This window comes from bacterium (assembly GCA_024224155.1).
Taxonomy (GTDB): domain Bacteria; phylum Acidobacteriota; class Thermoanaerobaculia; order Multivoradales; family JAHEKO01; genus CALZIK01.
Window position 1 is genome coordinate 1 of record JAAENP010000011.1, and the last position, 46,757, is coordinate 46,757.

35 protein-coding genes and 1 pseudogene are annotated in these 46,757 nt (G+C 64.4%); 24 read left to right on the forward strand and 12 right to left on the reverse strand.

Annotation, left to right across the window (positions count from 1 at the left end):
- Positions 1 to 623: 623 nt before the first annotated feature.
- The 3 genes and pseudogenes from GY769_00945 (at position 624) to GY769_00955 (ending at position 6,033) form a co-directional block, all read left to right on the forward strand.
- Positions 624 to 716: pseudogene (locus tag GY769_00945) on the forward strand (lipoprotein Hlp).
- Between the two features lie 752 nt (positions 717 to 1,468).
- Positions 1,469 to 3,961: a S8 family serine peptidase gene (locus tag GY769_00950; protein MCP4200483.1), complete on the forward strand. Its 2,493-nt coding sequence runs from the start codon at positions 1,469 to 1,471 to the stop codon at positions 3,959 to 3,961.
- Positions 3,961 to 6,033, forward strand: coding sequence for a tetratricopeptide repeat protein (locus tag GY769_00955; protein MCP4200484.1), 2,073 nt, complete (start codon positions 3,961 to 3,963; stop codon positions 6,031 to 6,033). Before GY769_00950 ends, GY769_00955 begins: the two co-directional genes overlap by 1 nt.
- Before the next feature lies 1 nt (position 6,034).
- Here GY769_00955 and GY769_00960 read toward each other — a convergent pair whose 3' ends face one another.
- Positions 6,035 to 7,840, reverse strand: a complete 1,806-nt coding sequence (locus tag GY769_00960) for a CRTAC1 family protein (GenBank protein ID MCP4200485.1) — start codon at positions 7,838 to 7,840, stop codon at positions 6,035 to 6,037.
- A gap of 82 nt (positions 7,841 to 7,922) precedes the next feature.
- Between GY769_00960 and GY769_00965 the strand changes: the two genes are divergently transcribed.
- From GY769_00965 to GY769_00975, 3 genes are all read left to right on the forward strand, one after another.
- Positions 7,923 to 8,375 (forward strand): hypothetical protein, encoded by a 453-nt coding sequence (locus tag GY769_00965; protein MCP4200486.1) that lies wholly within the window; start codon positions 7,923 to 7,925, stop codon positions 8,373 to 8,375.
- Between the two features lie 215 nt (positions 8,376 to 8,590).
- Entirely contained in the window at positions 8,591 to 9,145 is a 555-nt protein-coding gene (locus GY769_00970) for a hypothetical protein (protein ID MCP4200487.1), read from the forward strand.
- A gap of 99 nt (positions 9,146 to 9,244) precedes the next feature.
- Complete coding sequence (locus GY769_00975) at positions 9,245 to 10,408, forward strand: aminotransferase class I/II-fold pyridoxal phosphate-dependent enzyme (GenBank protein ID MCP4200488.1); 1,164 nt, start codon at positions 9,245 to 9,247, stop codon at positions 10,406 to 10,408.
- Between the two features lie 57 nt (positions 10,409 to 10,465).
- Here GY769_00975 and GY769_00980 read toward each other — a convergent pair whose 3' ends face one another.
- Positions 10,466 to 11,290 carry a glycosyltransferase family 2 protein gene (locus GY769_00980; GenBank protein ID MCP4200489.1) on the reverse strand — a complete coding sequence of 275 codons (825 nt, stop codon included), beginning with the start codon at positions 11,288 to 11,290 and terminating at the stop codon, positions 10,466 to 10,468.
- Between the two features lie 277 nt (positions 11,291 to 11,567).
- On the opposite strand from GY769_00980, the gene GY769_00985 reads away from it, so the two are divergent.
- The 8 genes from GY769_00985 (at position 11,568) to GY769_01020 (ending at position 17,242) form a co-directional block, all read left to right on the forward strand.
- A complete protein-coding gene (locus tag GY769_00985) occupies positions 11,568 to 13,343 on the forward strand; it encodes a cytochrome c oxidase subunit I (protein ID MCP4200490.1) in 1,776 nt (591 codons plus the stop codon).
- 2 nt (positions 13,344 to 13,345) lie between these two features.
- A complete protein-coding gene (locus GY769_00990) occupies positions 13,346 to 13,987 on the forward strand; it encodes a heme-copper oxidase subunit III (GenBank protein ID MCP4200491.1) in 642 nt (213 codons plus the stop codon).
- Positions 13,988 to 14,001: 14 nt separating this feature from the next.
- On the forward strand, positions 14,002 to 14,304 hold the full coding sequence (locus GY769_00995; protein MCP4200492.1) for a hypothetical protein: 303 nt from the start codon (positions 14,002 to 14,004) through the stop codon (positions 14,302 to 14,304).
- A 10-nt stretch (positions 14,305 to 14,314) separates the two neighbouring features.
- Complete coding sequence (locus tag GY769_01000) at positions 14,315 to 14,521, forward strand: hypothetical protein (GenBank protein MCP4200493.1); 207 nt, start codon at positions 14,315 to 14,317, stop codon at positions 14,519 to 14,521.
- Positions 14,511 to 14,783, forward strand: coding sequence for a hypothetical protein (locus tag GY769_01005; protein MCP4200494.1), 273 nt, complete (start codon positions 14,511 to 14,513; stop codon positions 14,781 to 14,783). Before GY769_01000 ends, GY769_01005 begins: the two co-directional genes overlap by 11 nt.
- Positions 14,784 to 15,629, forward strand: coding sequence for a hypothetical protein (locus tag GY769_01010; GenBank protein MCP4200495.1), 846 nt, complete (start codon positions 14,784 to 14,786; stop codon positions 15,627 to 15,629).
- A 56-nt stretch (positions 15,630 to 15,685) separates the two neighbouring features.
- Positions 15,686 to 16,288, forward strand: a complete 603-nt coding sequence (locus tag GY769_01015; protein ID MCP4200496.1) for a DNA-3-methyladenine glycosylase I — start codon at positions 15,686 to 15,688, stop codon at positions 16,286 to 16,288.
- A gap of 534 nt (positions 16,289 to 16,822) precedes the next feature.
- On the forward strand, positions 16,823 to 17,242 hold the full coding sequence (locus GY769_01020) for a DUF420 domain-containing protein (GenBank protein MCP4200497.1): 420 nt from the start codon (positions 16,823 to 16,825) through the stop codon (positions 17,240 to 17,242).
- A 121-nt stretch (positions 17,243 to 17,363) separates the two neighbouring features.
- Here GY769_01020 and GY769_01025 read toward each other — a convergent pair whose 3' ends face one another.
- The 3 genes from GY769_01025 to GY769_01035 all read right to left on the reverse strand — a co-directional run bounded on the left by GY769_01025 (position 17,364) and on the right by GY769_01035 (position 20,807).
- A complete protein-coding gene (locus GY769_01025; GenBank protein MCP4200498.1) occupies positions 17,364 to 17,942 on the reverse strand; it encodes a hypothetical protein in 579 nt (192 codons plus the stop codon).
- Between the two features lie 72 nt (positions 17,943 to 18,014).
- Entirely contained in the window at positions 18,015 to 18,473 is a 459-nt protein-coding gene (locus GY769_01030) for a CBS domain-containing protein (protein MCP4200499.1), read from the reverse strand.
- A gap of 111 nt (positions 18,474 to 18,584) precedes the next feature.
- Positions 18,585 to 20,807 carry a glycosyltransferase family 1 protein gene (locus tag GY769_01035; GenBank protein MCP4200500.1) on the reverse strand — a complete coding sequence of 741 codons (2,223 nt, stop codon included), beginning with the start codon at positions 20,805 to 20,807 and terminating at the stop codon, positions 18,585 to 18,587.
- A 117-nt stretch (positions 20,808 to 20,924) separates the two neighbouring features.
- On the opposite strand from GY769_01035, the gene malQ reads away from it, so the two are divergent.
- Both malQ and glgX read left to right on the forward strand, forming a co-directional pair.
- Complete coding sequence (malQ, locus tag GY769_01040) at positions 20,925 to 22,457, forward strand: 4-alpha-glucanotransferase (protein MCP4200501.1); 1,533 nt, start codon at positions 20,925 to 20,927, stop codon at positions 22,455 to 22,457.
- Positions 22,454 to 24,511, forward strand: coding sequence for a glycogen debranching protein GlgX (glgX, locus tag GY769_01045; protein MCP4200502.1), 2,058 nt, complete (start codon positions 22,454 to 22,456; stop codon positions 24,509 to 24,511). The genes malQ and glgX overlap by 4 nt, the downstream gene beginning before the upstream one ends.
- Before the next feature lie 60 nt (positions 24,512 to 24,571).
- Here glgX and GY769_01050 read toward each other — a convergent pair whose 3' ends face one another.
- Together GY769_01050 and GY769_01055 are read right to left on the reverse strand one after the other, a co-directional pair.
- Entirely contained in the window at positions 24,572 to 27,952 is a 3,381-nt protein-coding gene (locus GY769_01050; protein MCP4200503.1) for an alpha-amylase, read from the reverse strand.
- A gap of 39 nt (positions 27,953 to 27,991) precedes the next feature.
- The gene (locus GY769_01055; protein MCP4200504.1) at positions 27,992 to 29,212 is read right to left on the reverse strand and encodes an ATP-grasp domain-containing protein; all 1,221 of its coding nucleotides are present in this window, start codon (positions 29,210 to 29,212) and stop codon (positions 27,992 to 27,994) included.
- Positions 29,213 to 29,261: 49 nt separating this feature from the next.
- Here GY769_01055 and GY769_01060 point away from each other — a divergent pair, with 49 nt between their 5' ends.
- The 4 genes from GY769_01060 to GY769_01075 all read left to right on the forward strand — a co-directional run bounded on the left by GY769_01060 (position 29,262) and on the right by GY769_01075 (position 33,494).
- Entirely contained in the window at positions 29,262 to 30,221 is a 960-nt protein-coding gene (locus GY769_01060) for a type 1 glutamine amidotransferase-like domain-containing protein (GenBank protein MCP4200505.1), read from the forward strand.
- A complete protein-coding gene (locus GY769_01065) occupies positions 30,218 to 31,357 on the forward strand; it encodes an enterochelin esterase (GenBank protein ID MCP4200506.1) in 1,140 nt (379 codons plus the stop codon). The genes GY769_01060 and GY769_01065 overlap by 4 nt, the downstream gene beginning before the upstream one ends.
- A gap of 137 nt (positions 31,358 to 31,494) precedes the next feature.
- Positions 31,495 to 32,769 carry a hypothetical protein gene (locus tag GY769_01070; GenBank protein ID MCP4200507.1) on the forward strand — a complete coding sequence of 425 codons (1,275 nt, stop codon included), beginning with the start codon at positions 31,495 to 31,497 and terminating at the stop codon, positions 32,767 to 32,769.
- Complete coding sequence (locus GY769_01075; protein ID MCP4200508.1) at positions 32,766 to 33,494, forward strand: hypothetical protein; 729 nt, start codon at positions 32,766 to 32,768, stop codon at positions 33,492 to 33,494. The genes GY769_01070 and GY769_01075 overlap by 4 nt, the downstream gene beginning before the upstream one ends.
- 22 nt (positions 33,495 to 33,516) lie before the next feature.
- Here GY769_01075 and GY769_01080 read toward each other — a convergent pair whose 3' ends face one another.
- The 4 genes from GY769_01080 to GY769_01095 form a co-directional block, all read right to left on the reverse strand.
- Entirely contained in the window at positions 33,517 to 34,974 is a 1,458-nt protein-coding gene (locus GY769_01080; GenBank protein MCP4200509.1) for a glycogen synthase, read from the reverse strand.
- 12 nt (positions 34,975 to 34,986) lie between these two features.
- A complete protein-coding gene (locus GY769_01085; GenBank protein ID MCP4200510.1) occupies positions 34,987 to 36,255 on the reverse strand; it encodes a glucose-1-phosphate adenylyltransferase in 1,269 nt (422 codons plus the stop codon).
- 104 nt (positions 36,256 to 36,359) lie between these two features.
- Positions 36,360 to 37,577: an ATP-grasp domain-containing protein gene (locus GY769_01090; protein ID MCP4200511.1), complete on the reverse strand. Its 1,218-nt coding sequence runs from the start codon at positions 37,575 to 37,577 to the stop codon at positions 36,360 to 36,362.
- A gap of 12 nt (positions 37,578 to 37,589) precedes the next feature.
- Positions 37,590 to 38,621 (reverse strand): HD domain-containing protein, encoded by a 1,032-nt coding sequence (locus GY769_01095; GenBank protein ID MCP4200512.1) that lies wholly within the window; start codon positions 38,619 to 38,621, stop codon positions 37,590 to 37,592.
- A 106-nt stretch (positions 38,622 to 38,727) separates the two neighbouring features.
- Here GY769_01095 and GY769_01100 point away from each other — a divergent pair, with 106 nt between their 5' ends.
- Positions 38,728 to 41,286 (forward strand): VWA domain-containing protein, encoded by a 2,559-nt coding sequence (locus tag GY769_01100; protein MCP4200513.1) that lies wholly within the window; start codon positions 38,728 to 38,730, stop codon positions 41,284 to 41,286.
- A gap of 2 nt (positions 41,287 to 41,288) precedes the next feature.
- Complete coding sequence (locus tag GY769_01105; protein ID MCP4200514.1) at positions 41,289 to 41,963, forward strand: hypothetical protein; 675 nt, start codon at positions 41,289 to 41,291, stop codon at positions 41,961 to 41,963.
- Between the two features lie 59 nt (positions 41,964 to 42,022).
- On the opposite strand, the gene GY769_01110 is transcribed toward GY769_01105, so the two are convergent.
- Positions 42,023 to 45,184, reverse strand: a complete 3,162-nt coding sequence (locus GY769_01110; GenBank protein MCP4200515.1) for a tetratricopeptide repeat protein — start codon at positions 45,182 to 45,184, stop codon at positions 42,023 to 42,025.
- 158 nt (positions 45,185 to 45,342) lie between these two features.
- On the opposite strand from GY769_01110, the gene GY769_01115 reads away from it, so the two are divergent.
- Positions 45,343 to 45,873, forward strand: a complete 531-nt coding sequence (locus GY769_01115; protein MCP4200516.1) for a hypothetical protein — start codon at positions 45,343 to 45,345, stop codon at positions 45,871 to 45,873.
- A 96-nt stretch (positions 45,874 to 45,969) separates the two neighbouring features.
- On the forward strand, positions 45,970 to 46,757 hold a 788-nt coding region (gene xseA, locus GY769_01120), incomplete at its 3' end, for an exodeoxyribonuclease VII large subunit (protein MCP4200517.1).

Sequence of the window (46,757 nt, forward strand, 5' to 3'; positions counted from 1 at the left end):
ACGTCGCGCTGAGTTGCGAGTTGACGCCGCCGCAGACGCTCAAAGAGGAGGCAGTCGTTCTCCTCGAGGACATCGAAGATGGCAACTGGCTGATTTGGTTGGCGGTCAGAGATATCGAGAGGAGTCTGAGATCTCAGTATTGGGTCGACGACAGTCACCTTAATCCCAAAAAGGGTAGGCGGGTCTTCAACTTTGAGCGGAGCGCTGCATGGAAGCTCAAATATCTCCTCCATGGTTCGAGCCTCTCGCCCGAAGATGCTGCAATCGTGTCCCGGGTGATCGACAAGCTGGTCCTGGCTGACGATCAGCTGGCGCAAATCGGCGTCGACGAGGCCACGGCCGCTGTCGACTCGGCCGGTTGTGAGTCGGACGACGCCTATGGCCACGGCGACTGCCGCTGCGGGAAGGCTCAATGGGAGCTTGCCAAGGCGGAGTACTGGCTCGCAAGAGCTCGGGCCCATGCCGAGGCTGGAAACTACGTCTGGGCCATCAGTGAGTACAAGTGGGCTTGGCACCACGCCCAGAGGGCGATCGCCGCTTTATCGGCTAAGTGCCGCGGCAAGAAGAGAGGCCGTAGCGACGACATCGGCCCGGCGCCGGCCCCGAGCCCGGTAACCACTCCGCCTCCGAATCCAGCGCCAGCACCGACGCCGGAACCGATCGCCGCGGTCGATCCGGCGCCCGCGGAAATCCCGCCGGCGCCCGCTGAGGAGCCGGTGGTCGTCGAACCGGCGGTCGAGGAAGCTGCGTCACCACCGGCTACCGAGCCGATCGCGGCCGATGCGGGTTTCGAGGAGACCGCATCCTTGCCGCCCGCTGAGCCGACTGAGGTCAAGCCGCCGATTGCTGAGGAGCCTGCTCCGGACCTGCGGGTCGAGGAGGTTGCCGAGACGGCGATTGCCGAACTGGAGGCCCCGGCCGAGCTCGGTCCGCAGATGCTCGACAGCAGGCCTTCCTCGGTGCGCTCGGTCGGTGTCCCCTATGTGGGCTCCTCCAGCGATCGCGAGAGCTCCGAGGATAGAGCCACGGCGCGAGTCCGCGGCCTGACTTTCCAGCTCACCGCCGACCGGTCGATTCTGGTGGGTGGCTTCTCGGTCGTTGGCGCGAATGTCACCGCCGGCGACATCGAGCTGTCGGTTTCGTACCGGCAGCGCGGTGAGCTGGAGTGGATGGCGGCCGGTGCCGCCTGCAGTGCCGAGGTCGAGACCCTCGATGACGGCAGCTCCGCGAGTGACGGGGTCGCTTTCACCTGCGAGCTTGCCGAGCAGGTGCCCGAAGAGTTCGAGGTCAAGGTCGAGCTCGGCCTGCCAAACGGCGATTTCGAAAGGACGGTCCACGCGGCTAGCGCCGGCTAGCTCGAGCACCAGTTTCGACGGCGCGATGGGTCCTGCCAGGGGCCCATCGCGTTGCGTTTGTCTCGGCCGCCGGTCAAGTGTCAGCAGGTTCTAGAGGTAGACTCTCCAGTCCGATGAAGAGCCTTCGGTCGGCCCTGTCGCACGGCGCCGGATTGGCGGCGGCCTTGGTCGCGTTGACGGTTTGTGCCGTGGATCCGGCGCGATCCCAGGTCGCCGCGACCCCGAAGAGCTCCTATTGGCAGGGCAATCCACATCTCGTCAAGATCTCGAGTCATCTGCTCCGAGCCCGCAGCCTGGCCCGACAGGGATGGTCCGTCGATCGAATCCGCGGGCGACTTCCGGTCCTGCGGTTCGAAGAGGAGCTGGCGCAGATCGAGATCCGCTTGAGCGAGCTGACTCCCGAGGTCATCGACCGGCTCGAGGCCAGTGGAGTGCGGGTGACGAAAGCCTACGAGAGTTGGGCGCGGGTGACGGGGCTTTGCGATCCGCAATGGCTCGACCGGGTCGCGACGCTGCCGGAGGTGCGGGCGGTGTATCCGCGGTTGGGCGCAATCACCCGCAGCGGCTCGGTAACCAGTCAGGGCGACGCTTCGGTCAACGTCGACGATGCGCGGGCCGCGTGGGGCCTGACCGGCAAGGGCGCCAGGGTCGGTATTCTCTCCGACAGCTTCGCCTTCACCTCGACCGTGCTTGACAACGGCACGGTCAGCGGCAGTGGCTGCGACGCCGTGCTCACCGGTTCCAACCCGCAGGACACCGGCGACCTGCCGCTCCAGGTGCGGCTCCTGGACAACTGCGACTCGGGCCCCGGTTGCGCCGACGGGCAGACGGATGAGGGCGCGGCGTTGGCCGAGATCGTCCACGACCTTGCGCCCGGGGCCGAGATTCTGTTCCATACCGCGTTTCGCGATGAAGCGGACTTCGCCGACGGCATCACCGAGCTGGTCAACTGCGGCGCCGACGTGATCGTCGACGACGTGCTCTATTTCGCCGAGCCGATGTTTCAGGACGGCATTGTCGCGCAGTCGCTCCAGCAAGCCGTCGATGGCGGGGTCGCCTATTTCTCCGCGGCCGGCAATGACGGCGCCTTCGGCGCCGACGAGACCTTTCTGGATGTAGCCGTCCCCGACGATGAGGACTTCCCGATCAGCGGCGACGATCTCCACGACTTCGGCGGTGGCGATCGCTTCGGCGCGATCACCGTCCCCAACGGCTGCGGGATCGAACTCGTCCTGCAGTGGAACCAGCCGTTCGCGGGGATGCTGGGGTCGGGCTCGGCCAGCGATCTGGATCTCTACTTCTGCTCCTCGGCGACCCCGGGCGCGTGCGACGAGGACAGCGCTCTCGCCAGCGGCACCGACGGCCAGGGCTGCGACGCCCCCGGCGCCTTCGGGGATCCCTTCGAGTTCTTGGACTGGACCAACGACACCGGTTCGCCGGTCACTGGTTATGTAGCGGTCGACCACTACTGTGGCGACCAGAGCGACACCCGCTTCCGCATCGCCACCTTCGCCCTGGACTGCAGCGTGCAGAGCGGCTATACGTTCGAGTCCGGGATCTTCGACAAGGCCCAGATCTACGGCCATCCGGCGGCGGCGGCGGCCAATGCGGTCGCGGCGGCCTTCTACGGCGAGATCGACTCCGGCGGTGCAGTCGAGCCCCCGGGGGGCGGCCAGATCGACGTCACGCCCTCGGGCTCGCTAGGCGGTAATCTGCCGTTCTACTTCGACGGCAGCGGCGCGCCGCTGGCAGGCGCGCCGGTCGATCGCTTCAAGCCCGAGATGGCGGCTCCCGAGGGGGTCAACAACACCTTCTTCGGAGTCGATATCGGCTTTGACGCGGATGCCTTTCCCAACTTCGCGGGCACCTCGGCGGCGGCGGCGCACGGGGCGGCGGTGGCGGCCCTGCTCCTAGAGCTGAATCCGGTCCTGACGCCGCAGCAGACGCGCGATGCGCTTACCACCAGCGCCGTCGACATCGAGAGTCCCGGCACGGATGCCCTGTCCGGGGCCGGTCTGATCGACGCCCAAGCCGCGGTTCTGGCCATGCCGACGGTGCCGTTGCTCGAGGTCGGCCCGGCGGCTCTGGAGTTCAACACCCTGGTTGCCGGGACTACCTCGACTCCACAGGAGGTGACGCTCGACAACGTCAATCTGGGGCTCAATCCGGCTTCCGAGCAGGTTCAGGTCTCGGCCATGACTCTGTCGGACAGCACGAATTTCGCGCTCGATGTCAGCAGCGGCACCAGCCCGTGTGGCAGTTCGACTCCGATGATCGGATGGGGCAGCAGCTGTACGGTGTCGGTCCTGGCCCAACCGCAGGCCGTGGGCATTTTCAACGCCGACCTGACCGTGACCTCGGATAGTGCGGTGGCACCGTCGCAGACCGTCGGGCTCTCGACCGCGGGCTGCAATCAGGCCGTCATCGACCTGACCGGAAGCCCCATGGACAATCCGGAGGTCGTCGTGGCCTGTCTCGACATCACCGCCGGTCCGTACGCTATCGGCAGCGGGGACGACGTCACCTTCCGCGCCGGGCGGAAGATCGTTTTCCGCGACGGCTTCAGCGTCGCCGCCGGCGGGGACTTCACCGCGATCATCGGCTGATGTTCGATCTGGCCGGCGAATCTTCGATCCGGCGGGGGCTCTCGCTTCTCCCGGTCGCGGTGGCCTTGGTTTTGATCCTCGGCAGTTGCGCCGCGCCGCCGGAGCCAGCGGAGCCAGCGGAGCCAGGGAATCCGGACGCTCCTGCGCAGTCCGGAACCACGATCCCGCATCCGCCCCTGGGTGACATGGAGCCGGTCGTGGCCCGCACCCTGGAGGCGCAGCGTGCGGAGCTCGACGCTCTGCTGCTCCGAGGCGACGTGCTCGAGGCCGAGCGGGCGCAGGCGATCGGGCGCCTGGGCCAGCTCTACCAGGCGCACCGGTTGGTCGAAGCCGCGGAGGCCTGCTACCGGAAGGCCCATGCCCTCGCCCCCGAGCTCTTCGATTGGGCGTACTTCCTCGGCGTTCTGGCGGCCCGCCGTGGCAACCTCGAGGAGGCGGCCGCGGCTTTCGAAAAAGCCGTCGAGCTCCGGCCACGGGACCTGCCGGCCTTGATCCGGCTGGCCAACCTGGAGCTCGATCGCGGCAATATCGATCGCGCGCACGCGCTCTACGAGACCGCCCGGTCCCTGGATCCGTCGCTGGCCGCGGCCGAGTACGGGCTGGGCCGGGTCGCGGCCGAGCGCCGCAGCTACCAGGAGGCGATCGAGCACTTCGACAAGGCGCTGACCCTTCAGCCTCGCGCCTCGGTGATCCGTTATCACCTGGGCCAGGCCTACCGTCAGCTCGGCCAACTCGGGGAGGCTGAGAGTCATTTGTCGCAGAGCGGTCCGGTGAAGGTAGCGATCTCGGACCCCCTGATGGCTGAGGTGAACAGCCTCGCCACGGGCGCCGCGCCGTACCTGATCCAGGGCAACACGGCGCTGCGCGACGGTCGGCTCACCGTCGCCGTGAACGCGTACCGCCTGGCCATCCAGGCCGATCCTGAAGATGCGATGGCCCGCCGGAGTCTGGCTACGGTCTTGACCCTGCTCCGGGATCTGGACGGCGCCGTGGAGCAGCTGGAGGCCGCGGCGCGCCTGGCGCCGAACAACGCCCAGGCCCATGCCGATCTGGGCGCCGCGCTCGCCGAGCAGGGCAGCAACGAGAGCGCCCTCCAGCATCTCCAGCTCGCGGTCGAGCTCGAGCCCGAGCTCCAGAAGGCCCGGTTCAACCTCGCCAGCTCCCTCGCCAGGCTAGGCCGGTTCGGCGAGGCCGAAGAACACTATCGGCGTTTTCTCGAGATCGACCCGGATGACCTCGAAACCCGCTCGCGTCTAGGGACCGTGCTGGCGCAGGCGGGGAAGGTGCCCCAGGCAATTCTGGAGCTGCGGGAGGTGGTGCGGCAGGATCCCGAAAACGCCCAGACACAGCTCAACCTGGGCATCGCACTGGCGCAGAGCGGCGATCTCCCTGGGGCCATCGCCCACCACCGGAAGGTGCTCGATCTGACGGCGGACGACGCCACCCTGGGGCGGACCCACTTCAATCTGGCGACGTTCCACCTGCGCCAGGGCGACCGGGACCGAGCCTTGGAGCACTTCCGTCTCGCGCTCGACCACAACGAGCGGCTCGCGCCGGCTCACTTCAACGTGGCGAACCTTCTGGCTGGAACCGGGAACCTGGAGGAGGCGCTCCCGCACTTCGCTCGATTCAGCGAGCTCAGGCCCGATGACGGGAGCGCCCGGCTCGGTGCAGCCACGGCCCTCATGCACCTGGGCCGCTTCGGTGAAGCTAAGACGGCGCTCGATGAAGCCGTCGAGCGGATTCCGGACGAGATTGTCGCGGTCCATGCGCTGGCGCGCTTGCTGGCCGCCGCGCCGGACTCGTCACTACGCGACGGGCAGCGATCGCTCGTTCTGATCTCCCGGGCTCTGAATACCGCGACCGTGCCATCCTACGTGGAGACGCAAGCCATGGCCCTCGCCGAGGTGGGCCGCTTCGAAGACGCCGTGGACAAGCAGCGCGCGGTGCTTGCAGAGGCCAGAAAGCTGGGCCACGCCGCCGATGCGAAACGCTTGGAACGCAACCTGGCTCGCTACGAGAGCGGACAGAGCTGCTGCGCAGGTCCCAAAGACGTGTTTCCGGCGCGCTGACCTAGCCGGTGTCGAGGGGAGACCCTTCGCCTTGACGTAGGGTGGTGTAGCTCCCGGCCTCGATGTCGAGCCACTCTTCGGCCGCGCCGTCGGGCCATCGCGCTTCGATCCGGCCGACAGCGACGGCGTCGCCCAGGCCGACGAGGACGCGCGGATCGCTGGCCGAGGCATAGCTGCCGTCTGTGTGGACCCGCCGCCAGCTCGCCGGCCTCCCCTGGGGCGAGATCAGGACCTCGGCTCCGAGCATGTCACGACCTCGGCCTTCGAGTCTGAGCCCGACCCAGCTCCGGTCCTGTCCGATCTGATTCAGCAGCAGCCGCACCGGTCCGTTGTTGTTGACGACCACAACGTCCGTATCGCCGTCGTTGTCGACGTCACCGAACGCCGCGCCGCGGCTGACCTCCGACAGCTCGAGGACAATGCCGGCACGCGCTGTGACTTCCTCGAAGCGCCCGGCGCCCCGCTCACCACCGAAGTTGCGGAAGAGCTGATTGGTCTGGTGGAGCGGGAAGGGATCGCCGGCTCGCATCAGAGCCTCCAGACCCACGACCGCACCGTTGACCGTCAGCACGTCAAGCCAGCCGTCGTTGTCGTAGTCGAACCAGCCGGCGCCGAAGGAAGTGTAGACGAGGCTCGGCAGGCCCAGCCCGGATGCGGTGGATAGGTCTTCGAACAGCCCGGTGCCGTCGTTGACGTAGACGGTATTGGTCTCCTGACTCAGGTGGGTCAGGATCAGGTCGGCGTCGCCATCGGCGTCGAAGTCGCCGGCGTCCACCCCCATGCTGGCTTCGGGCTGGCCCTTCTGGTTGACCGCTACTCCCGCGAGCAGAGCCTGGTTCTGGAAGCGACCGTCGCCCTGGTTGAGCCAAAGATAATTGGCCATGGAGTCGTTGGCCACGAAGAGGTCGATCCAGCCGTCGGCGTCGAAGTCGGTCGCCACCGCGCCCAGGGTCGCAGCGCCGTGCTCGGTGCGGATGCCCGCGCTGTTGGAGACGTTCTCGAAGGTTCCGTCTCCGCGATTCCGGAAGAGGCTGTCCCGCGCCGGCTGGTAGGCGCCGGGTCCGCAGTAGTTGGCGGCACCGCTCGGCGTGGGGCAGGGGGTATGAGCGGCGAGCGAGAACTGGACGTAGTTGCCGACAAAGAGGTCCAACCAGCCGTCGCGGTCGAAGTCCAGGAACGTCGCGGCGACCGACCAGCGCCGGTCATCGGCGCCGGCCGCTTCGGTGACGTCCTCGAAGGTGCCATCCCCCTGATTTCGGAGCAGCCGATTAGAGCGGAAGTTGGTTACGTAAAGATCGATCCAGCCATCGTTGTCGAAGTCCGCGGCCGTAACTCCCATTCCATAGCCGTCCGAGAGCGTGCCGCTCGACTCGGTCACATCGGTGAAACGGAGCTCCGTGGAGCTGGCCCGAAGGTCGTTGCGGTAGAGCCGGTCGGTGAAGGGCTCCGGGTGCTGCGGCGGGAAGCTGGCGTCCGCCACCGTCTTGCCCTGTCCGAGCATGCGGCCCTGGGTGAGATAGAGGTCGAGGTCGCCGTCGTTGTCGTAGTCGAAGAGCGCCGCGCCGCCGCCCATCATCTCGCTGATGTAGTGCTCGCCGGACATGCCGTTGAAATGCACGAAGTCCAGACCGGCCTCGCGGGCGCCGTCCACAAAGATCGGCGTCGACGTCGAGCCGGAAGCAGCGGAGGCCTGGGCCCTGTCCGCCGGGCGCCTTTCGACCTCCTGGGCGCAGCCAGCGAAGACCAGAAGAGCGATTGACGCTCCCTGGCAGATCCGGTGGAGAAGATGAGGGTTTCCGGTTCGCACCGAGATCTCGACTGCAAAATCAGCCGCTGACTGTAGCAGCAGTGACCGGGGCGAGCGAGGCAGGTGCTAACCTAGAGTCCTGATGGTGGTATCGAGCCTTGTTTTGGCCATGGTGATCGCGCTCGCCGCCGGCTGCGGCGGCGCGACGCCGGTGAGCCCTGAGCCCATCCCGGCCGCGGTCGAGCAGAGCTCGGACTCGCCGGGCGAGGGTACCGCAGCCGAGATTACGTTGCGATACGACGAGACCGTAGAGTTTCAGGAGCTCGAGCTACGCTGGCTCGAGCTCGAAGACTCGCGCTGCCCGATCGGCGTCAAGTGCATATGGGCTGGCCAGATGGTCGTGACGGTCGAGGCGGCGCGCGGCGACGATAAGCCGCTCGAGGTCGAGTTGCTGCGCCGGGTCGGGCGCGAGCCCGAGACCGCGGAGGCTCTCGGCTACGAGCTGCGCTTGCTGGAAGTCGATCCGCACCCCAAGGAGGGGGTCACCCCAGAGCGTGGTGACTACGTGGCGCGGATCGAGATCACTGGGCCGTAGCTCTCCGTCTGGTCGCGGATCGCTCACCTGTTGCCGCCACGCCCCATTCGATCGGCGCTGCTGGATACCGTTTCGCGTGCGCGACAAGGCCAACGAGCAGAGCACCGACACACTTGGTGCGGTCGTTGGAGAGCGACCGAAGCGTGATTTGGGGGCGAGCGCTGGGCTTTGCCAGTGAACTTCTGGACGCTTTCCACGTAGGACAGACTATGCCGATGACGCCACGCTCCACCGCCACCTTCGCTGCCGCTCTCCTACTCATCACCCTCGGAGTGGCACCCACCGAGGCGCAGCGGAGGGGGGACTGCCGCGGTGCTGTAGCGGCAGGCTCTGACGGGCGCATGGCGCCAGACGGCGAGCCCGGTGACCCGATGAAGGTCACCGGGCGTGTTCTCGACTCGAGCGGCACGCCGCTGGCCGGGGTCAATATCCTCGCGTATCAGACCGACAAAGATGGCTACTACTCGCCTGGAGGCGAGAACGAAAGCGACGCTCGCCTGTGTGCGGTCGTCCACACCAACCAAGACGGGGAGTATTCGCTCACTACGATTCGGCCCGGCTCCTACCCGACGGGCGGCGTCCCGGAGCACATCCATTTCGAGCTCTGGAGCGACGAGATCGCTCGCCAGCGCCGCGACCTCCAGTTTGCCGACGACGAGCTCGTGCCCGAGCGCCGCAAGCGCGATCTGACCCGGACCTCGACGGTTCGGCCGCTCGAGCGAGACGCCGACGGCGTCTGGCACGTCGAGCGAGATTTTCTGCTTCGCTAGGACTCGAGTCCAGTCGAGCAAAGCCAGTCGGAAGGAGACGCCGGGGAGGGTGTCCCCGATATAGGCTAGCGCTCCAAGCACTTACCGAAGGGAGCTGCTGTGACCGAGTACAAGAGACGCTTCAAGACGTTGGCGACCAACGTCGTTCACGCCGGCACGCCGAGCCCGAGAATCGGCGGCGCAGTGGTGTCGCCGGTCTTCCAGTCGGCCAACTATCTGATGGCGGACGAGGCCGCATATGACGAGGTGCGCTATCTCCGGCTGTCCAACTCTCCCAGCCACCTGACGCTCCAGGCGCGCCTGGCGGTGATCGAGTCCGCCGAGCAGGCGCTGGTCACCGCCAGCGGCATGGCGGCGATTTCAAACGCTTTGCTGGCGTTCGTCGGCAGTGGCGAGCATGTTCTGACCCAGAGGACGCTCTACGGCGGCACCCAGAGCCTGCTGGACCACGACGCGCCCCGGCTGGGGATCTCACACAGCCCGATCGACTTGAGCGCGCCCGACACCTGGGGGGACGCGCTCCGTTCGGAGACCCGGATGGTCTACGTGGAGTCGATCACCAACCCGCTGATGGAGGTCGGGGATCTCGCCGGGATCGCGGCGTTTGCCCGCGAGCACGGCCTAATCTCGGTGATCGACAACACTTTCGCGACGCCGGTTAATTTTCGTCCGCTGGAGGTCGGGTTCGATCTGGTCGTTCATAGCGCCACCAAATACCTGAACGGCCATAGCGACATCGTTGCGGGTGCGGTGATCGGTTCGGCCGAGAAGGTCGAGAGGGTGCGTCAGCTCATGCTCCACACCGGGGGCTCGGCCGACCCGCACGCTTGCTTTTTATTCGAGCGGGGCCTGAAGACGCTGGCGCTTCGCATGGAGCGCCACAACCGGAACGGCCTCGCGGTGGCCGAGTTTCTCTCCAACCACGGGGCGGTAGAGAACGTGAACTATCCCGGGTTGGAGAGCGATCCTGGGCATGTCTACGCTCGCGAGCTGTTTACCGGCACATCGGGAATGCTCTCGTTCTATCTGGGGTCGAGCGAGGCCGCCGAGCGATTCCTCGAGCGCGTGCGAATCCCGGTGCATGCGGCCAGTCTCGGAGGGCCCGAAACACTGGTCGTGCGCCCGGCTCGCAGCTCCCACCTGGGCCAAACGCCGGAGGAGAGGGAGCGGCTGAAGATCACCGAAGACCTGGTGCGGGTCTCGGTCGGGATAGAAGATCTCGACGAGCTGATAGAGGACTTCGATAATGCGCTGTCGGGCTAGCGGCTCGATCCGCCCATCAGATCAGGTCGGCGCTTTCAACAATCCGCTCGAGCCGGTTCAGATTTCGTTGGAATCACCGGTTGAAGAGCCGGGCGTGGACACGGCTTGCTCGGCGGATGCCTGCGAGCTTGGAGAGACTCCGTTTCCCTGCACCTCGTGCGCGACCGAGCGGTCGATCCAGCGCTTCTGGAGCCAGCGCACCCCGAAGAGGTCCGCGATCCCGCGCCACAGCCGGTTGTGGACACCGTACTTGCTCGTGCCGAAGCGTCTCGGTCGGTGGTTGACCTCGATCTCGCGGATGCGGGCACCGTTGAGCCGTAGGAGCGTGGGCAGAAACCGGTGCATGCCGTCGAAGACCGGCAGCAGCCGCAGATACTCGGCTCGATAGGCTCTCAAGGAGCAGCCGACGTCGGTGATCGACTCGGCGGTCATCCAGTTGCGCGCACCGTTCGCGATTCGAGAGGAGACCCTGCGCAGCCAGCTGTCCTGGCGCCGGGCTCGGATACCGCAAACGACATCGCAGTCGTCGAGCTCCTCGAGCAGCCGAGGAATATCGGCCGGGTCGTTCTGGAGATCGGCGTCCAGGGTCACCACGATGGCGCCGCGGGCGTGCTCGAAACCGGATATGAGAGCTGCGGACTGGCCCAGGTTGCGCTCGTGCCTGATCAAGCGCACGTGCTCATTGGCGGCAGCGAGCTGACGCATGACCCCGGCCGAGGCGTCGGTCGAGGCATCGTCGATCAGGAGTATCTCGTAGGTCGACTCGGCCCAGGACAGCGCCTTGCGGATCTCGGAGACCAGAATGGGCAGGTTTTCCGCCTCGTTGTAGGCGGGAACGATGATCGACAGCTCGGGCTCTTGTGGACGCGCGGATTCGCTCATGGGGCGGCTCGAGATCGGCGAGGAAGCACGGATTGTAACCCCTCACCGCCGGTTTCCCAATCGTTGCGGTCGCTTCCGCAGGCCGCCAGAGTCAACAGGATCATCGCATTTGAGGCCTTTCGGGCCCGATTCATGAGACCCATTGTGTCATCGCCGGTCGGGCTCCCTCCGCCTTGCTCCGGTCCAAGTGCTGTCATAGACTCCGCCGGACTCTTGGACAGAGGGATCGTCTGTGAGGGGCCCCGCCCCTTGAGAAACAGCCAGTGAGGGTTTGCGGATGAGTGTATTGGAGAAGCCGCCGCCGGAGGCGGAGGAGCACACCGGCCATCATCACCACGACCCGTTCTGGAGGAGGTACATCTTCTCCCAGGACCACAAGGTGATCGGGCTCCAGTATGCCTTGACCGCCATGTTCTTCCTGCTTTTCGGCTTTTTTCTGATGATCCTGATGCGCTGGCAGTTGGCATGGCCCGGCCGGCCCATTCCGCTGATCGCGGGCCTGTTGGGCGAAGCGAATGCCCCGGGCGGGATCATGCTGCCCGAGTTCTATAACCAGCTCGGCGCGATGCACGGCACCATCATGGTGTTCCTAGGCGTCGTTCCGCTGCTGGTCGGCGCTTTCGGCAACTACGTGGTGCCACTCCAGATCGGCGCCCCCGACATGGCGTTTCCGAAGCTCAACATGGCGAGTTACTGGTGCTACCTGCCGGGCGGCCTGGTCATGTTCTCGAGTTTCTTCGTGCCCGGAGGGGCGGCGAACTCGGGCTGGACGTCGTATCCGCCGCTCTCGACCATCGCCACCCAGGGTCAGACCTGGTGGCTCATCGGAATGGTGCTGCTAATCACGTCTTCGCTCCTGGGCTCGGTCAACTTCATCGTGACCATTTTCCAGCTTCGGGCCAAGGGGCTGACCTTCATGAAGCTGCCGTTCTTCGTTCATGCGCAGCTGGTGACCTCCTTCCTCTTGCTGCTGGCCTTTCCGCCGCTCGAGGCTGCCGGCATCTTCCAGCTCCTGGACCGGGTTCTCAATACCAGCTTCTTCTCGCCCAGCGGCCTGGTCGTCGCCGGCGAGGTGGTCGACAAGGTCGGTGGCGGCAGCCCGCTGCTCTGGCAGCACCTGTTCTGGTTTCTGGCGCACCCGGAGGTCTATGTCTTGATCCTGCCGGCCATGGGCATCGTGGCCGAGGTGATCGCCAACAACACCAGAAAGCCCCTGTGGGGCTACAAGTCGATGGTCTACGCCTCGATCTTCCTCGGTTTCATGTCGTTCATCGTTTGGGCCCATCACATGTTCCTGACTGGAATGGGCACGACCATCAGCTCCTTCTTCCAGACCACGACGATGATCATCTCGGTGCCCTCGGTGGTGATTCTGAGCGCTCTGCTGATCTCGCTCTGGGGGGGCTCGATCCGCTTCAACACCCCGATGCTGTTCGCGCTCGCGTTCCTGCCCATGTTCGGCATCGGCGGTTTGACCGGGCTGCCCCTGGGGCTCGCGCCGACCGATATCCACCTGCACGACACCTACTATGTGATCGGGCATTTCCACTACGTCGTGGCACCGGGGACGATCTTCGCGATCTTCGCCGGGATCTACTACTGGTTCCCGAAGATCACCGGCCGGAAGCTGAGCGAAGGTCTCGGCAAGCTTCATTTCTGGCCGTCGTTCATCTTCATCAACGGCATCTTCGGGCCGATGTTCATCCAGGGCCTGGCCGGCGTGTCGCGGCGGCTCTGGGACGGCGGTCAGCAGTACGCCCATGCCCAGCCGGTGCTCGAATGGAACGTCTTCATGTCAATGAGCGCGTTCGGCCTGCTGATCGCGCAGCTGCCCTTCATCGTCAATCTGTTCTGGTCGATCAGGAAGGGTCAGAAGGTCGACTCCAACCCCTGGCAGGCGACGACGCTCGAATGGGCGGCGGCGCCGTCGCCACCGATCGGGCACGGCAACTTCCATGAGGTGCCGGTGGTTCATCACGGACCCTATGAGTACAGCGCTCCGGGAGCTCCGAACGGCTATCTCCCGCAGACCGCCCCGGGGAAGGAGGGCTAGAGGTGCAGATTCCCTACACCGTCGAAGAACGGCCGGATACCGGTCTGTACAATGCCAAGCTCGGAATCTGGCTGTTCCTGGCTTCCGAGGTGATGCTCTTCGGAGCGCTCTTCTCGTCGTACGTGCTGCTTCGAACCGGTGACCCGGGATTCATGACGATTCCGCACGAGGTGGCCGAAGCGCTGGGCCTGCACGGCGAAGCGCATCGGTGGTCGGACGAATTGAGCGTTCCACTCGCCTTCGTCAACACGCTGGTCCTCATCTTCTCCAGTGTCACGATCGTCATGTCCTGGGCGTCTTTGCGTTTGAAGGAGTTCGCCAAGTTCCGGCTCTGGATGGGCCTGACGATCCTCTGCGCGTTCGGTTTCATGGGCATCAAGGCCGTCGAGTACTCGGCCAAGTTTTCACATCACCTGTATCCTGAGACCTCGAACTTCCTGGGCATCTACTTCACGCTCACCGGTTTGCACGGTCTTCACGTAGTCGGCGGTTTGATCGTTCTGGTCTACCTCTGGGGACCGGGCTCGAAGATGTGGAAGAGCCAGCCTCGGCGATTCGTGAACCGGGTCGAGACGGTGGGTCTCTACTGGCATTTTGTCGATCTGGTTTGGATCTTCCTGTTTCCCACGCTTTATCTTCTGTAAAGGGGCCGACAACGATGGGTGGTCATTCAGCGGAAGAGATTCGCAGCGAGATTCGGCGCTACTGGATTATCGGTCTGGCACTGTTTCTGCTGACGGTCATCACGGTCACGGTCAGCTATCTGGATGTCGCGCCGGCGACGGCGGTGTTCATAGCTCTGCTTATCGCGTGCATCAAGGCAGGGCTCGTTGCCGCGGTCTTCATGCACTTGATTTCCGAGAAACAGGCGATCTATGCGTTGTTGATCTTGACGGCGGTCTTCTTTGGCGCGCTGATGATTCTGCCCATCGGTACGCGTGCCAGCCAGATTCCACTGTAAAGAGCCAGCCATGTCACTCAAGGCCTTTCATATCTTCTTCGTTGCGGTCAGCGTGCTGATGTGTCTGGGCGTCGGCGCCTGGGGAACCGACCAGTACCTGGAGCGTGGCAATGGCACCGGTCTCGGCCTGGCGGTCCTGTGCTTTGTGCTCGGGGCGGGTCTCATCGTCTACGGCTTCAAGGTCTACAAGAAGTTGTCGGAACTCGATGAGAAGTAGCCGGCGAGCCCTGGCGCTGGCGGCCGCGGCGGTTTTGACTCTGGCTTTCGGCCTGGCCGAGCCGGCCGGCGCGTGCGCGGTCTGCTACGGCGGGGAGGGCTCGGACATGACGGCCGGAATGAACAACGGCATCGTCACCCTTCTGGGAGTGGTCGCCGTTGTGCAAGTCGGCTTCGTGGGCTTGTTTGGATCGATTTGGTACCGCACCCGGAAGCTACGAAGGCTGAGGGAGCAGTTCCACCTGATCGAGGGAGAACGATAGATGAAGAATTTTCTCGCCCGCTGGATGCCCATCGACGCGTCGACGCACGGCGCCCAGCTCGACAACATGAACGCTCTGGTGCACTGGTTGATGGCTCTTCTGTTCGTCGGCTGGGCGATCTACTTCCTCGTCGTGCTCTTTCGATTCCGAGCGGGCAAGAGCCCGCAGGCCAGCTATGAGGGCTCCAAGTCACATGTCTCGACCTGGCTCGAGGTCGGTGTGGTCGTGTTCGAAGCGATTATTCTGATTGGTTTTGCGATCCCGGCTTGGGCGCGCTGGGTGGCGCCGCATGCGGAGGATGCCAATCCGCTGGAGATCCGAGTGGTCGGCGAGCAGTTTGCGTGGAATATCCACTATCCCGGAGAGGATGGCGTGTTCGGCCGTTCGGACCCGCACCTGATGGCCGGCGGCACCAACCCGCTCGGCCTCGATCCCGAGGATCCCGCCAGCCACGATGATGTCGTTTCGGTCAACCAGCTTCACCTTCCGGTCGATCGGCCGATCACAGTGCTGTTGTCGACCAAGGACGTGATTCACAGCTTTTTCCTACCCGTGATGAGGGTCAAACAGGACGCGATTCCCGGGCAGGAGATCCCGGTTCGGTTCACGGCCAAGATGACGACGCCCGAGGAATCGACGTTTCCCGGTTGTGCCGCCGAGAAGACCTGCTGGGAAATCGCCTGTGCGCAGCTCTGCGGCCTCGGTCACTACCGGATGAGGGGTTTCTACACGGTCCATGAAGAGAGTGGCTTCGAATCGTGGCTGGCGGCCCAAGATCCCTTCGTCGCGCCCGCGCCCGAGCCCGAACCCGAACCCATGGCGGAAGCCGCCGAGCCGGCGGCCTAGCTCGCCACCGGGCTTGGATCGATCCGTTGGTCGAGAAGGGCTGACCGGGGCGCGTTTTGAAGCATATTGTCACCGGTTCGGACGGCGTCGAGCGCTGCTGGTGGTGCGGCGCCGATCCCGAGTACGTCCGCTATCACGACACCGAGTGGGGCTTCCCGGTTTCGGACGACATCCGCCTGTTCGAGAAAGTCTCGCTCGAGGGGTTTCAGGCGGGGCTGAGCTGGCTCACGATTCTGCGCAAGCGCGAGAATTTCCGGCGGGCGTTTCGAGGTTTCGATTTCGAGAAGGTAGCGCGGTTCAACCAGCGCAGCGTGGAACGTCTACTCCGCGATTCCGGCATCGTGCGGCACAGCGGCAAGATCGAGGCGGTCATCGGCAACGCCCGCCGAGCCCGGGACTTGGTCGATGAGTTCGGTAGCCTGGCCGCTTTCTTCTGGCAGTTCGAGCCGAAGAAACCGCCCACCGGCCTTCCCGATAAGACCCCGGAGTCCGTCGCGTTGAGCCAGGACCTGAAGGCTCGAGGCTGGCGCTTCGTGGGGCCGACCACCATGTACGCGTTCATGCAAGCCATGGGGCTGGTGAACGATCACCTGCCGGGCTGCGCCGTGCGGGCTCGGGTTGTGGCCGCCCGCAAAGCGTTCAAGGAGCCGGGCAAGTAGCTGTTCGGAGTGTAGCGGTCGAACTCCGCTTGCCCTCGAGCGAAGCGAAGGGTGTCAACCGTCTTGGCTGAAGTAGAGCGAGCGGAAAGTAGGCCGCCGGTGCGCTCTTCTCGCTCGCCGATGGCTCGCTTGCAAGAGGCACGCGGCCGGCCTTTCAAGCGCAGGGGCTCTGACTGCGGGCATCCTTCCGAGAGACTCGGGACAGGAATCGCTGCTCCTCGCTTCCCCCTCCGCTCGCCACGCTGGCAAGGCCGAGAAAGGCTATTCGCATCGACGGTGGCTGGACATGCGCTGAGGCCGAGCCGATTCGGCGGGCAGCCGGCCAGGGGGCTCGCCGCAAGCGCTTGCGAGATCGAATCGGAGGCTTCAATAGGCTTGCGCGCAGCGGCGCGAAGGCGAAAGCCGACACTACACAGGCCTTCCAGCTCGAGCCGTCCCCTGGCCGGCTGCTCCGCCGATCGGCGCCGAAGCGCAGATTGGAGCGCTGCAGATCTTCCAAGCCCGAGCCCGTCTCGCCAACGCTACACTACGCCGATGGACGTCAGCATGCTCCCGTCCGTCAACGCCGGCCTGAACGCCACCGCCGCGGTCTTCTTGATGGTCGGCTACGTTCTGGTCCGCCAGCGCAAGACCGAAGCCCACCGGGCCGCGATGCTGGCGGCATTGGCCTGTTCGGTTCTCTTTCTGGCTTCGTATCTCTACTACCATTCGCAGGCGGGGTCGACACGATTCCCCGGCACCAGCACAGCGCGAACGATCTACCTGACGATCCTCCTCACCCACACCGTGCTCGCCGCCACGGTGCCCTTCCTGGCCGGTATTACCGTCTATCGAGCCCTTCGCGGTCGCTTCGAGAAGCACCGCGCGATCGCGCGCTGGACGCTGCCCGTCTGGCTCTACGTTTCAGTGACCGGAGTCGTCATCTACTGGATGCTGTACCGGACGAGTTGGTAGGCAGGAGGCCTCCGCCGAGGCTCGCCAGCCACAGCTCCCAGGGGGGAGAAACGGCTACCTTCGCGGCGAGAGCGCCGCGTCTAGAGGTTGCGATCGGCTTCCTTGGCTTCTGTCGGCCTGACTAGCCGCAAGACACGCAGAAGTATGAGAGCTGCTCCCAGGGGCCTACGGTAATCGCGAGCTCGTGCAGTCCGGGACCGTCGACGGTCCTCTCGATAAAGCGCAGCTGGAGCCGGTTCTTCTTTATCGGGTACTTCTTCTTCTTGTTCTCGAATTCCTGTCCGGCGCCGCTGTTGACGGCTATCGAGGCGGGCAGCTTGATCTTCCTGCCGAAGTTGAACACGGTGAAGCCGAAATAGTAGGAAACACGGTCCGCGATCGGCAAGAGGTCGAAGCTGACGATGTCGAACTCCAGACTCGGCTCGAACAGCTCGACGACCGGTCCGCCGAGAAACACGTCGTCCTCGGTTCTCTGCCGAGCCAGCGTCCGGAGCTGGCGAGGCAGGTTCTTGAGCTTGATCGAAACATCGATGACGCCGTTGCTCCGGCGAACCTTGACCCGGTCGTAGGGAACGGGACTCATCTTGCTCGCGACCAGGGCTTCGACGTCGGCCAAGTCTGCGGGCCAGCCGTTGTCGGCCGCCCAGGCTGCGGGTACAAGGAAAACCAAGGCAAGCGTCCAAACCAAAGCTCTCTTCATCGCTCTATCCTCCCTTTGTGTGCAGTTCGTAAACGCCGCGAATCGTAGCAGGTAGGCGCGGCTCGCGCGCGCTCAGCCCTGATCGCGGTAGAGAATCGCGAGAATGTCGCTGCGCCGCACGACTCCCACCAGGACCCCGTCCGAGACCACCGGCACCATGGACAGGTGCCGCTCACACATGAGCAGAGCGGTTTCTTCGAGTGTCGCGTCCTCCCGAACCGTGACCGCCCTTTGAGTCATCACCTGTCCGACCTTCATCTCCCGAACCCTATTGACCTGATCGACCTGCTGCTTGTCGATCACCTGACCGAGCAATGAAGGTACCTTCTCGGTCGAGAAGGGTACGGGATGCTCCTTCAGAAAGAGATCTGTTTCGCTGACGACACCCACCAGCCGGTTGTCGTCATCGGTTACCGGTAGGCCGCGGCGGCCGCCCGCGCGCAGGATCGAGACCAGCTCGATAAGGGGCATGTCGGGTTTGGCCGTGACCGGGTCGCGTTGCATGAAATCACTGATCGGAATCTTGTTCATGACATTCCCTCAGGTGCGGAGTTCGGGCACCTGCTCATTGTATCGCTCGGAGCGGTCGCCGGCGGCGCCGGTCTGGGCCGTTCGCTTCGAGCGCCCGTCGCGCGCGCCCTGCTAGCCCGAGGATCCGGTCGAGAACGGCAAGTACGCTCGCTCGACGTAGTCGCGTACCATGCGGTGGGAGGAGAACTGGTGGCCGACGGTGACGATCGAGCTCTTCATGCGGGCGATCCATTCGATCGGCAGGCCGTCGTCGTTGCGCCGGTAGAACTCGGGAATGATCTCTTCCTCGAGCGTGCGATAGAGCGATTGGGCGTCGGCTTGGTCCTGCTGCCACTCCTCGGTGAGGGAGTGGACGGACTCTCCGCCCATGTCTCCGATAACCCAGCCGTTCGTGCCGTCGTAGCCCTCGGGCCACCAGCCATCCGAGATGCTGAGGTTGAGGGTTCCGTTGATGGCGGCCTTCATGCCGCTGGTTCCACTGGCCTCGAGGGGGCGACGCGGTGTGTTGAGCCAGACGTCGCAGCCCTGGACCATCATGCGCGCGATCCGCATGTCGTAGTTCTCGAGAAAGACGACGCTGCCGCGGAGGTCGCCGGACTGGCTGAGCTGGAAGATGCTCTGGATGAGCTCCTGGCCGGGTCGGTCGGCGGGGTGGGCCTTGCCGGCCAGGATGATCTGGACCGGGTGGTCGGTGTGATGGACCAGGGTTCGGAGTCGGTGAAGGTCGCTGAAGAGCAGGCCGGCTCGCTTGTAGGTGGCGAAGCGCCGAGCGAAGCCGATCGTCAAGGCGTCGGGATCCAGGAACTTCGAGACCGCCCGAAGCGCGGTGGGCGACTGGCCGTTTCTGCCGTGCTGCTCGCGCAGACGCGATTTCGCAAATCGGCACAGACGCTCCTTCTGTGCACGGTGGGCGAGCCAGACTTCCCTGTCGGTCGCTTCGAGGAGAGCGGTCCAGCCGTCGGGCTCGAGCACCGCTTCGGGCCAATCCGCACCCAGTACGCGATCGAGGAGAACGCCCATATCGAGGCCCATCCAGGTCGGAACGTGGACTCCGTTGGTGATCGATTGGATCGCCGCTTGCCCTTCGGGCAGCTCGGGGAAGATGTGGCGCCACATGCGGTCGGCGATCTCGCCGTTCAAGCGGCTGACGCCATTGGCCCAGGCGCTGGTGCGGAGTGCCACGGCGGTCAAGTTGAGAGGCTGGTTCGGCTCGCCATGATCGGCGGCTCCCAGGCCGATCACCGTCTCTGTGTCCACCCCCAGGTCTTGGGCCCAGGTGTCGAGGTACTTCCAGGCCAGGGAGCGGTCGAATTGCTCGTTGCCGGCCGGCACGGGGGTATGGGTGGTAAAGGTCGTGTTGCGTCTGACCGCGCCGAGGGCCTGGTCGAACGACGTTTTGTGCCTGGCGATGTGGCTGCGAGCTCGCTCGAGCTGCAACAGGGCGCTGTGGCCCTCGTTGATGTGCCACACGGCAGGTTCGAGGCCCAGCGCTTCGAGCGCGCGCACGCCGCCGATGCCCAGGACGGCCTCCTGGGCCAGGCGCATTTCGCGCCCACGAACGTAGAGCACGGTGGCGATCGGTCGGTCCGCGGGATCGTTCTGCGGCAGATCGGTATCGAGCAGCAGCAGCGGTACGCGCCCGACTTGGGCCAGCCATGCCTTGGCCCCGACCTCGCGGCCTGGAAAGGGCACCTTGACCGTCAGCTTGCGACCCTGGGGACCTAGCACTCGCCGCAGGGGCAGGCGGTGGAAGTCGTATTCGGTATAGGAGTGGTTCTGGAAGCCGTCGGCGTCGATGGTCTGCTGAAAGTACCCGCGTTGGTAGAGAAGACCGACCGCCAGGAAGGGTAGGCCGAGGTCGCTGGCGCTCTTGCAGTGGTCGCCACTCAGGACGCCTAGCCCGCCCGAGTAAATCGCGAGGGACTGATGGATGCCGTACTCGGTCGAGAAGTAGGCAATCGGGTGTGCCGAACTGGGGGCCGTGCTCGAGCTCTCGATCTGGGCGGCACGGCGGCTGAACCAGGTTTCGCGGTTGGGATCCATGTAGGCGTCGAAAGCCGCGATGACCTCGGTGTATCGGGCCATGAAGGCGTCGTCATTGAGCAGGGTTTCCCAACGCTCACTGTCGATGTTGAGAAGCAACTCCACGGGATTGCGGTAGCGGGCCCAGCTGGCGGTGTCCGCGGCCGCAAAGAGCTGGCGCGCCTCGGTGATCCAGGTCCACCAGAGGTTGAAGGCCAGGTCTCTGAGCCGAGCCACCTCGTCCGGCAGCCGGATCTCGGTGACCTGGAGGCCGGGCACACGAAGCAGTTCGCTGGCAATTGTCGTGGTCATGCTGTAGGGAGGGCGCGATGCGCTGGAACGCGCGTTTTTTACCACATGCGGCGAGCAGCTCCAAGCCGGGGCATCCATCTGGGTGGCCTCTACTTTCGAGAGCGCCGAGTCATTAGAATGCCGGCCATGCAGGTGCGATCGGCCGGTGTGCTTCTCCATCCGACCGCTCTGCCCGGTGGCTACGGAATCGGCGACCTGGGACCGACCGCGAGAGCCTTTCTCGGCTGGTTGGAGTCGGCCGGCCAGACGGTTTGGCAGATCCTGCCGCTCGGACCGCCGGGTCACGGGGACGCTCCCTACGGGGCGATGTCCGCCTTTGCCGGGAATCCACTGCTCATCTCTCCCGAAGACCTGGTTGCCGACGGATTGCTGCCGGCGGCGATGCTCGAGGACCTGGCTGGAAGCGGTCCGGCGGACGACGTCGATTTCGGCGCGGTGCTGGATCAGAAGGAGTCGATGCTTCGTGAGTCCTGGCGTCACGTGCGCGAGAGCGGCGGCCATGCGCTGCTCGAGGAGCTCGCCGCATTTGCGGCGGACGAGAGCCGTCGGTTCTGGCTCGAGGACTGGATTCTGTACGCGGCACTCAAGACCCGCTTCGACCAGGTGAGCTGGATGGAATGGCCGACAGAGCTGAGGCTTCGCGAACCGGGGGCGCTCGAGGCGGTTCGCGAGGAGCTCGCCGCCGAGATCGACTACCAGGCCTGGACTCAGTTCCTGTTTCATCGCCAGTGGCGCCGGCTGCGCGCCGCCGCTGCCGAGAAGAGGATCAAGATCTTCGGCGACGTTCCGATCTACGTGATCGGTGACAGCGCCGATGTCTGGGCCCATCAGCAGCTGTTCACGCTCGACGAGCAGGGCCACCCGAGCGAGGTGTCGGGAGTGCCGCCGGACGCCTTTAGCGAAGATGGACAGCTTTGGGGACACCCGCTCTATCGATGGGAGCGAATGCGCGATGACGGCTTTGCCTGGTGGCTGGCTCGGATGCGAGCGGCTTTCGAGCAGGTCGATGTCGTGCGCCTCGACCACTTCCGCGGTTTCGCAGGCTACTGGAGCGTGCCCGCGTCGGCCGACACCGCCCGCGAGGGTGAGTGGCTGCCGGGGCCCGGCGCCGACCTGTTCGAGGCCTTTGCGGCGGGCTTGGGCGAGGTCGAGATCGTTGCCGAGGATCTGGGTGTCATCACGCCGGATGTGATCGACTTGCTCCGGCGTTTCGATCTGCCGGGCATCAAGGTGCTCCAGTTCGGGTTCGGGGAGTTCGACAGTTCCCACCTGCCGCACCGTCACAATCGGCGCACCGTGGCCTACACCGGCACGCACGACAATGACACCACGCGGGGCTGGTACGAAGGGCTCGATGCCGAGTCCAGGGAGCGGGTGCACGACTACTTGGGTAGCGACGGTTCGGACCCCGCCTGGGACTTGATTCGCGCGGCCCACGAGTCGGTGGCGGGAATGGCGATTGCACCGATCCAAGACGTGCTCGATCTCGGCAGCGAAGCTCGATTCAACACACCCGGTGTGGCCGAAGGCAACTGGGCCTGGAGACTTCGCGACCTGCCTGGAGAGGGGGAGGCGGCCCGGCTGCGGCGTCTGACCGAGCTGTCGGGTCGGCTCGGAGCGGAATCCGCCGACGAAGAGTGTTGCCGGTGAAGATCACCGAAGGCTCCGGGCAATCGGTGAAAAGCGCTCTCGGAGCCGTGCTCGGCCCGGACGGGGTAACCTTTCGGCTGCTGGCGCCGCACGCGACCGGGGTGGAGCTCTGTCTGTTCGACGAGCTCGCCGATGGTTCGGAAAGCGCTCGCATCGGCCTCGAGCGTGAGAGCGATGGTCGTTGGGCGACCCACGTCGCCGGCCTCGCCGCGGGTCAGTTCTACGGCTACCGAGTGGATGGACCCTACCGACCGTCCGAGGGACATCGTTTCAATCCGGCGAAGTTGGTGATGGACCCTCGCGCGGGAGCTATCGCCGGCTCGGTGACCTGGAACGAGGCTCTCCGCGACGGAGCCATGCGAGGTGCGGGCCATCTTCGGGACGCTCGAGACAGCGCCCCCTTCCAGACCCGATCGGTGGTCGTCGACACCGCCTTTGATTGGCGCGACGACAGCCGCCCGAAGCGGCTCTGGAGCGAGACGGTGATCTATGAATGCCACGTGCGCGGGCTGACGCGGCTTCACCCGCAGGTTCCGGAGGAGCTTCGCGGTTCGTACCTGGGACTGGCTTCGCCGCCGGTCGTGGCGCATCTCGAGAGTCTCGGTGTCACGGCGGTCGAGCTCATGCCGGTTCAGCACTTCACCAGCGAACGACACCTGATGGAGCGCCGCCTCGACAACTACTGGGGCTACAGCCCTCTGGCCTGGTTCGCCCCGCACGCCGGCTACGCCACCGCTGGCAGCAGCGCCAGGGGCCAGCAGGTGACCGAATTCCAGACCATGGTGCGGGAGCTCCATCGCGCGGGTCTCGAGGTCATTCTGGACATGGTTTTCAATCACACCGCCGAGGGGGACGAGACCGGGCCGACCCTGTCGTTGCGAGGTGTCGACAATGACCTCTACTATCTGCTGGACAGACCGGACCGGAGTCGCTACGTGGATTTCACCGGCTGCGGCAATACGGTTCATGCCGGCCATCCGGAAGTTGCGGCGCTAATACTGGATTGCCTGCGCTACTGGGTGGAGACGATGCACGTCGACGGCTTCCGTTTCGATCTGGCGACCACGCTGGGTCGGGAGAACGGTGTGTTCTCGACCCGCGCCTCGCTGCTCGAGGCCATCGGCTCCGATCCGGTGCTGTCTCGGGTCAAGCTGATCGCCGAGCCCTGGGATATCGGTCCGGGCGGCTATCGCCTGGGCTCGTTCCCTCCCGGCTGGGCCGGTTGGAACGATCAGTTTCGCGACACGGTGCGCTCGTTCTGGCGTGGTGATCCGGGGCGGCGGGGCGATCTCGCGACACGGATTGCAGGCAGCGTCGATCTTCTGGCCGGGAAACGCCGCGGGCCTCTGGGTGGTATCAACTATGTTGCCTGCCACGATGGCTTCACGCTCGAGGATCTGGCCTCTTACGACCGGAAGCACAATTCGGCCAACCTCGAGGACAACCGGGACGGTCGGGACCAGAACTTCAGTCGCAACTGGGGCGTCGAGGGTCCGACCGAGAGCGCCGAGGTCCTCGATCTGCGTGACCGCGCCAAGAGAAACCTCGTGGCTACGCTGGCGCTGTCCCATGGAGTGCCGATGCTCGCGCATGGTGACGAGCTGGGCCGGACCCAGAGCGGCAACAACAATGCTTACTGTCAGGACGGCTCGCTCACCTGGGTGGATTGGGAGCCGGACCGGCGCGGCGCCGAGTTTCTGGAGTTCGTTCGGAGAGCTCTCACGCTCCGTCGTGAGATAAGTGTCTTCGGGAGCAAGCGCTTTCCGGGCCCCGATGACCTCGTCTGGCTCGGCAGCGACGGCCGCCCCCTCGGTGTGGAGGAGTGGACGGACGCGAACGACCGGGTGCTGGGTATGGGCTGGCGTCACTCCGCTGCCGGCCCCGTTCTCCTTTACATGAATGCAGGGGACGAGGCGCGGGAGGTTCGGCTACCGGTTGTGGAATCAAATGGCGCTTGGCGTGAGGTTCTGAATACCGCGGCACCGGAGAGCTGCCGAGTGCTGGAAGGCCGCTTCGAGCTTCCGGCGCATGCGATGGTGATGGTGAAGGGGTAACCGGGGACACGATTCCTTCGTGTCGACCGAGAATCGGATCGTCGACGCGAGAATCGACCGCTACATTTCCGGCTGGCTTCCGCCGCGCAGCCGCTCCAGCACCGGCTCGATTCGATGGCCGGTTTTCGCCACGGCGAGGCGCAGGCGGTCGAGGACATCACACCAGCCCACCACGGCTTCGGCGACTTGCCCCAGCGATGGCGTTGCCTCTCCCGAAGCCAGCCAGCTGAGCGCCGCCGCAGTAGCTCTCCAGGCCAAGAAACGGTCCAGTTGCTCGACGGCGGCGGTGTCCGTTTCCCGGTCGTAGCCGAGCAGATGCGCGACCGCGTCGCTCTCTCTCGCGCCGGCGAGAAGCCCGCATGCGGCCTCTCGTCCGGGCGGCGGAGCGGTCTCGAGCCAGTCCTCGACCGCCGCAACCTCGACCAGGGTGGTCAGCTCGCGCGCGCGCTCGTCCGAGATGTCGACCTTGTCGAGGGCCCGGCTCGCGGCGCGGACGGGATCGAGCGCAACGAGCGCCGACCTGCCCCATCGGTGGTGCAGATACCCGAGGAGGGCGAATGCGGAGAGCGCGAATCGGGCCTCGGCTTCCCATTCCACGCCGGTCAGGAGACGCTCGAGAGCACCTCGCATTCGCTCTGTACCGGGCCAATCGAGTTCCTCTTCGACGACAGCCAGGCGTGAGATTCCTTCGAGCCAGGCGTCGAGCCCGCCGCTGCCCTCCGGCCCCTCGGAGACTTCGGCTTCGGGCCTTGCCTCGAGCAGTCCTCCCAGCTGACGGTCGAGCTCCTCGAGCTGATTCTCGAGGGCGAGCAGGGCGGGACCCGACATGTCGCCCGCTACGCAGATGGTGGCCAGAACCTCGGCGAAAGCCGTCCGGGCGTCCTCGAGCTCGGTTTCCTGAACCGCCTGCTCGATACTCGGGATGCCTCTCAGCCCGACCCGCTCTTGCAGCCGGACGTAGACGTCGGCCCGGTCGTCGAGCTCACGAAAGTCGACAAGGACAGCGGACTCGTATCCGGCCAGCTCGAGCTCCAGACCGAGGTCATGGACCGCCGAAGCGGCGCGAAGAAAGTGGTGTCCGGATAGACGATCGCGGAACCCGCAGATTCGGTGCGCGCTCCCCGAGATGCCGAGGTTCCGATCGAGCCGCAGAGCTCCCCGCACCGTTTCGTACTGGTTGTTGAAGACAACGATCGAAGTGTCGCCGCCGACACCGTGGGAAAACGCCAGCACGTTCTCGTCGACCGCGCCGGCTTGCCCGACGAAGTCGTGCATTGCGAAGCTTTCGACATCGGCGAAACGAGCGCGCTCACGGAGCAGCGGAAAGATCTCCCGCTCGTGCCGCTCGACCAGGCCTTGGTTGGGCGACTCGTCGACGTAGGCGCGCCGGTACTCCATGCCGTACCGCTCGGTGAGTCCCTCGATCTGGCCGTGCGCGAGCATCGGCAGCCCGGGCATCGTGGCGAGCATGACGCAGGCACCGAAGTAGCGATCGCCGTCGCCGAATTGCTCGATCGCGGTTTCCTCGTCGGGATTGCTCAAGAAGTTGACATAGCGCCGGAGGATCTCCGCGTCGAAGTCCAGTGACTCTCGGACGAGTCTGCGGTAACCGCGATTGTCCCCGTCGCGCAGCATATTCATGAAGGCGCTGTTATAGACGCGGTGAAGGCCGAGGTTGCGAACGAAATAGCCCTCCATCAGCCAGAATGCCTCCGCCAACAGCAGGGTATCGGGAGTCTCCTTCTCCGCGCGATCGACAACGTCGCGCCAGAACTCATGCGGCATGAGGGAGTTGAACTTGCTCGTGCTCATGGCGTGCTCGGCGCGCGAGGGAATGGCGCCCGCAGTGCCGGGCTCGGGGTACCAGAGGCGCTGAATATGGCGACGCGCCAGCGTCATGGCGGCATCGAAGCGGATGATCGGAAACCGTCGCGCTACGTCCAGAATCGTGTTGGCTACCGCCTCTCGAGTGTCGGGATTGAGATAGTCGAGCTGCGCGGTGTCGTTCCAGGGCGTACTCGTGCCGTCGTTGCCGTGGTAGATGAAGCGCACGACGCCGGTCTGGTTGTCGACGCGTTTGAAGACCACCGCGGCGTCGCTTCGGTCGTAGTAGTGATCTTCGAGAAAGATGCCCACCCGGTGGTCCCGCGATAGGTCTGGTCCGTCAAAGGAGTAGGCTGGGAAAGGGCAGTCCGGAACCGACAGGAAGTACTCTGGGTGCTCGATCATCCAGTCCGAGTCGATGCCGGTGTGATTGGGCACCATGTCGGCGGAGAGTCGGATACCGAAACGGCCGGCTTGCTTCGCTAGACCTTCGAGGGCCGCGTCGCCGCCGAGATCGTCGGCAATGCGATATCCGATCAGCGAGTATGCGGAGCCGGCCGCCTCGGGATTGCCGCAAAGCTGCTTGATGCGCTGCGAGGCCCGACTGCGCTCCCAGAGGCCGATCAACCAGAGCCCGGTGACGCCGCGCTGGGCCAGAGTCTCGAGCTCGGCATCGGGAATCTGGTCGAGGCGGTCTATCTCGCATCCGTGGCGGCTCGAGAGCTGGTGCAGCCATACGTGGGCGTTCTTCGCGGCCAGGACCAGGTTCGACATCCAGCTGCGGTCGGAGCCGTAGCGGACATCGGCTGAGTCCAGGTGTGCGAGAAAGGGCGCCTCGATCGGCCCTGGCCCCGGTGGAAGCCGAGGCTTCTCTTCCTCGGCGATGAGATCGAGAGCGGCCAGGAGCTCCGGCTCGAGTTCGGGTGAGATGTCGTTCCAGTGCTTGGTGATCCAACGGAGCTGGTTGGCGAGCGAGTCCGGCTCGGAGTCGATCGGTCTGCGTAGACCCATGATCAGGCTCTGGTCATCTTCGTAGAGTCCCGGCGCCCGGGCCAGAACCTCCGTGAGAGCGTGGATGACCGAGTCGTAGGCGGCGTCGGCGACCAGGGCACCGAAGTGAAACAGATGGTTGAGCCTCGAATTGGCGGGGTTGGTGTGGGCGATCGAGAAAACCAGGAGCCCGGCGAGGAGCTCCTGACGCCGGTCCGAAGCGAGTCCGAGATCGCCGGCCGTGGACTCGAAGCGATCTAGCGCTATCGGGCCTGGGCGATCGGGGAGGTATTCGTCTTCGAACGAGCCCAGCAGGCGATTGATCGTCTCCATGCCGAAACGGCGGTCGAGATCGGCCAGGGCCGTGACAAAGATCTCGGGATCGCGCTCCCTCAGAAACCGATCCAGATAGGCGTGGAGAGCCCGCTCGATCCGACCGAGGGCGTAGAGCTCGCCCGCGGAGAACCTGCGGGTGTCGGGCGGCAGCAGCGGAGTCAGCCGTTCGGCGAGGCCCCTCGCCTCCCGAAAGCTCGCAGAGAGGCTGCGCGATCCTCTCTCGGATGGCTCGGCCAATGGTGGGCCGAGCTGGAGGGCGCTGCGGGCGCCGCGGGAGAGAAGCAGCTGCATGCTTGAAGACTAACGCGGAATCCGGTCAGCGTGCCGCCCTCATCGTGCGAAGACCTTTACGGTTTGGCCCACGGTGTCGAGCATCCGGCGCAGCTCGTCATAGTCGGTGTGGCGCATCCGGATCCAGGCGTTGGCCATATAACCGGCTTCGACCGGCTGTGTGGCCGTGCCCGGCGGCGGCAGGTGGCTGTCCAGAACCGAAGAGGCGAAGCGGGCATGGATCTCGTCGAGACCGCCGTAGCCCGTGATGTGGCCGTCGCGGTCGGGTCGTAAGTTGATGATCCCCGTCGAGTAGCGGCGCGACGGTTTGGCAGCGGTCCGGCCGTGGACGATCGCAGAGGCCCATTCCCTGTAGATGTCCATGTCGTTGGCCGCCGCGTAGAGATCCCAAGCGCCAACCCCCGGCGGGCGGCACCCGATCTCGGAGAATTTGAGGCCCTTGTGACCGAAGAACCATTCCATGTGGGTGGCCGAGGTCTCGATGCCCAGCACTTCGATCACCGCCCGACCCATCTCCCGCACCTCGTCGTACGACGAGGCTTCGATCCGGTTCGTGGTCACGAAGTAGGGCGAGATCCAGCGCGTGCGCATGGCCTCGAGCACTCCCGGATAGTAGTGCGAGATGAACTCGTGCGCGATCTGGCCGTTGATCGTGAGGGTGTCGTAGAAGCCTTCATGACCCTCGATGAACTCTTCGGCCGCGGTCGACTCCCCGCGGTCGATGCCACACGCGCGAATCGCAGCCTCGAGCTGGCTGTCGCCCTCTACCCGGTAGGTGCCGGCGGCGCCCGCAGAGCTGCGCGGCTTGAGAATGATCGGGTAGCCTACTCGTTCGGCGAAATCGCGCGCCTCTTCCGGAGTCGAGACACCCGTCGACCGGGCACAGGGCACTCCCGCTTGTCGCAGTGCCTCCTTCATCGCGGGCTTGTCCCGGCACAGGAATGCCGTGCGAACCGAGGTTCCCGGGATCGAACAGGCCTCGCGGACCTTCGCGGTCGGCAGGATGTGGGCTTCTACGGTGGCCTCGAGCCGATCGACCCACCGACGATTCTGGATGCTTCGGACCGTGGCCAGCAGCTCTTCTTCGTGACAGACCGAGTCGACCCGCTCATAGCCATCCAGATAGCGCTTGACCGAATCGGAAAGGGCCTCAGCGGGCGTTTCCCCGATGCCGGTGACGGCTGCTCCGACTTCTGCCAGGCTGCGCACGAACTCCACCTGACTGTGAGGAAAGCTCGGCTCGACGAAGATGACGTGCACCTGACCGCCTTTCAATAATGGAACCGAATGCATTATAAACGTCTGCACCATGGGTGCGATTGTTCTACTCGGTCCGCAACGGCTGCGTCCGATACTCGATCGCGTCGTTGCCGACCTGGGAATCGACGGCCGCATCGCCGCGATCACGGCCGGATGGCAGGAGCGGGAGGCTGAAGACGACGACCTTGCCGAGCACTTGGGTAGCAGGACGGTCAACCTTCGGTTGTACGCCCGAGCCGAGCAGGTGTTCGAGTCGGACGCAGGATTGGCGGCGGCGTATCGCGAACGCCAGGGACTTTTGAGACGCGCCCAGGAGCTCTACCGGTTGCGGCTGGATCACGCCATGGCCGCGGTTCGCGAGCTGATGCGGCGACAGGGCGAGGCGGAGCTCCTCGAAGCGGAGCGCAAGGCGGCCTTCAAGGGGGTGCGGCGGCTGGACGATGAGCATCTCGAGCGGGTTCGGATGGTGCACGCCAGGTTCGATGAAGAGTGGTCGCCACTGAAGCGGCCGGCCGTGAACAAGCAGCGCGAGCAACTAGCCACAGCCCTCTCCGGTTGCGATGCCGTCGCGGTAGCCGGCGGACACGTGGCGGTGCTCCTCAATCGCCTCAGGCTCTTCGGGCTCGATCGCCTGATCGGTAACCTACCGGTTCTGGCCTGGTCGGCCGGTGCGATGGCTCTGGCGCGGAGGGTGGTCTTGTTTCACGACTCGCCTCCGCAGGGATTCGGCAATGCCGAGGTTCTGGAGTCGGGCCTCGGGCTTTACAGCGGCATCCTGCCGATGCCTCATGCGCGCCGCCGTCTCAAGCTCGGAGACCCGGACCGAATCACCGAGCTCGCGCGTCGCTTTGCCCCGCGGTTTTGCGTACCCATGGACGACGGTGATTACTTGAAGATCGAGGGCACGACAGTCTGGGCCGAGGCCCCGGTCCGCAGGCTGACCATCGAGGGTCACGTCGAGCGGCTCGAGGTCGAACGGAATGACGTCGGCCGGGTGAGGTCTTTATGAGCTTGGCAGTTCGTGAGCTTGAGAAGGCCTATGCCAGCGCACCGGAAGCCATCGACCGGTTTCTCGCCGATCGGAGCTTTCCGCTGCAGGAGGGCACGACGACGACCTTCGTCTATCGCGGGCCGGCCGATGAAGTCCATTTGCGTCACTGGATCTTCGGGCTCGAGTCCTCGCTGGCATTTACACGGCTGGGGGAGAGCGACCTCTGGTACTTGGTGCTCGAGCTGCCCGAGCTCTCTCGTGTCGAATACAAGCTCGACGTCGTTCGGGACGGCAAGGGCGAGTGGATCCAGGATCCACTCAACCCGCTCGTCGCCCACGATCCCTTTGGCGCCAATTCCGTCTACCAAGGGGTCGGCTATGAAACGCCCGAGTGGGCCACCCCTGACGAAGAGGCACGAGTTGGAGAGATGGAGGAGATCGCAGTTCGCAGCCAAGCCTTCAACGAAGACCGGCTTCTTAGGGTGTACGTGCCGGCCCGCTTTCGCAAGAACCGGCGCTATCCGGTGCTCCTTGTACACGACGGTGCCGACTATCTGCGCTACGCCGGCTTGCAGACCGTTCTCGACAACCTCATCTACCGCCTCGAGATTCCCGAGCTCGTCGTGGCCATGACGGATTCGGGCGATCGGCTCGGTGAGTACACCTCGAACCCGGATCACGATCGCTTCATCGCCGAGGAGGTCCCCACCGCCTTGGAGAGGCGTTTTCCCGTTGACCCGGACCGGTCGGCTTGGGGTCTCATGGGCGCCAGCCTCGGCGCGGTGGCTACGCTTTCGGCTGCCTGGCGCAATCCCGGCCGCTTCGGGAAGCTCCTGCTGCAGTCGGGCTCGTTCGTTTTCACGGACATCGGTGACCACAACTGGCGCGGACCGCAGTGGGACCAGGTGGTGAGTTTCATGAACGCGTTTCGAGAAGCGCCGGGAAGCCCCGCCGAGAGCCTGTTCGTGAGCTGCGGTATCTACGAGTCGCTCATCTATGAGAACCGATCTCTTTTGCCGATACTCCAGACGACCGGGATGGACGTGCGCTATGTCGAAGCCAGGGACGGTCACAACTGGGAGAACTGGCGTGACCGGCTGCGGGTGGGACTGTCGTGGTTGTTCCCCGGTCCCCTCTGGATGGTTTATGAGTGAGGGGGACACAATACGTAAGATGGCCGTAAGGACGACCGGTTGGCAGTGGCAAGACGGTCACCAAGAGAGGTCATCCTTACGGCCATCTTACGTATTGTGTCCCCCTCCCGCTCCTCCCGCTTATACTCGCCAGCTCCATGGCTGAGGTCACTCGCAGAATCGGGCTCTCTCTGGGGGCCGACGTCGACTGGCCGATCTCGTTCGAGCGGATCTTGGAGAAGCTCGACCTGAGAATTCCGGTCGACGGCGACACCGTGCGCTTCGAAACCGAGAGGGTCACCATCGAGCCCTTCGATCTGCGGCAGCCCTGCCGTTACGACCTCGTGCTGGACCGGGTGACCCACTGGTATCACTCGAGTCGGGAGTGGATAAAAAAGGCGATTCTTCTTGACGATCTCTACGTTCTCAATAATCCGTGGTCCATTCAGGCAATGGAAAAGCACACCAGCTACTGCGCCATGATGCGGCTCGGGCTGCCGGTTCCGGAAACCTGGATGATCCCGCCCAAGGAGTACGAGCCGAGCCCGGATTTGCAGACCACTCTGGAACGCTACGCCCGGCACTTTGATCTCGATGAGGTAGGCGAGCAGATCGGCTATCCCGTTTTCATCAAGCCCTATGACGGTGGCGGCTGGGTCGGCGTGAGCCGCGTCGACAATGGAGACGAGCTGCGAGTCGCCTACGAGATGAGCGGCAAGCGCTTGCTGCATCTGCAGAAGGCGATCGACCCCTACGATCTTTTCGTGCGTTGTATCGGGCTTGGCCCGCAGGTGCGCTGTGTACGCTACGACCCGGGGGCGGCGCTCCACGAGCGCTACCAGGTAGCGTTCGACTTCCTGACCGCAGACGAAGCCACGCTTCTCGGCGACATGACCCTGACCATCAACAGTTTCTTCGGCTGGGATTTCAACTCCTGCGAGGCGCTCCGGTCGGCGGACGGCACCTTCCATCCCATCGACTTTGCCAACGCCTGCCCGGACTCGCAGGTCACGTCTCTGCACTATCACTTTCCCTGGCTGGTCAAGGCCGCCGTTCGCTGGGCGGTCTTTTGCGCCGCGACCCGGCGCAAGATGCGTAGGTCGGTCGATTGGGAGCCCTACTACGAGATCGCCGACAGCGATCGGTCGTACCGGGAGAAGCTGTCGTCATACGCGGCGATCGCACGCGGGCGGCTTGAAGCCAACCGATTCGAGGAGTTTTGCGAGGCTCATCTTGGACACCTCGATGAGGTCGCCTGGGAGTTCTTCGGCTCGGCGGAGGCCAAGGAGACGGTTCGGCTCAAGGTCGAGTCGCTCTTCCCTCGCCACGAGGTTGAGGAGTTCACCGAACACTTCTGGGGCCTGCTCCAGTTCTGGTGCAAGACCGAGGGCGAGCGGCTGGGAATCTCACCAACACCGGAAGCGGGTTCGTGAAAACGGTCTCGCGCTGGCACTCGCGGCGCGTTCAGCAGGACGTGACGGTCGCCCGCTGGGGTCACTACGGCGTGCCGGTGCTTTGGTTCGCCACCGCGGGAGGCGACGCCGAAGAGCCCGAGAGGTTTCTGCTGGTCAAGGTCCTGGAACCTTTGATCGAGGCCGGGCGCATCAAACTCTACTCCTGCGACAGCGTTGCCGGCCGCGCCTGGACCACTGGCGAGGGGTCAACACGGCATCGTTCCTGGCTTCAGAACCAGTTCGACGGTTTCATCTACCACGAGATCGTGCCGGCGATCCGGCAGGACTGCGACGGCACCGTGCCCGAGATCATCACTGCCGGAGCCTCGATAGGGGCGTTCAACGCGCTCGCGGCGGTGTGCCGGCATCCGGATGTTTTCAGCCGTGCGATCTCGATGAGCGGCACCTACGATTTGAGCAGGTGGCTCGAGGGTGATTGGAACGACGACTTCTACTTCTCGTCACCGATTCACTTCTTGCCCGATCTGGAGGAAGGAGCGCATCTCGAGGCCTTGCGCCGCCGCTTTCTACTCATGCCCACCGGGGAAGGCCGGTGGGAGGATCCTGCGGAATCGTGGCGGATGGCCGAGGTCCTGGGTTCGAAGGGGATTCCCAATCGGGTCGATCCCTGGGGCACCCAGTGGGACCATGATTGGCCCACGTGGCGGGAGATGCTCCCGAGGTACCTCGACGACTGGGTGTAGCCTCTGTCGCCGTGATCGCCGTCTAGCGTCCGATGAGCTGCCTGTACAGCTCCAGGTAAACCGCACCCTGACGGTCCCAAGAGTAGTCCCGGGACATGCCGTTGTGCATCAGGCGTTCCCAGGCCTCGCGGTCGCGGTACGTCTCCAGCGCGAAGCCCAGGGCCCAGCGAAAGGCATCCGGGGTGAAGTGATCGAAGACGAAACCGGTCCCCCGGCCGGTCGCGGGTTCGTAGAGCTCTACGGCATCCGCCAGTCCCCCGGTCCGGCGCACGATCGGCACGGTGCCGTACTTGAGGCTGTACATCTGGTTCAATCCCGAGGGCTCGAACTTCGAAGGCATCAAGAAGACGTCTGCCGCTGCTTCGATCAGGTGCGCGAGCTCTTCGCTGTAGCCCCGGTGATAGATCACCCGCCCGGGAAAGTCGTGCTGCAGATTCTGAAACGCGGTTTCGTACCGCGACTCGCCCGTGCCCAGCGCCAGGAGCTGTGCGTCGCCACCAGCCAGCACGTCCCGTAGGGGTTCGATGACGATGTCGAAGCCCTTCTGAGCCGTGAGCCGTGACACGATTCCGAGAAGGGGCGTTCGTGGATCGGTTCCGAGACCCAATCGCTCCGTCGTCGCTCGCTTCGTCGCTCGCTTTCCGCTCAGGTCCTCGGAGGAGTAGTGGTGCTCGAGGAAACGATCGGTGTGTGGATTCCACTCTTCGTAGTCGACTCCGTTGAGGATCCCGACCAGGCGATCGCTTCGCTCGCGCAGCAGGTCCTGCAGACCCATGCCATACGCGTCGGTCTGGATCTCGAGCGCGTGAGTGGGACTGACCGTGGTGAGAGCGTCGGCGTAGAGGATGCCGGTCGTGAGGAAGCTCATTGCCCCGCCGTCCAGATCCCCCTGGTGGAGAAGCTCCAGGTCGCCGCCGAGGTCGAGGTCGTCACACAGCTGCGCCGGGAAGACGCCCTGGTAGGCGATGTTGTGGATCGTGAGAACCGTCCGGCTGCCACGGAAGAGCTTGTCCCACTCGAAGGTTCGCTTGAGGTAGAGCGGCATCAGGGCCGTGTGCCAGTCGTTGCAATGGAAGATGTCGGGCGACCAGCCCATGTGTTGGCAGCAAGCGACCGTTGCAAGAGCCAGGAATGCGAAGCGCAGCGCCTCGTCGCCGCCGTCGGTATAGATGCCGGGCCGTTCGTAGAGCACCGGGCAGTGAATCAGATAGATCGGCGGTCCGCCGCCGGGAAGCGGTGTGGTGAAGACCGTGAAAGTCAGCCGGTGCGGTCCCATATCGAGCTGGATGTCGCGCAGAAAGTCGACCGCTACGATGTCGTGCCCGCGAGTGTCGATGCTCGAGTAGAACGGCAGGAAAACCCGAACGTCATGGCCGCCACGGTGGAGGTAGCGTGGCAGCGCCGCGCTGACGTCGCCCAGGCCGCCGGTCTTGGCGAAAGGAACGACTTCGGACGAGGTCCAGCAGATCGCGAGCGACATTCGCGCGACCGTTCAGATCACGGTGCCTGGAGGAATTACGGCGCCGCGCGGCACCACTATGATGCCGCCCCGAATGCTGTAGTTCTCTTCGTCGGTCTCCTCGACCCCGCCCTCGTTCATCAACCTCGAGTCGTGCCCCACGCGGGCATCCAGGTCTATGATGGCCCGTCGAACTCGGCAGTTGGCGCCGATGCCCAGCGGAACCTCGGAAGACTCGTCGTTAGAGGGAGCGAAGTGAGTGGCGCCCATTACGACCGTTTGGTCGATGATCGAGCCGGAGCGTACCAGGCCACGGATTCCGACGATCGAGCTCGACAGCCGGCTGCCTGAGATGATCGAGCCGTCGGAGAGAATGGATTGCGTGATCTCACACCGATAGATCTTGCTGCCGGGAAGGAAGCGCGGGTGGGTGTAGATCGGGAAATCCGGGTTGTAGAGGTTGAGCTCGGGAACTGGCACGGTGAGCTCGAGATTGGCCTGATGAAAGGCCGGAATGGTACCGATGTCGCGCCAATAACCGGGTTCGACGAAGCTGTACACCTTGTAGTCGTCGATTGCTCCCGGAATGATCTCCTTGCCGAAATCTCTGGCGGAGGTGCCTTCGAGAAGCTCCTGGAGAACACCGGCACGAAAGACGTAGATCCCCATGCTGGCCAGGAGCATTCCGGGCTCTGCCCGGATGCCCAGGTTCTCGATCGTCGCCTGGTCGAGCATCAGGCTCTTGATGACTTCCGGATCCTTGGGCTTTTCGACGAAGCGGGTGATCCGGCCGTCGCGGTTTATGCGCATGATCCCGAGTCCGGGAGCCTCGTCAGGGGAGACGGGTTTGACCGCGATGGTGAGGTCGGCGCCCTTGGCGCGGTGCCGCTCTTCGATCATCTCCCGCAAGTCCATGAGGTAGAGCTGGTCGCCCGAGAGTATGAGAATCTCAGAGGGCTTCAGGTGCTGAAGGCGAGGCAGGTTCTGGCGCACGGCGTCTGCGGTGCCCTGGTACCAGTCGCGATTGGCGATCGATTGCTCCGCCGCCAGGATGTTGACGAATCCGTCGCTGAATGAGTCGAAGCGATAGGTCACGGCGATGTGCCGGTGGAGGCTGGCGCTGTTGAATTGAGTGAGCACGTAGATGCGGTAGATCCCGGCCTTGAGGCTGTTCGAGATCGGAATGTCTATGAGACGGAACTTCCCCGCCACCGGAACGGCCGGCTTCGCCCGGTAGCGAGTCAGAGGCGCTAGGCGAGAGCCCTGTCCGCCACCCAGAATCGCTGTAACTACGTCTTTCATCGGAACAATGATCCTAGCAGGCCGATGAATGCCCCCGATGGGTTGAGCGAGGGCCCGCCGTTACAATTCGGCGAACGCGAGGCGTCGTCTTGGTGGCACGCGCGCTAGCCCGCGAAGATCTGGAGCTCGGTGCCGAAGTTGTCGGCGATCTCAAGTGTCGAAGCGAGGTCGGGGTGCCTCACGATGACGTTGCCGTCGGAACGCAGCGTTTGGCGCCAGTCCCGCCGGTAGGCCCCAATGGGCAGGAGGTCAAGGTCTACGACGTGTCGACCGTAGCGGCCGAGCAGTGAGTCCAGCCCTTCGATGCGCTGGATCCGACCCTGGCCCTGAGCGCGCTTGAACACGACCGCGGCGTTGTAGCGCCGGTCGATCTCCTGCGAGAAGCGGCCGTGGCAGACGGCCTCGGCCCAGCCGAAGAAGACGTCTATATCGCTGGCGTAGTTCATCAGGTCCACCGAGCGGGCGCCCGGAGGCCGGGCGCCGATCTCGCCGAAGACAACCTCGCCGTCGGTCTTGCGAAACCACTCCATGTGGGCGAACCCGGTCCTGAACCCGAGCGCGGCCAGGACCTCCGTTCCCATTCGGCGGCCGTCTTCGAGCTCGGGTACGTCGGGATCGCGGAGCGTCACCGTTTGCGGACTGATCCATTCGACCGACCGGCCGATGAGCGGCCGGGGCCGGTACCAGGCAATGTTGTAGTAGAGAATTTTTCCGCCGGCACTGATCGTGTCGAAAGTGTACTCGTCCCCGTCGATGAACTCCTCGACGCTGACTTCCGGTACATGGCGCAGGAGCGGTAGCACGGCCTCGAGTTGGCGCTCGCTGTCGACTCGGTGGGTGTCGGCGCTGCCGGCGCCGGCGATGGGTTTGAGAATCAAGGGGAACCCGATGTGTGCGGCCGCAGCTGCGCATTCCGCGGCGGTCGCGGCGCGGGCATGGCGGGGTGTGCGAATGCCGTGAGCATCCAGAACCCGCTTCATGTGCTCCTTGTCTCGGAACGGAACGGTCTGGGCCAGATTGAGCCCGGGTAGCCCGAGCTTTTCCCGGAGACCGGCGGCGAGGAGCATGCCTGGCTCCCAGAGACACTCGATTCGATCGAGGCCGCAACGGTCGGCGAGAGCGCGCACTCTCGCCAGCACCGCCGGCTCGTTCCACAGCGACTCGACACGCTCGTACTCGGCCAGGCTGGTACGGGCAGCCTCGGGCAGCGCCTCGACGGGCTGGTCGCCCAGGCCGAATACTCTCGCTCCGGCCTCGGCTAGGCCGCGCACGAACTGCGGCATCTCGGCTGGGAAGCCCGGGGAGAAGAAGAGGACGTTCATCGGACCGGGGGGCTACGACTCGCTATCGGCGCCCAGCTCGAGCTGCTCGAGCTGGGCGTCGGCAGCGTTCGTCGAGGTGTCGTCCTCGGCACTCCGCTGCGGGCCGAGGTACATCCATCGGCCCAGACCGCGCAGGTACTGAAATCCGTCTTGGTGCCGAGCGGCTTGTCGAAGTTGAGCCAGTTTGGCGTCGAGATTGTCGATCATGTGAAGCGCGAGCGCCTCGGCCGTGCGCGGCTCGACCGGCGCTCCGTACTCCATCCGGCCCTGATGAGACAGCACCAAGTGTTCCAGGTGGACCGCGTCGTCGTTGGGGAACCCCGGAATCGCCGCGCAGCGTTCGCGCAGGAGATCGCGGCCGATGACCACATGTCCCACCAGTTGTCCTTCGGGGGTGTAGTCATTGGCGGGCATGGCGCCGATTTCGAGGAGCTTGCCGAGATCGTGGAACAGGACTCCGACCAGAAGCAGATCGCGGTCGAGCTCGGGATAGTGACCGGCCACCATCGATGCGAGCTCAGCCATCGACACGACATGCTCGAGGAGACCTCCGCGATAGGCGTGGTGTATGGTCTTCGCCGCCGGGTGTTCCTTGAGCGCTTTTCCGTGGATGGTCAGGGTCTCCTTGGTGAGCCGGTCCAGGTGGGGGCGCTCGATCGTTCGGAAGACAGCCTCCAGTCTGCGCCACAGATCTTCCGGATCCTCCGGAGTCGACGGGATCAAAAGTGCTTCGTCGAAACCGTGCTCGCGGTCATCGTCGGTTGCACGTCGGCACTGGTCGATGCTGAGCTGAATCTGTTCGCGAAAGCTCTTTACGATGCCACGAAACGCCACGAAGTCGTGCGCTTCGAAATCGGCGTCGAGAGCGGCGCTGTCGGCCCAAATCTTCGCGAAGACGGTGCCCGTATTATCAGTGAGCTCGAGGTCGATGTAGTCTCGAGCATTCCGGTCCTGGCGGCGTTCTTTGCGCGTAACCAGGGCGAAACCGGCAACCGAATCGCCCGACTGCCAGTCGAAGATGGGAATGTTCTGACGAGTGGGCATGGTTCGGGGGTTGGCTGGGGTGGGTCGGAGAAGGCGCGAGCCGGCAACGCAACTATAGTGTTTCTGGCAGTGGGCTTGCACTCCCTGCGGCGAATGAGGAGTCACGATGAATCGAAGTAGGGTACGGACCATAGCGTTTACAGGCTTCGCCTGCCTAATGGCGCTGCCCTGGACATTGTCTGCGGCCGACGCGGAGGACAGCCCCGTCCTCTGGCCCGAGCGCGACCGGGAGTTTTTCTCCGACGGTCCTGGGCTGCTGCTCGGCAGAGGCCAGAGCGAGAAGCTCGTCGCCAGCGCGGAGGCGGAACGCACTCGATGGATCGATGACTTCTTAGCTAGCGATCCGATTCCGCAAACCCCGGAAAACGAGTTGATCGAAGCGATTGACAGACGGCGACGGCTCGTCTTCTCGGAGTTCAATTCGTTTCTGGATGACCGGGCGAGAACCCTGTTCCTGCATGGCTCTCCGTTGGAGCGTCGGCAGGTGGAGTGTGGCCAGACCTTCCAGCCGATCGAGGTCTGGACCTATGCGGAAACGGTGAGTCGGCACCAGCTCTTGTTCTATAGGCGCGGCACCGAGGGGCCCCATCGTCTCTGGATTCCGCTGGACTCCAAGCTGGCCCTCTACAACAAGGACATGGCCTACTGGCTGCAGCAGTACGAGGAGCTACGCGGCCGCATTCGGGGCAAGCGGTTCGACATCAAAGCCTGCAAGGACGCTCTCTTCATCGACAAAGTCACCGGTGTCGACGGTCTCAGGGGCTACCGGAGCCCACGGCCGACGAACCAGGAGTTACTCGATGTTCTGAAAGCGCCCGCTGATCTGGCGCAGTGGGCCAACGAGGCAGCTCAAACCACGGTTCCCGAGAAGCCCGCCGAGCTCGAGATCACCGCCGGAGAGTTCCTCTTTCCGGAGCGTCGAGGGCAGCGGATCGTGGCCAGGCAGATCCTCACGGTGCCGCCGGATGCCGAGCTCGGGCTCTTCAAAGAGGAGGAGACCGAGACCCAAACCCACAAGCTGACCGTCGAAGGGACGGTCGAGCAAGACGGGACGGTGTTCGAGGAATTCCGGGTGCGCTTCCAGATTGCACCTCCCGAAGAGGATGTTCCCGCAGGACTGGCGATCGAAAGGGCGCTCAGGCCCGGACGGGTAGTGCTTCTGCGCCTCAAGGTCATCGATGAGGTCTCGGGAGGGGTGGCACGTTTTGCCAGTGGAATGCGTGTTCCGAGTGAGCCGGAAGCGGTCGCGGAAATTGCAGTGCCGGATGCGGTCATCGTCGAGATGGAAGACGCCCTGGCTCTCGAGGCGATCGCCGGTGACGACAGCCTTCTGCTTGCTCCTCCCGATGGCCGTCTGGCTCTGGGCAACTGGCGCGCCGAGGTACTGGTCTCCGGCAAGCGCATTGTCGAGGTCGTCTTCTCCGTCGATGGTCGGCCGCAGCTGCGCCGCAAGCAGCCACCATTCGGTGCCGATGTGAGGCTTTCCGAGTTTCCAACGGAGCAGGTGGTCCGGGCCGAGGGGTTCGACGCCGACGGCGAGCTGGTGGCCTTCGACGAAGTGGTGTTGAATCAGCCTCGCGGAGTCTTCTCGGTGAGGATCCTGTCGCCCGGGGACAACGACAAGGTCTCCGGAAGGGTCCAGGCGCGCGCTGAGATCGCGGTTCCCGACGAGCGCCGGATACAGAGAGTGGAGTTCCTGCTTAACGATGAGCTGGTGGCGACACTGGACGAAGATCCCTGGCGGACGATGATCGATGTGCCCGACAAGAGCGAGCAGGAGACCGCGTACCTGACGGTAGTCGCTACGCTCGACAACGGCGATCGGGCGGAGGCGGTACGATTCCTCAACTCGCCACAGTTCGCCGAGACCGTCGAGGTCAACCTGGTCGAGATGCTGGTAACTGTCCTGGACAAAAGCAACCGGCCGGTGCCCGATCTGCCCGAGGAGGAGTTCAAGGTCTTCGAAGATGGACGCCCGCAGGTGATCGATCGGTTCGAGTTGGTGAAGGACCTGCCGCTGTCGATCGGTATCGCAATAGACACGTCGGGCTCGATGGCTACCGCTCTTCCGGAGGCACAGAAAGCGGCCGTGGGTTTTCTGCGCGACGTCTTGACCCCCAGGGACAGGGCGTTTCTTTTGAGCTTTTCCAAAGATCCCGTACTCTTGGTGCCACCCACCGACGACCTCGGGGCCATCGAAGAGTCACTCGAGGACCTGCAATCACTGGGCTGGACCGCTCTTCACGATGCCATCGTTACCAGCCTCTATTACTTCAAGGGTTTTCGAGGGCAACGAGCCTTGATTCTGCTTTCCGACGGCGATGATTCGGCGAGTCGATATGCCTTCCGCGAAGCGCTGGAGTACGCGCGGCGCAGCGGCGTGGTTGTCTATGCCGTGGGGCTGGACGTGGGCAGCATGAAGACTGGCATCCAGAACAAGTTGAGCAAGCTGGCATCGGAGACCGGCGGTCGCCACTTCTTCATTCGCGAGGCAGCCCAGCTGGAGGGAGTGTACCGGGAGATCGAACAAGAGCTGCGCAGCCAATACCTGGTGGCCTACACCTCGGACAATCCCGCTTCCGATGAAGCCTTCCGCACGATCGAGCTCAAGGTGAGGGACGGGAAGTTGAGCGCCAGAACGCTTCGCGGGTACTATCCGAATTAGCGATGTCGAGAGGGAGAGGCAGAACCCGGGTGACCCTGGCGGTTGCGATCGCGGTGTCCGCTGGCCGGCTTCTGGCTCTCGGGGCAGGAGCAGAGTTCCCGTTTGATAGGGCCCAGGGCACCTACGAGAACCTCGACATCGAGGCCCTGCCCATGCAGAGTGGGCCCCTCGATCTGCGGCTGTCGTCGCCCGAGAACACGGTGACGCTCGAGCACGGCTCGCTGCGCCTCGAGCCGGCCGAAGACGGCCTGCACAAGGCGATGATCCAGGTAGTTTTCTCAGGGGAGGGTCGGCTGGTCACCGAGATCAAGCTCGGTACCATTCCATCGGGCTTCGAAGATCAGGTGCGCTTCCCCCGGCAAGAGCACCGGGTTACGGCGTGGGTGACGATCGCGGCCGAGGACGAGGGCTATCGAGTCGTCGCCGAAGAGCTTCCGGAGACCGTTCAAGTCGAGCTCGAGAGCGCGTTGGCGGCGGATCTGGTGGGCTTCTGCCGTCGCATGTCGCTTTTCTTTGCCGGAGACGCAGGCTGCGAGAATCTCGAGTCGATGTTGTCGAACCCGAAGATCCCGTTGCCCGAGCCGGGGTCGGATTTCCTCGTGCGCTACGCCGATCTCACCGAAGCCGAGCGCGGGCGGCTAGATCTCTACCTCGCTGGTTCTAAGCTGGTTCCGTAGGACCTCGGCGCGGAGGCCGGCGCCGGGTCCAAGACCGGTTGTTGGCAGCCGGTGGCGACTCAGTCGGTGGCCGTCAGGCCCCTGCGGGTTGCCGAATCCACGATTTCCTGATTCGCCGGGATCCGGAAGAGGTAGCGCTGCCGGAGCTCCTGGCTCAGGTTCTCGGCCTTCTTCATGACCGACTTGTAGGCGCGGGCAAGAAACGACGCAGGATTGCCGACCTTGAAGCCGTTGTTCGAGAGCCACTCCAGCCCGCGGTAGATGCGGAAGTCTAGAATCTCTCCTTGGTCCGGGGGCGGAAGCTCGTTCAGCTTGTTCTTCAACTCGGCGGTGAACGTTCGGATGGCCTCGGCGTCCTCTTGCATGACACTGACCTCGATCAGATAGGCGAGGACGAAGGACGTCTCGAGCCGCTTGTTCAGCTCGCGAAAGCGCCTGAGGGCTTCTTCGAAGCGACGCCGGGCGTCGGAGTCTCGTCCTTGTCTCAGGTGGATCACACCGAGCGTCAGCTCGGTGTCGGCGAGTTGCTCGTCGGCGGAGGACATGGTGAGCTGGAAATGGGCCTTACGCGCCTCTGTGAGAGCGGCGTCGGACTTGCCCAGATCGAGATAGTTCATGGCCACGGCGAGTCGAGCGATCGCCTCCCCGGCGACGTCGTCCCGATCTGAGCGCAGCTCGAGCGCCCGACGTGCGGGCTTGGTGGCCGCGTGAAAATCGCCGATCCGACCGTAGGCTCGAGCCAGCCCCAAGAAAGCAAAGCTGTCGTCACCCTCCTTGCCGTGCCTTTCGAGCACGGTCAGGGATTGCCGGTAGTATTCCAGCGCCTGGGGGTAGTTTCCCTGGGCCGTGGCCACTGCGCCGAGCGCAGAGAGAGACGCGCCCGCGGCCCGGTTGAGCTTGTGCTGCTGGCGCTGCTCAAGAGCAGCGAGGTGAAAGGAGTGCGCGGCATCGAGGTCTCTCCGGTGGAGTGCGACGTTGCCCAGGTAGAAGCGGCAGCTGGCCGTGAGTGCCGCGGCTTCGGTCTCGTCGAGCGCCTTGAGAAGATTCGAAAAGAGCTGTTCGGCCTCGTCGAAGCGGCTCTGGCGCAAGAAAAGCCGGCCGAGCTGCATCAGGAGCAGAGCCTTGTGGCGAGCTTCCAGCCCGCCCGCGGCCTTGAGCGCAAACTGGATCGTGTTCTCCGCGTCCTGAAATCTCCCCGACTCCTGGTCCTGCTCGGCCTTGATGCTGGCCAGCCCCAATAGCTTTCTGGGTTCATGGGCGCTGAGCTCGACTCCCCGGGCCAGGTCCGATTCGTACTTGTTCAAGCGGCCCATGCGTCGAGCCAGCGGAAGCATGCGCCAGAGAAGCTCGAGCTCGATATCGTCTCCTTCCTGCCTCGGAGCTTGCCGGACCTCACCGCGGTCGGCCTTGGCGCGGTCGCGCAAACCGCGCAGCTCCCGCTCCAGAGCTCCAAGCAGTTCATCTCGAGGAATCTCCTTGACGTGCCGGGTCTTGAAGAGCCTCATCAACGGCTCGATCGCCTCGGGCAGTCCCGAAAGCAACCGGTAAGAGAGCCAGTGGCTCTCGCCGTCCGAACCACCGAAGGACAGGAGCTCACCGAGGGCACGCCGGGCTTCCAGCGCACGCTCCTGGGGCAGGCTGTGAGAGAGAGCCCGCCGATTGACCGGCGAGACGATACGTACTCCGCGGCCCCATGCCGACTCGACATTGTCCAGGATTCGAGCCTCGATGAAGGGCTCCTCCCATCCCGGCTCGACCGACTTGCCGAGAATGGAGGCTGCCGAAGCCAACTCCGCCGCGGGCACCGGGTGCTCGGTGATCGACAGCAGCCGCAATGGAAGTGGCTCGCCCAGCCTCGATACTTCAGCCTCAACATGGCGCACGAGTCGCGATGAGGGCTGATACTCGAGATCGTCGTTGCCGCCGAAAAAGAAACTACCGTAGATTCGCCGCAGGTACCTCTCGTGGACGAGCGCGAAGAGTCCCTCTTCGAAAGCGAACGGATATCCGCGAGTCGCATTCAGAAAGCGTTTCTCGACAACCTCCGGTATCGACAACCCGGTGGTGACTTTCGCGGCCAGCTCTTCCATTTCGTGGTCTTCGAGCGGCGGAATCTCGAGAATGGGCAACGGCTCGAGAGAATCGGGCCAGGCACCACCGTTGCGACCGATCAAGACGAAACGAAAGACCGTGAGATCGACCGCCTCGAGCAGGTGCTTGAAAAAGGCGAAGTCCTGTGAGCTGATCTGATGAAAATCGTCGATCACGATCCAAACCTTGCGCTTGGCCCTCTGGGCCAGGTGGCTCAGAGCGACCGTTGCGCGTTCGCTCAGCAGACGGATCTCCGCTTCCGAGCGCCGGCCGCCGCGTTTGGCGAGCGCCTCTCGGATCTGAGCGCTGTCGAGCTCCGTATCGAACCTGGGATGCAGCGGGTCGCGCAGCTGTTCCTCTGACGGAATCAGAAGCTGAGTGATCAGCTGTTCACTGACGATCGGAGCCTCGATGCGAGGGGGACGAGCCCGAATCCAGAGTCGCATTCCGTTCTGGCGCATTACTTCTTGCCAGACCATGCGGGTCTTGCCGCAGCCGAGCGATCCGGTAACTCGAGTGACGGTCTCCCCAAGAAGCTGGAACAAACGATCCGACAGCTGCTTTCGAATGACGTATTCGGTGCGGTGGCCCAGCACCTCGGGGTTGCGCCATGGCGGCTGATCGTATTGGGGTCCCTCGAACCGAATGAGCGGGAGCGCCTTACCCGATTGTCCCTGATAGGACACTCCCTTTCCCAACGCGGGAATGTACTCGAGCATCTTGGCGGCGCGACCACTCAGATAGACGCCGGCCGGGAGCTTCGGAGGCCGGTGGTCGAGATCGAAATCGAGGTCATCCGGTTCGAGCTGGGCTCGCTCGCTGCCGATACTGACGACGCCGGGGTAGATCACGGCCAGAGGCGCAAGCCGACTCTCGCTGCTTTTCGAGGCGGATCCGCTCTCGAGCTCGAGCTGCCGCGCCCAGTCGGTGGCAGCGTCGAAGACCGCCGGATCTCCGGCCCAGGGCACCACCGCGTAGCACCCCTCTCCCACCTCGTGGACGCCCTCCGGCCTGGCGAGGATCCGGTCGGGGCGCGAATCGGGGAACCTCGCCTCGCCGTGGCGATCAAGCCACCAAAGCCGCAGGACTGCACAGGGGAGCCGGGACTCGAGCTGCGCTGGTCGGTTCATTTGAGAAGTAGCGGCAGAGAGCTAGGCTACCGATGGATTTTACGGGACTTCCGGTTAGAATGCAGGACGCGCCACCGTTCAGGTGACCGCAAAGCCGACCCAAATCCGAGCCCATCCAAGACCCCGGGGAGAGTTTTCTCATGTCAAGACGCCGCCTCATGAATCAACTGACGTACTTCACGATCGAAGACGAGAGCATGCTCGCAGAGGCATTTGCTGAATTCGACGAAGACATTTTCGCGGTTACCTACAAGGTCGATGGTTCCGAGGACGTGTTCGTGACCACCGCGGAGACTCGAGAGGCCATGGACAGAAACGACGTGCCGTACAACCTGCTGGCCGAGGAAGATTCCAACAAGATCGCCGTGTACCACACGCTTCTGTCGAAGGAAGAGCTGGGGGACTACGAGGATGCGATCAAAGCGCTCGCACTGGCCTATCGGAGCGTGGCGATCGCCTGCATCGGTGTCAACGGCGAGACCGACCTCGGATTCGACTTGAGTGACGGCGCCGAAGGCTATACCTACTTCACGGCTCCCGCCGGGCACACCTTCATCTGGCGAGTGTTTCAGAACCGCGACGACGCCGTCGATTTTCTCAGCAAGCTGAGCCTGAACGACAAGAACGTGGTCAGCTGGGCCAAGTCGATTCCGCTAGCATCGTCGGACGAGCTGACCAGCTATCACTAGCCTGCAGGCCAAGACCTCGAGACCGAGTTCCAGGGAGCCGAGCTGACGCTGCCCTTCGAGGAGAAGACCTATCGCATTTCCGAGTTTGCCTCGGAAGTGCGCGCTGCCCTCCGCGCCAGGCTGCCCACGGCTTGGTTGACCGGCGAGGTGCAGAGACTTCGCCGCAGCGGCCGCGGGCACCTGTATTTCGAGCTGGTCGAAAAGGGGCGGCGGGATGACGTGCTCGCTAAGCTCGAGGCCGTGATCTGGCGCAGCGATCTCGAGGCCATCGAACGAGATCTCGCCGAGAACAGCCAGTCGCTCGTGGACGGTGTTGAGATCCGTTGCCGCGCACAGGTCGATTTCTATCCGCCGTTCGGCCGCCTGCAAGTGGTCGTGAGACGTGTGGACCCGGAGTTCACCTTGGGGCTTCTCAGCAGGCGTCGACGCGAGACCCTCCGAGCGCTTCAAGAGGCCGGCTTGTTGCAGGCCAACAAGGAGCTCGACCTGAGTGAGATTCCTCTCAGGGTAGGGTTGATCACCTCGTACGACAGCGCCGCCTACCATGATTTCGTGAGCACCCTGGAGCAGAGTGGCTACGGATTCACGGTGGACTTTCTACATTCCGCGGTTCAGGGGCGAGAAGCCGAGAGCGAGCTGGCCTCGGCCCTGCGCCGAGCGCGCTCCTTGCCGATCGATTGCCTCGTGCTCATTCGCGGCGGCGGTTCGCGCACGGATCTGGCTGTCTTCGACAGCAGAAGAGTCGCGGAAGAGCTCGCCCGTGCCAGGGTCCCGGTGATTACGGGCCTCGGTCACGAAATCGACGAGGCCGTGGCCGACCTCGTGGCCCACACGAAGACCAAGACTCCGGCCCAGGCGGCGGAGTTCCTGGCCGCGCGAGTGCG

Excerpts from the sequence above, each read along its gene's own strand:
- GY769_01060 (MCP4200505.1), top strand. The coding sequence starts at position 29,262 with ATGGGTGCGATTGTTCTACTCGGTCCGCAACGGCTGCGTCCGATACTC.
- GY769_01000 (MCP4200493.1), top strand. The coding sequence starts at position 14,315 with ATGTCACTCAAGGCCTTTCATATCTTCTTCGTTGCGGTCAGCGTGCTG.
- GY769_01035 (MCP4200500.1), bottom strand. The coding sequence starts at position 20,807 with ATGACCACGACAATTGCCAGCGAACTGCTTCGTGTGCCCGGCCTCCAG.
- GY769_01080 (MCP4200509.1), bottom strand. The coding sequence starts at position 34,974 with ATGTCGCTCGCGATCTGCTGGACCTCGTCCGAAGTCGTTCCTTTCGCC.
- GY769_01095 (MCP4200512.1), bottom strand. The coding sequence starts at position 38,621 with ATGCCCACTCGTCAGAACATTCCCATCTTCGACTGGCAGTCGGGCGAT.
- GY769_00955 (MCP4200484.1), top strand. The coding sequence starts at position 3,961 with ATGTTCGATCTGGCCGGCGAATCTTCGATCCGGCGGGGGCTCTCGCTT.
- GY769_01110 (MCP4200515.1), bottom strand. The coding sequence starts at position 45,184 with ATGAACCGACCAGCGCAGCTCGAGTCCCGGCTCCCCTGTGCAGTCCTG.
- GY769_00985 (MCP4200490.1), top strand. The coding sequence starts at position 11,568 with ATGAGTGTATTGGAGAAGCCGCCGCCGGAGGCGGAGGAGCACACCGGC.
- GY769_01085 (MCP4200510.1), bottom strand. The coding sequence starts at position 36,255 with ATGAAAGACGTAGTTACAGCGATTCTGGGTGGCGGACAGGGCTCTCGC.
- GY769_01090 (MCP4200511.1), bottom strand. The coding sequence starts at position 37,577 with ATGAACGTCCTCTTCTTCTCCCCGGGCTTCCCAGCCGAGATGCCGCAG.
- GY769_00980 (MCP4200489.1), bottom strand. The coding sequence starts at position 11,290 with ATGAGCGAATCCGCGCGTCCACAAGAGCCCGAGCTGTCGATCATCGTT.
- GY769_01005 (MCP4200494.1), top strand. The coding sequence starts at position 14,511 with ATGAGAAGTAGCCGGCGAGCCCTGGCGCTGGCGGCCGCGGCGGTTTTG.
- GY769_01010 (MCP4200495.1), top strand. The coding sequence starts at position 14,784 with ATGAAGAATTTTCTCGCCCGCTGGATGCCCATCGACGCGTCGACGCAC.
- GY769_01020 (MCP4200497.1), top strand. The coding sequence starts at position 16,823 with ATGGACGTCAGCATGCTCCCGTCCGTCAACGCCGGCCTGAACGCCACC.
- GY769_01065 (MCP4200506.1), top strand. The coding sequence starts at position 30,218 with ATGAGCTTGGCAGTTCGTGAGCTTGAGAAGGCCTATGCCAGCGCACCG.
- GY769_01030 (MCP4200499.1), bottom strand. The coding sequence starts at position 18,473 with ATGAACAAGATTCCGATCAGTGATTTCATGCAACGCGACCCGGTCACG.
- GY769_00965 (MCP4200486.1), top strand. The coding sequence starts at position 7,923 with ATGGTGGTATCGAGCCTTGTTTTGGCCATGGTGATCGCGCTCGCCGCC.
- GY769_00995 (MCP4200492.1), top strand. The coding sequence starts at position 14,002 with ATGGGTGGTCATTCAGCGGAAGAGATTCGCAGCGAGATTCGGCGCTAC.
- GY769_01105 (MCP4200514.1), top strand. The coding sequence starts at position 41,289 with ATGTCGAGAGGGAGAGGCAGAACCCGGGTGACCCTGGCGGTTGCGATC.
- GY769_01070 (MCP4200507.1), top strand. The coding sequence starts at position 31,495 with ATGGCTGAGGTCACTCGCAGAATCGGGCTCTCTCTGGGGGCCGACGTC.
- GY769_01025 (MCP4200498.1), bottom strand. The coding sequence starts at position 17,942 with ATGAAGAGAGCTTTGGTTTGGACGCTTGCCTTGGTTTTCCTTGTACCC.
- GY769_00970 (MCP4200487.1), top strand. The coding sequence starts at position 8,591 with ATGACGCCACGCTCCACCGCCACCTTCGCTGCCGCTCTCCTACTCATC.
- GY769_01115 (MCP4200516.1), top strand. The coding sequence starts at position 45,343 with ATGAATCAACTGACGTACTTCACGATCGAAGACGAGAGCATGCTCGCA.
- malQ (MCP4200501.1), top strand. The coding sequence starts at position 20,925 with ATGCCGGCCATGCAGGTGCGATCGGCCGGTGTGCTTCTCCATCCGACC.
- GY769_01100 (MCP4200513.1), top strand. The coding sequence starts at position 38,728 with ATGAATCGAAGTAGGGTACGGACCATAGCGTTTACAGGCTTCGCCTGC.
- GY769_00950 (MCP4200483.1), top strand. The coding sequence starts at position 1,469 with ATGAAGAGCCTTCGGTCGGCCCTGTCGCACGGCGCCGGATTGGCGGCG.
- GY769_01050 (MCP4200503.1), bottom strand. The coding sequence starts at position 27,952 with ATGCAGCTGCTTCTCTCCCGCGGCGCCCGCAGCGCCCTCCAGCTCGGC.